Genomic DNA, 57,671 nt, shown 5'->3' with positions numbered 1-57,671 from the left:
GCATGAGTGGATTCACTACCCGGAAGCGGGTGAAGCCCGCTTCTGACTCCTGTCGAAATAAAAACGTAGATTAGCCGATTAACTTTTTAACGCGGGTCGCCAGCCAGGAGTCGCTTTTCTGTGGACTCTCTTCTGCGGGCAAGGCATCCAGCTGCGCCTGTATTGCTGCCATTTCGGCTTTGACTTTCGGAGCCAGAGCCGCTGCCAGCAGACAGGTCTCGTCGTTGCGATCGTGGGCTTTGAAGTAGGCTTTGTGTTTGACGCGCCTGGCCGTGGCGGCGCTGCCACGCAGATGCTTACCGAGCAGGAACTCTTCCAGAGACTTAACCACATAGTGGTTAACCCGCATCTCTCCCCAGATGACTTCCTCGCTGACGCCGCTGCCATGTTTTGGATGTAAGACCAGATCGTTGCCCAGCGTATCGATATAGCGGCCATAGCGCAGTTCGGCGTGATGAGGATTGTTAAAGTGAATCGCGCTGTTAGGCCTGACGATGCTCTTAAAATTCTTATTGGCATTAAACTGCTGAGGGGCACGCTGGGTGAAGCGTTCGGTCACTAAACCCTCTTCAGCAAACAATTCCCCGTTTGAGCCAAAGTTCGACCAGTTCAGGGCGACAGCACTGACGGAGGGATCGCTAAACCATTTGTCCAGACTGGCGGCAATGCTTTGTTCAGGATCGAGTGGTACCAGGAATTCGTCGGCATCAATAAAGGCCAGTAAATCGATATCTGTGCTGCAAGTGCGTAAAATACGTTCGTAAGCGGGTAACTGCGGCTTTTGCCCCTCGACATCAGGAAAATCCAGCACGCTTACGATGCCCAGTTTTTCCAGCCCATCAAGAAAAGCACGCGAACCATCATTACTGCCATTATCCGCAATAATAAATCCGCTAACCCCTACGACCCTGTGGTATGCAATCCACTCAAGCAGGGCATCCATTTCGTTTTTAATAATTGCGGCGACAAATAATTTCAAAATGAATTCTCAATTAAAAAATGTGTGACAGTATTAACTGTACGCATTGCTAATAAAGAGGGGAATATCCCCTCTTTTTCAGGGCATTTCAATCTGAGCCAAAAAGATCACGGGTATAAACTTTGTCAGTGACATCAGCTAGCTCGCGAGCCATCCGGTTGCAAAGAATCACATCACTGATGGCTTTAAATTCACCGAGGTCACGAATGACCCGGGAATGAAAGAAGCTATCCTCTTTGATGGTTGGCTCAAAGACGACGACTTCGATCCCTTTGGCTTTAATCCGCTTCATGATCCCCTGGATAGCGGAGGAGCGGAAGTTATCGGAACCGGCCTTCATCACCAGACGGTGGATACCTACTACCTTAGGCTTGCGGGCAATCACGCTGTCGGCAATAAAATCCTTACGGGTGGTATTCGCATCGACGATAGCGCGAATCAGGTTGTTTGGCACCTCCTGATAGTTGGCTAACAGCTGTTTGGTGTCTTTAGGCAGACAGTAACCGCCATAGCCAAACGAAGGATTGTTATAGTGCGTGCCAATACGCGGGTCCAGACCAATACCTTCGATAATCTGACGGCTGTCTAACCCATGCGACTGAGCGTAGGTATCCAGCTCGTTGAAATAGGCAACGCGCATGGCGAGATAGGTATTGGCAAACAGCTTGATCGCCTCGGCTTCGGTACTGCCGGTTAACAGCACCTGCACATCCTGCTTAATGGCACCTTCTTTCAGCAGATCGGCAAAACGTTGCGCACGTTCGCTGCACTCACCCACGACAATACGTGATGGATACAGGTTGTCATAAAGCGCACGCCCTTCGCGCAGGAATTCCGGGGAGAAGATCAGGTTCTCGGTGCCAAACTCCTGGCGCATGCGTTCGGTAAAGCCCACCGGGATGGTGGACTTGATGACCATAATCGCATGCGGGTTAATGCTGATCACATCGCGAATGACGGCTTCGACGGTACTGGTATTGAAGTAATTCGTCTTAGGATCGTAATCAGTCGGCGTGGCGATAATGACAAACTCGGCGTCTTGGTAGGCTTCGACTTTATCCAGCGTGGCCCGCAGATTAAGAGGCTTGTTGGCTAAGTAGTCTTCAAGTTCTTTATCGGCTATGGGGGATTGGCATTGGTTAATCTTTTCGACTTTTTCGGGTACTACATCAAGTGCAATCACTTGATGATGCTGGGATAATAATACGGCATTTGAAAGGCCGACATAACCAGTTCCAGTTATAGTTATTTGCATAGGAATACTCATTAAGCTATCGCATTTAAAGCCAAGTAATGATAACTATCGATCAAGCTCATTATTATTCGGCTCTGTAAAAGACACTGGTTAAATTTAAACCATCGATAATGAATGTATCGATGGTTCTTTTAACATAGTAAATGGGCAGGATATTTGGAATATAAAGTGTATAATAAACTAAATATCTTAAATTTCGTTTGCTTAACATTTGTTTCTATATGTTTTAAATTTTCTACTTGTATTTTATTTATAGAGTCTTTGTTGTTGCATGCTGCGTACGGATTATTAATTAATAAGAATTTTGAATCATAGTGATTATCTTTATTTGAATATGGGTGATTTCCCATCAACTACAATGCAGCGTAGGCTTGTTCTAGTCTATGTGTCCGCGCCCATTTTATCGAAAGCAGCGTTGCAAACTATTAGAAAGATAAATTTCTCACAATTTCACATATATTATCTATATCGACATGCATTGAGCTATTTCTATTTTGATCTTGGCTTTCAGTTTCACATCTAAATTCGTTATATAAGTGAGTTTTATGGACTGAAATAAAATGGAAGAAAGTATCCGGCATTGATGCTGGTGCGATGTTTAATATTTTTGCACCTTCATTGGCATAAACAATATTTGTCATTTCTGCGCCCATTACTCCAATCACAGAGTCGGCATCTTTGAGGGCTGATATTTGTTCATCAAAATTAAGTTTTCCGGGAGTAATGGCGGTGAAGCCAAAATCCTTTAAAACTGATGTAAGATGATCAACGTTACTAATACGTCTATGAGGTGAGTCTCTTAATAGTTGAACTTTTTGCAAGCCCGCGCCTTGGACACTGTCTCTTAACCTATTATTAAATTGTACTGCTTGCGGAGCCATATAGGTACCGTGATTAGTTAAACCATCAATGATTACAAGCGTTTGGAAGCGTTTGATATCATTTTTACCCATTTTCATTATCATTAAGTCTGAAGAAGCACCTGATAACCTCAAACTTGTGTCAATGACAAGGTTCATTTGACTACTTACATCAGGTACAAGCACTCCAAAATCTTCATCTAGATAAGTAAGAAAACTGATCTTTGGGAGGCACTCAATCAACCAATGTCCGTAGTTTTGCTCTCCCCTTTTTCGAAGATTTAGAAATTTACCCTGTATATATTCAATATCAGTTAAACTCTTAGCCTTTTTTATAAATCCTTCAATTTCAACAGCAGAGTGTTGTGTTATAGTTTCCTTAATAACTCTAAAATTTGAGTCGAGAACCAGTCCTTGTTCTCCTACAATAACATCATGCAATTCGATAATTCTAATGTCACGGCCTAAAATATCGGTAGAATCCCATCCGGTTGACATCGCCCGTCTTATTTTTTCAGGAATAATATTTTCATTGAAAATATTTGGTTTTTTATTCTTGAAACCATCATTATGGATAGTGATTACATTGCACCCAATATCTTTCGCAAGAATCACTTCAATGCCAGATTGAGAGTCGACGTTATTAACCATTAAACAACCTTTTAAGATTTTAATAAGTGTCGTGAAAATTTTCGATATGTTTTTAGAGTGTTATACGCCATTTAGCATGATTTACTTTATAAATTCATAAAGTTTTTCTGTATCTGAGCGTAATAAATTCTATAAGCGATTTTTTGGCACTATAGATCGTCAGCAAGTTACACATACGCTAGCATGATTCCTCATGATAACGCATTTTTTTGATATTTAAGTGCGCTTATAGTGATGCGATATATTTTGATGACGTAAAATGAATCGATGAGATTATTAACTGCCGCCCATTATGTCACTAATTATTTTACAAACAGTAAAGTAGTAAATTCATAATGTTTTTACTCAAGCGACATGTAACTTTTTATACAAAGATACATACTGTTCACTCATCCATTTTGTAGTGTTGGTTATACCAATACTATCTTGCCATGTATTTAATTTTTTAATTTTTTCATTATAGATATTTTTATTAGTAACAGCATTTATTATTAATGCTTTACATTCATGAGAAGTAATGTCGCTGCTGACAAGCCAACCCGCTCCGGTTTGTCTTATTCTATTACCCACAGCGCCCAAATCTATACCAACAACAGGGGTACCGGCGGCCCACATTTCAGTAAGCGTATGGCAGAAGGTTTCTGGCCATAAAGAAAGAACTATACCGATATGTGGTTTTATTGATTTTATTTTTTCAATAACATCATCACGAGTATAAGTTCCGTGATAAATACCTAGTCCATTTAATTCTGAAGCAACCTTACCTAAAAAATGGAATTCAAATAAATTTTGCTTATCTTCTTCAATCATTTTTTTGATAAGTAAAGCACCTTTGGCGATAGAAATATTGCCCGGTACAATTACTTTTATTTTCTCAGGACGGGTATCAAGTGCTTCGCCAGGGTACATCAAAGGGAAGTCTCTTCCATGCGGTATAACCGCGAATTTCTCCTCAAGTTGTGGAAATATTTTACAGATTTGTTTTTTTGCTGAATTGTCTGTCGTGATTACAATATCGCAATATGATAAGAAATCGTTAAATTGGTCGCGCCATCTATGAATGTAATTATTCTTTAAATTAATTATGTCGTCCTCTTCCCATAGTGCGATTTTACAATCTTTACTTTTGTTATTACATGTCCCAGCACAATACTTACCAGATTCGTTGCTTAAAGTAACTGTTGGGCAAATAGAGTAAAAGTCATGCATAGAATAAATAACGGGTATATTCATCGATTTTGCGATGTATGGAAGATTCAAACTATGCCAGGCTATATGTCTTATATGTAGTAACTCTATTTTGTATTTGAATAATATTTCGGCGACGATGATATCGTATTCTTCAGAGCGATGTTCTAAGGCATTAATAGAAACGCCTAAGTGAGTTTCCTCGAGGGTTTGTAACTCCCCACTTACCAGTTTAGAGAGGTAAATAGTTGACTTATCGCATCTTAATAAGAAGCAGCTATATTTGTCTGAAATTGCACGCATTAAATCCAGGTTGGTTTGTGGAGTTCCGCCTGTGGTTGTAGATATAACAAATAAAGCTCGTGGCAAAACCACGTTATCTTTTGCCAGCGCAGCTCTTATATTCGAGCGTAAAAGCTGGAATTCAACATCATGGAATCTTGTTGTTAATTTTTTATATTCTGGATAGTCAGAGCGTAATTGTTTGGCTCCAGCTTCCATAAGTTTAATTTTATCGTCTTTAAAACTCTGGCTTCTTTTATGATATACAAAGGATTTATCACAAATGAGATTACTCCATCCTGCGCGAAATGCTCTCATGCATAAATCATTTTCTTCCCCATAGCCTATTGGGTACTTTTCTTCATCAAACAGGCCAAATTCATGCAGGAAGTCCCTTCTGATATAAAAGCAAAAACCATTTCCTGTTGGAACAGTAATATGATTGCCAAAAGTATTTTGTGTGACTAGACGAGCATGCTCTTCCTGAGTTAAACCCGTTTTTATCTCATTGTATTTACCAATCTCTGGTACGGAAAATGCACCAGAATTATCGGAAAGAGCGGTGACGGTTGCTACTTGATTTCTAGTATATGCAACGTATTTTAATGAATCTAACCAGCGGTGTGTTGTCACAGTATCACTATTAAGTAATACAACATCATTATCATTACTCAATTGTATTGCTTTATTTACTGTTTTTGTATAACCAAGGTTAACAGGATTGGTAACATGGGTGAAACCATATTCTTTATTAAATTCATGAAGCAATTCTGATATTTTTTTATCAGGGCTGCAATCATCAATCATCAATACTTGCACGTCGCGACTTAATGTTTTGACTAGCGAATTTAAACAATCTTTGACCGCTTCATAAGCATTGTAAATAGGAACTATAACGGTAACATCTCTTATCTGTCGAGAATTCAAAAAGTCTATGTATCGCGAGTTATAAATGTTTTTGCGAAACTCACTTTTATATATTCTATTGCTTTTGTTTAGGGATATATTAGTCCCGGAAAACTTTAAATCAATGACAGAGCCATTTTTTAAAATACCCTCCTGGAATGACAGTACGAATCCAGCGCATTGTCCGGGAAGCCCTTTCCTGATAAGATCGCCTCGGCTTTTATCCGTTTTGATTTGCATAAGGAAATTACTATCAACGTAAATATCAATAGATACAGGTTTTCCCGGATGCATCTCATCTATAGCCCAACCGCGTAATTCCGTGGTCGAAAGAGAATCAAAATAACCTCGGCAGCTGGTAGTATTCTTTAACTGTGGGATGTTATTAATTTTTATGAGATTCTTTTTAAGATTGTTATTGGCTACAATTTTACACAGTTCTGTTAAATTTGTTATTTCTTTATAATTATCGATGTTAAATGTCGATGAAGGTTTTCTTTTAAGATAGAAACCATATTTAATATAGTGCTCAACAGGATCAATACCAGTTTTAACTACATCAGGATATTCTTTGGCGTACCAGAGTGGATCAACTAAACCGATGGAAGCTACTTCGTTTAATAAATTTGAATGAATCATTGTCTCGCCCATTAATAACTAGTTCTTCGGTTTTCTTTAATACCAAAAATAATGTAATGCTCTAACGGATTAATGCCTTTTTCCTTTACGTCAGGATGAAGTTCGAAGTATATCTCATTAGAGAATTTTGTTGATGGATTTCTATTTTCAAATCCACCAAATAATAAATAGTGTCTGGCGGGGTCTATTCCTGAATTTTTAACATCTGGATTCTGTGATAGATACCATTCAGAATCAAAATAAATCGACTCTCTAATTAATTGAATGGTCTCGTTTAGTTTTTTAGTATTTTTTTGTTTTTTGGTTTTAACTGGATGGCTTAAAGCGCGTATAGGAGCTGTAGCTTTCCATGAAAAACTATTTTTTATTTTTTCATGTTTCTCATTGGCAGCAATAAGTTTTTCTTGAAGTTTAGATATATTTCTGTTTGCTTTCTCAAGCATACCAGTGATCACTGCGAGTTCATTAAATCTGCAACTAAGCGAGTTTTTAGTTTCAATCAGTTCTGAATTTAATTCACTAATTTTTTTCTGATATTTGTTGTTGGTAATGGTTTTTGAGTCAACTTCCTTTTTAAGATTTTCTAAATTTTTATTTTGTTCTTCTAGTACCTGGATATCCTGTTTGAGCTTAGTATTATTGGTTGTTATGATTTTATTAAGTTTGTTATTTTTTGATACTTCAGTTTCCTGTTGCTTTTGACTTTCGTGTAACATTAATGTAAGAGAAGCAATTTCATTGAATCTTAGATTAATGCTCTCTTCTAATGATATGATTTTATTTTTGTTACTCTCTAAACTTAATAAAAAATTTACTGCTAATAATAATTTTTCATCAGGCGCTGATGTAAATGTGCTCTTTTTGAGCGGTTTGTAACCAATTGGTCGCAGAGAGATATTATCCATACACTCTAATGTATGCCAATATTTCTTGCCCCATAAGAATAACATTCCTAAATATACATTAAGAATTTCATTCTTTTTGGAATTGCTCTCGGCTTGAATTTTTAAAGTTTGTTCTGGCTTTGTAATATAGTCAATTACTGCAGGGAGGGTGATGACGCTTTTATTGAAAGCAATGAAATTTCTTTTTGCTTTTTTTATCGTTGATAAAAAATTTTGTTGATTTTGATTCCAGCTATCGAATTTACTGAGGCTGACATTTTTATTAATGTCGTTGTCATTCCATGGATAATCATATTGCCATATAAATATATCACACTCTAGTGCTAACTTAATTTGTGATGATAATTCCTTGGCAGTAGAAAATTGTATTGTATAATCGCCGTGCTGCTCTAATTCAGTCTCTGAAGAGCCATATATATATATGTTCACCAGATTTCCTCATTCTTAAATAATGTTATTAGATATCTATGTATGTTCGCTAATATGCAAGTTGATTTTAATGGAATAGTAATTCATATATGATGTCTATTGTATTTGCTAATTTTATGTAATTATTAATTTATAAAATCAGCTATAATTATCATGCAAGTTATAATATCCTTATGCGTTGAATATCCTTTAATGGTTAAATGATTTCTGCTATATTATTTGCTTTGCTCTTTGAATCCTAATGTTGAAAAAAGGGTATGTGGTTTTATGATGATTTATCACCTCCCCTTTTAATTTTTTCTAAAGTTTATATTACAAAATACTTTTATGTAGGGATGCGATGTAGAACTTAAAGGTTGTTCGACATAATCAGTCCTGATGCTCACGCAGAGTCGCAATACCCATCACAATCAGACCATATAGCAAGCAGAGTAGAACCCCTGTGGTCAGAAGGTTGTAGAGACGACGTGGATACTCTGCGTCTTCTGCCAGCGTTGGCTGGCTGATAACCAGCAGGTGCTTAAGTTTGCGGTACGCCTCCACGCGAGCTTGTTCCAGACTAATCAGTCCGGTTTTATACAGATCTGCCGCCAGGGTCGCTTGGGTTTGCACATCCATATAGCGAGCCGTCACTTCGTTCATCGCATCTTTATCAGCACCGGTAAGTCTGGATTGCTCCTGAGCCAGTTGCTGCGTTAAGGCATCAACCCTGGCCTGCACGGAAACAACAGCTGGGGCGGTTTCTTTCATATAGCTTTGCAGCTGTTTTAACTGGGCCTGTTGTTGTGCCAGTTGAGCTTCAATCTGACTTACTACACCAAGACGTGCACTGCTGGTCGACTCCGGGCTGATAAGGTGATGGCTATTCTGGAAATCGAGGACTTTAGCTTTCTCAGTCTGCACACGCTGATAGGCGCGATCGACTTCTTTCTCGACGAAGGCCAGCTGTTCCAACGCTACCTGATGCCCCAGTTTATTAATAAATCGGTCAGATTCCTGGAGCATCAATGCAACAACGCGCTGCCCATAGGCAGGATCAAATGCCTGTAGCTCAATCGTCAGCACGCCAGATAACTCATCCAGATGTAATGACAGGTGCTGACGATAATATTTAATAAACTCTTCCCGACTGACATTATCAGGTAGGCGGGAAAAGTAATCGACTTTAGAACTTTGATAATGGGCTTTCAAACCCAGCTCTTTATCCAGTTTGTCGAGCAGATCGGGGGATTTAAGGTAATCCTGAATGATCAGTATGTCTTCATGATTACTGCCACCAATTCCCAGCATCGACAGAGCATCGGGCAACATTTTGATCTGGTCGGCCTGCTTAACTACCAGCTCTGCCCGGCTGACATAGCGATCCGAAACAATGACGCAGAAATAAAGCGCAGCAATAGCAAAACATACTACTACCCATAAAAAACTGCCGAGTTTAAGGCTCTTTTTCCATGAGCGGTGGGCAAGCTTGAAACCGCTGGAGTCAACAATGAAATGTTTGGGTTTGGTCTTTAATTTATTTAGCTTGCGCATCAAACCGGAGGATTTGTTAGAGCGGGTTGGCTGAATCATGATTTTTGGGCTTGTTATAGTTTCTGATAAATACGGATGGCATCTTCGATATCGTCGAACAACTCAAGGGTGCTGTTGCGCAGCAAAATACCCATATCGCATTGTTGGCGTAAGTTTTTCATATCGTGCGAGACCATGATCAAACTGGCGGTCTCGCGTTTTTGGTTAAAAACATCAATACATTTTTGTTTAAAGCGGGCGTCGCCCACTGACATAATTTCGTCGGTCAGGTAGATATCAAAGTCAAAGGCCATACTGACAGCAAAGGAAAATTTTGATCTCATTCCACTGGAGTAGCCTTTAATCGGCAGTTCAAAATGTTGACCAATTTCCGAGAACTCTTTTACCCACTCTTCGATAGCCAGCGTATCGCGAACGCCATGAATCCGGCAGACAAAACGGGTATTTTCACGCCCGGTCATGCTGCCCTGAAAACCTCCGTTTAGCGCCAGAGGCCAAGATACACGACAGTGACGTGTCAGTTTTCCCTTACTGGGCATATCCATCCCGCCCAGCAGACGCAACAGAGTAGATTTTCCTGCTCCGTTGACGCCTAAGATACCGATATTGCGGTCGCGGGGTAACGTGATGCTCACGTCACGCAGAACGTAGTTGCGACCAAATTTGGTGGGGTAATACTTCGAGACGTTTTCCAGAATGATCATGCTTATTCTACTTTAGCTGGCAATCAAGCGACGATGACTCAGGCGGTAACAGCTCATTGCGAACGTCAGCAGTACCAACGTCACAGCCGAAAAATACATCCCGCTTACATTCGGGCTGGCATAGCCGGAGATCCAGCTGCTTCGGATTAGCTCAACGGCATGAACCAGCGGGTTCCACAAAAACCAGTGTTGATAATTTGAGGGTATGGTCGCGAGGGGGTACATCACGCAGGAGATAAACATCAAGGGCATCATCAGCAGGCTAAGGAACTTATCAGCTTCTTTGAATAAATTACCCAGTACACAAAAAATAATGCCCAGCGAAAACGAAAAGATCATTAACATAAAATAGATAAGAACGACCTCTAAAGGGTCGCTGGGGATGGCATCAAAACCAAACCACAGCAATCCTAGTACCAGTACGCAGCCCACAACCATGCCAATAACTGTTTCGAGGATAAAACGGGAAACAAAGGTCGCGAAGGGGGTAACTTGTCTGTAGCAAAACAAGCCCTTGTTCGCATTAACGGCAGATTGCAGTTTGCTGACCACATTCCTGAAAAAGAGGAAAGGCAGATAACTTGCAGTAATAAACAATGGTGCCGGAGCTCCACCAAATCCGCTATGCCCGCGCATGCCAAAAATCAAACTAAAAGCACCAATCATCAACAGCGGATCCAGCAGCGCCCAGGCATATCCCAGCCGGTAACTGCCAAATCTCGTTTTCAGTTCACGAATAAGCAGGCCAAACGTCACATCCCTCAGCACCTGGAACGAGCTGCGGGGCGTCTGGTTGAGAACAGGTTTAAGCATAAGAAGGCCGATATCACAGAACGGGCCCGCGAGGGGGCGAGCCCGCATTGAGGGTTAGTTCAGGACCACGTTGGCCGCCACGGCAACCTGATAGATGACCTGGGTGATGTCCTTGATGGACTGCATCATTTTGCTGTCCACTTTCGGCATGACCAGAATCTGATCGCCCGGCATCACATCACCGCCGTCTTTAAACTCCATCAGCCCGTTGGCATGCACCACGGCAATGCGCTTGTCGTTCGCACGGTCGGTATAGCCGCCCGCCCAGGCTACGTAGTCTTCCAGACTGGCGTTTTTGTTGTAGACCACCGCCTGCGGCATCATCACTTCGCCACCCACCTGAATCAGGTCGGTTTTGTTCGGGATCACAATCTGGTCGCCCTGTTCCAGCAGGATGTTGGCGATCACGCCCTTATCGGACACCACCACTTTACCCAGCGGCTGGATTTTGCGGGCTTTTTCCACAAAGCGCATCACCAGTTCGGCCTCTTTGGTGCGAATGGAGGCTTCGCCGTCAGAGCTGGCAGGCGCGGTAAAGACGCTGCGCTCCAGACGGTTGAGGGAGTCTTCCAGCATCTCTTTCTGCCGCGCGGCCACGCTCTTACGCATGATGTAGATCGAGCCGTAATCCGCCATGTTCGGGTCAATCGGGATGTGGTTCAGCAGATCGTGCAGACGGGTCTCTTTACGCACGGTGAAGTAGGATGGCCCGCGATAGCTGCCCATCACCTGCACATCGTACACCTGCGCATGCATGTCGTCGTTGAACAGCACTTTATCGCCGTCGCTCAGCTGAATGCGGTCGAAATCTTTATACGGCATATAGACCGAGAACGGGCCACTGGCGCGATCGCCAATCACGCCCACGTGGCTCACCTTGGCGAGGGGCAGGGCGTAGTCGATCAGCTCTGAGCCGAGCGCGGTGCTGTTCTTCAGCTCGAAGCGGAACGGGTTACGCACTTTACCCGCCACGTTGATCATCGGGCCCTGGGGTTCAACCAGAATCACATCCTGATCTTTGAGGGACAGCTTCGGCATTTTGCCTTGCTGCATAAACTCATACAGGTCGATCTGCTGGATCACGCGGTTCTGGCGCAATACTTTAATATGACGATAGCTTCCGCGGTCGGAGTCGATGCCGCCAGCGCGTTTCAGGAAATATAAAACGCTGTCGGAAGATTGTCCGGCATATTGTCCCGGACGAATGACGGGTCCGGTGACATATACACTGACCGGCGTCGCGGTAAGTAAATTAACGTAAACATTAACGTTATTGGTGAAAACTTCGCTGATATGGCTGGTAACCAGGTTATTAACCTTACTGGCCGCCACATTCTTGACATTAATCGGCCCGACATCGGGAATAAAAATATTGCCCTGATTATCGACGGTCACGACGTTGGAAAAATTGACTGCGCCCCAGATCCAGATATTCAGCTTATCGCCGGGGGCGATCAGGTAATTATCGTTTAAGCCGTCGCTGCGCTCGGTTTCATAACCACCGGCAAACAGGTTGGCACCGTATGGAGGGGGGAGGCCGGACTCGGACTGCGGCAGTAATTTACGCACATCGGACTCGCCCGGCAGTAACATGCCCTGGCGGTTTTGCTGTGCGAAAGTCCCGGTGGTGGAGGAGGTGTTTGCCTGGCCGCTCATCGCTTGCTCGCCGCCAAGCTGCAGTCGGCCATCGCCGTTGTCTGCCGGGGTGTTCATCCCAAATGCCTGGGCTTCTTGCTGGGTGGGGGCGGCGAAAGAGGCGCAGGAGACGCAGGCCAGTAACAGGACGGCACTCAATTGCCGAAAATTCGTTATCTTCACAACATTTCTCTTCAAAATTATTGCACGGCAAGCAGGTTACTGGCGGAAGCCTGTTCCAGCTGCGGTACCAGATACCAGGTATCACCGTTCTTACAGGTCACACCGTGCTGCGACTGGTTGTAGTTGCGATTACGCAGCAGTTCTATGCATTCCAGCCCCAGGGCGGAGACATAACGCTGGCCCAGAATATAGGTATTGCCATTGGCGCTGAGCGCGGCGCCCTGCGGCAGGGTGTTCAGAGGTTGTTGCAGATTGGCTGCCATAGCCTGGAGGTCGGTAGAAGCAGTCTGATTCACAAGCGGTCGGGATGCTTCAACCTGCTTCGGGGAATATGCACAGCCGCTCAACATGAGGGCGAGCGAAATCACCAGAAGGCGAGTTGCGTTCTTCATAGATCAATATTTTCCAACAATGCAATAACTGGAATGTGAAATAAAACTTTGATGGTATTCAACTGATTTTAATAGCGAAGCAGTTGAGAAATCTTGCAGGTGCAGGAGCAACAAAAACGCAGGTGTTAAGTAAGAAAATCCAAAAAAAGGGTAGGCTACCGCACGGAAACAGACAATTCCGGTTAAAATGTGTGCGATTTGCTTTAGGGCGTTGCCATAAAAAAACTATTCAGTAAACAATTAAATCGTTTTTTATTATTCATGAAAGTGTTTTTATGTGGCGAAGATTACATAAGTTTGCAGTTTGTGTCATTTCAAATTTAAGAATTTTGCCCGGAAAAAGGGGAAAAGTCTGAAAGCCTATTAACTCTGGTGGGTTGATCCAAAACTTATATTCAGCATTAGTTTCTGGCAGTGATTGTTTCATATTTCAGAGAATAGAAACAAATAAGCGCCAGCCGGTAGTTCGGCTGGCGAAGGGGATTAAACGGTCATTTCTTGTTCAATTAACACCGGATGAAATCTGCGCTTAAAGTAAATCAGGCCGTGTCCCTCCTGGCTCAGGTGGATATTCTTAATCTCCACCAGGTAGACCAGATGGGTGCCGATGGCCTGTACCTGGCTGATCTCACCTTCCAGGCTTGCCAGCGCCTCTTTTAATACCGGCTGGGCCAGCACACCTTTTTGCCAGCAGGAGAGGGTGAACCGCTCCTCCATGCTCATGCCGGTCATGCCGGCAAAATGGCGCGCCATCAGCTCCTGTTCGTGATTGAGTACGTTGATGCACAGCTTGCCGTTACCCTGGAAAACCGGGTTCATGGCGCTGCTGGCATTCAGGCAGACCATCACCGAGGGGGGCGTATCCGTTACCGAGCAGACGGCGGTAGCGGTGATGCCGCAGCGTCCGGCTTCGCCATCGGTGGTAATGACATTGACCGCCGCAGAGAGGCTGGCCATCGCGTCGCGAAAACGCAGGCGTTGTTCATCATGTTGCATCTTGAGCTCCCGCTGCCCTATTTCAGCAGCTTGTCCAGCAGGTTGATATCGGTGTTGTTGTGCAGGTGCGGAACCGTCCAGCCGTTCTGGTCATATTCAGACAGGCAGCGGTCGACCATCGCCATCATCTTGTCCATGTTGCCGGAGGTCTGCGCCTGGCGCAGGCACTGCAGGCGGATTTCATCCTGGCTACCGGAGTAGTTGATCTCGTACAGCTCATGGCGACCGCCAAACTCGCTGCCGATGGCATCCCACATCAGTTTTAAAATCTTGATGCGCTCTACGTGGTCCATGCCGTTGGAGCCGCGCACATATTTCGCCAGGTATTTGTCGATCTGCGGGTTGTTCAGGTCGCGGGCGCTGGACGGCAGGTAGATCAGGCCGCTGGTGACGTTACGCTCGATGATATTTTTGATCTTCGCGTAGGCCATCGGCGCCATCACGCGGTAGGTTTGCAGCGCCGCGTGGTCCGGCAGGTACGCGCCATTCACCCACGGTGTGGCTTCCGAGCACATGGAGTCGCTCAGCGCCCAGAACATGTTGCGCCAGGCCACCACTTCCCCGAGGTCGGCCTGCACGCCGCGGAACTCGGCGGTGCCGGTACATTCAAGCGACTTTTTCAGCAACCCGGTGATGAAGTCGAGCTTCACTGCCAGACGTACACACGCCTGCAGCGGATACATGCGGGCGAAACCGCCTTCCATGGTCCAGCGACGGCAGCGGTCAAAGTCGCGATAGATGAGCACGTTTTCCCACGGGATCAGCACATTATCCATCACCAGGATCGCATCGTTCTCGTCGAAACGGCTGGTGAGCGGGTAGTCGTAAGGGGAGCCGGTCGCGCCTGCCACCAGTTCGTATGACGCGCGGGAGATCAGCTTCACCCCTTCGGCATCCATCGGGGCGACAAACATCAGGGCAAAGTCGGGGTTATCCCCCATTACCTGGGCCGAGCCAAAACCGATCATGTTGTAGTGGGTCAGCGCTGAGTTGGTGGCAACCACCTTCGCGCCGCTGACGATGATCCCGGCGTCGGTCTCTTTCTCCAGCTTGATGTAGACATCTTTCACTTCGTCAGCCGGTTTGTGGCGATCGATCGGTGGGTTGACGATGGCGTGGTTAAAGTAGAGGCCGGTTTCCTGAATACGGGTGTACCAGTTGCGGGCGTTCTGTTCGAACTGACCATAAAACGCCGGGTTCGCCCCCAGCGCGCAGCCGAAGGCGGCTTTATAGTCCGGGGTGCGTCCCATCCAGCCGTAGCTCAGACGCGACCACTCGGCAATGGCGTCGCGCTGCTGGCGCAGGTCGCTGGCACTTTTCGCCACGCGGAAAAACTTATGGGTGTATCCGCCGCTGCCGGTATCGGTGTTCCAGCAGAGCGTGTCCTGCATGTCAGGTTTGTGCAGCGCATCGTAGAGCTGCGCGACCGAGGCCGCCGCATTGCGAAACGCCGGATGGGTGGTTACATCTTTCACGCGCTCGCCATAGATGTAGATCTCACGGCCATCCTGCAGGCTTTTCAGATACTCTTCGCCGGTTAACGGACGCTGGGTGCTTGCGCGGAAATCTTCAGGTTTCATAGGGACCTCGTATCGGAAGATGGTTGTTAAATTTATGTGTTGTTTTTGTTGTTTAATTGAAGCGTGAGAGAGGCGGGTCGTGAAGGGACGAATGGGTCAACGACGGGTACTTTTCAGACAGGTGTGAGAATTGTGATCGGGATGGGTTTTGCCGGGTGGCGCTAACGCTTACCCGGCCTACAATCCGTAGCCCCGGTAAGCGCAGCGCCACCGGGGAAATTCACGACACCGGCACCTTCTGTGCCCGATATCGGCTTGGTGAACATCCCACTAAGCGGTTAAAAAACCGCGCGAAATAGGCTGGATCTTTGAAGCCCAGCTGCCAGGCAATCTCATTCACCGCGCTGTCGGAGAAGACCAGCAGCCGCCTGGCTTCGCGCAGCTGGCGGTCAAAGATGAGCCGTTTCGGCGGTCGGTTGGCGAAGCGGCGGCAGATGTCGGTCAGCCGCGATTCTGTGAGGTGCAGTTCGCTGGCATATTCCGGCACCGTCCAGTGCTGGTGGAAGTGCGCGTCAACCAGCTGAGTAAAGCGCTGAAATAGTTTCAGTTCGCCGCGCATGCCGAAGGCCTCGTGATCGTCCAGCGGGGCGTTGCGCAGCAGCAGGGTAAACACCGCCTGCGCCAGCAGCGCCAGGGTGTGCTCCCGTCCGGGAAGCTGGCTGGTGGACTCCCGCTCAATCAGCCGCCAGTAGTGGCTGAGTGCCGTCAGCTCCTCCGGTTTATCCGCCAGCGACAGGCAGATGCCCGGCAGCCCGAAGGTCTCCCGGGTGCCGGGGTAGAGCACTTCCAGCAGCGGCCAGATCAGATCTTCATGCACCGTCAGTACGTGTCCGTCGCTGTCTGATTCGGTATAAAAGGCGTGCGGCACCGATGGCGGGGTGAGGACAAACAGCGGGGCCTGCACCGAGTAGCGGTGATCGTCCAGCTGCAGCTCGATCTGCCCGGTATCAAGAAAGTGCATCTGAAAATAGCGGTCGTGGCGATGGGCCTGCATATCGCGGCCAAAAAAGGCCGCCATACGCGCAAAGGACTGGTAATGCACATCGTCCGTACCCAGGCTCTCGTCGTACTCTTTGCTGATGTCGATATTGGTAATCGGGCTCTGGCACATAACCGCTCCTCAGTGGATCTTCTGCGTCGCCATGTCCGGCACGTTTGCACGGCTCTCCTGCCGGGACATCGGAATACGCGTCAGCACCAGCGCACCCACGACCAGCAGCCCGGCCACGAACCACAGCCCGGAGCTGAAGCTGCCGGTGGCATCGCGCAGGATGCCAATCAGCAGCGGGCTGACGGCGGATCCGACGTTGCCGATAGCGTTGATCACCGCCAGCGCCACCGCCCGGGACTGCAGGCTAATAACCTGATCCGGCGTGGTCCAGAATATCGCCATGGCGGTAAACGATCCGGTTGAGGCCATGATGATGCCAAGCAGCTGGATCAGGCTGTGATCGGTGGCCGAGGCCAGCATCCATCCCGCCGCTGCGAAGAGATACGGCAGGATGGTGTGCTTTTTTCGCTCTTTCAGCCTGTCGGAGCGACGGCTCCACCAGATCATCCCGAGGATGGTGCAAAACTGCGGGATCGCCGCCAGCAGGCCAATCACGATATTGCTGCTGCCGGTATTAAAGCTTTGCAGGATCTGCGGCGTCCAGATATTGATGGCGCTCAGCGTATTGGTCAGGCAGAAGTAGGCCAGAGTGTAGAGCAGCACTGCTGGAGTCAGCACTTCACGCAGCGTCGAGCGCGGCGTGGCGGCGTGTGCAACGGCATTCTCCTGCTCGCGGGCGATCATCGCTTTCAGGGTCTGCTTCTCTTCGTCGTCCAGCCAGGTCGCCTGATCCGGCGTGTCGTTCAGAAAGAACCAGGTCACCACGCCGAGGACCACGGAAGGCAGCCCCTCCAGCAGGAACAGCCACTGCCAGCCCTTCAGGTTCCACAGGCCGTCCATCGCCAGAATGTAGCCGGAGAGGATCGAGCCGAGCATCATGGTTACCGGCATGGCGATCATAAACAGCGCGTTGGCGCGGGCGCGGTGATAGGCCGGGAACCACCAGGTGAGATAGACCAAAATCCCCGGCAGGAAACCGGCTTCGGCAATGCCCACCAGCATGCGCAGGACATAGAGGGTTTCGGGGCTGGTGGCGAACATGGTGCAGGTGGAGGCGATCCCCCACACCACCATGATCCCGGCGATCCAGCGCCGGGCGCCGATCTTCGCCAGCATGATATTGCTCGGGATCCCGCACAGCACGTAGGTGACGTAAAAGAGCGTCGCGGCCAGGCCAAACATGGTGGAGGTGAGGCCCAGATCTTTGCCCATCGTCAGCCCGGCAAAGCCGATATTGATGCGATCGAGAAACGAGAAGACAAAGAGAATAAAGAGAAACACGATCAAACGACGGAACAGCTTATTGATGACGCGATGTTCAACGGCTTTATTATCTTGCAGGGTAGAGGTCGTCATGTTGCGCTCCACAGTGTCCGTTCAATAGACGGATTTATTGTTATTAACTGACGTAACCGGGTTATCGATAAAGCGGGCTGCCAGCGCTTCGGCGCTGCGGGCGAGCAGGGTGGTGTCGACGCCGACGGCGACAAACAACGCCCCGAGTTCGAGATAGCGACGGGCCAGCTGTTCATTCGCCATCAGGATGCCGGGCGCTTTGCCCGCCGCCCGGATCTGCGCGATCGCCTGTTCAATGGCCGCCTGCACTTCCGGGTGCTGAGGATTACCGGCAAAGCCCATGTCGGCGCTCAGATCCGCCGGGCCGATAAACACCCCGTCGACGCCGTCCACATCCAGGATCTGCGGCAGGTTTTTTAGCGCCTCGCGGGTTTCGATTTGCACCAGCACGCACATGGCGTCGTTGGCCTGGTGCAGGTAGTCCGGGATGCGGTTCCAGCGTGAGGCCCGCGCCAGAGCGCTGCCCACGCCGCGAATACCCGCAGGCGGATAGCGCGTGGAACGGACCGCCAGACGAGCTTCTTCGGCGTTTTGTACCATCGGCACCAGCAGGGTTTGCGCGCCCACATCCAGCAGCTGTTTGATCTGCACCGGATCGTTCCACGACGGGCGTACCACCGGCTGGCTCGGATAAGGGGCAATGGCCTGCAGCTGGGTTAAGACGGTCTGCACGGTGTTCGGCGCGTGCTCGGCGTCGATCAGTAGCCAGTCGAAGCCAGCCCCCGCCAGCAGTTCGGCGCTGTAGCTGCTGGTCAGCCCCAGCCATAAGCCGATCTGGGGTTTGCCCGCTTGCAGTGCCGTTTTGAATGCGTTTTGCATGGTTATCTCCTAGACAAAGCGGCAGCTGATGGAGCCCATGTTGCCGTAGTCCACGTGGAAGGTATCGCCTTTGCTGGCCGCGACCGGACGGGTAAACGAACCGCCGAGGATGATCTGCCCCGGCTCAAGCTGCACGTCGTACGGTGCAAGTTTGTTAGCCAGCCACGCCACGCCGTTAGCCGGGTGGTTGAGCACGCCCGCGGCGACGCCGGTCTCTTCGATCACGCCGTTGCGATAGAGCAGGGCGGAGATCCAGCGCAGATCCAGCTCGTCGGGCTTAATCGGACGGCCGCCGAGGATCACGCCCGCGTTGGCGGCGTTATCGGAGATGGTGTCGAACACCTTGCGCGGGCGCTGGGTTTCCGGGTCAATGTTGTGGCAGCGGGCGTCGATCAGCTCCAGCGCGGGGATGACGTAATCTGTGGCGTTGTAGACGTCGAAGATCGTGCAGTTCGGGCCGCGCAGCGGTTTCGCCAGCACGAAGGCCAGCTCCACCTCAATGCGTGGGACGATAAAGCGGTCGGTGGGGATATCGCTGCCGTCATGGAAGAACATATCGTCCAGCAGGGCGCCGTAATCTGGCTCGCTGATCTGCGAGCTGGCCTGCATCGCCTTCGAAGTAAGGCCGATCTTGTGGCCTTTCAGGGTGCGGCCTTCGGCGATTTTCAGGCTTACCCATTCGCGCTGGACGGCGTAGGCGTCGTCAATGGTGATCTGCGGGTAATCCAGCGAGATCGCACGGATCTGCTCCCGGGTCTGTTCCGCCTGATGCAGGCGATGGGCAATCAGGGTATGGGTCTGTTTGTCGAGCATGGCGATATCCTGTGGCATTGCATTGCCGGGTGGCGCTACGCTTACCCGGCCTACGGTTCGGGGTCGTTGTAGGCCCGGTAAGCGCAGCGCCACCGGGCATGAGGGCGCGCTACTTAAACAACGCGTGTACGTTGTTCTGTTTGAAGTTGAGCGTCGGGTGCAGCTCGTCGAGCTCAAACGACAGCGCCAGATAGCGGGCGTCCATCAGCCCGGCGAAGTGGTCTTTAATCAACGTAAACAGCATCTCCCCCACCTGCTGACGGCTCTCAAGGCTGCGGCCCGCGCCAATCTTCAGCGTCATATGCACAAAGGCGTAATCCTGTTTACCGTCCGCCATCTGCCAGGTATCCAGCCAGTGGGCGCGGCTGCGGATCCCGCCGAGGGGGAAGATGCCGGTGGCGGCCAGCGCCTCGTTGACTTTGGCGAACAGGCCCGGCAGGTCGGCCTGCTCGCGGATGTTGTCGGTACATTCAGCGATAAAATGCGGCATGGTGGCTCCTTACGCGGGCAGAGGGAAAACGGCGTTAACCTGACCGGTGCCGGAGCTGGGGAACAGCTCGGTGAGAAACTCCACCTTGCCGTCGTATCTGTCCCAGCCGAGCATGCCCAGCAGCATCACCGTGTCGTGCATATTGCCCTCCCCGTAGCAGTAGTCGGCGTACTCCGGCAGCATGCTGCAAAACTCTTTGAACTGGCCTTCGCGCCACAGCTTCACCACCCGCTCATCCATCTGGCGATCAAACTCGCGGGTGTAGCTGTTCATCCCCTCTTCGGCGCGCTGGTCGTCAATAAAGCGGTGTGAGAGCGAGCCGCTGGCAAGCACCGCCACGGTGCCGTCATATTTCTCGATGGCGCTCAGGATTGCCTCACCCAGCCTGCGGCTGTCGGCAAAGTCATGTACCGTGCAGAAGGCCGAGATGGAGACCACTTTGAAGTGCTTGTCGGCGTTCATGTAGCGCATCGGCACCAGGGTGCCGTACTCCAGCTTCAGGCTCGGAATGTTGTGCGCTTTGGCGCGCACGCCAAGCTTCACCGCCTCGTCGGCAATCAGCTGGCCCAGCGCCGGGTTGCCGTCGTAGTCGTAGGTCATGTCGCGGATAAAGTGCGGCAGCTCATTGCTGGTGTAGACGCCCGAAAAATGGTCCGCACAGTTGATGTGATAGGCGCTGTTCACCAGCCAGTGGGTGTCGAAGACGATAATGGTATCGACGCCCATCTCGCGGCAGCGTCTGCCGATCTCTTTATGCCCGTCGATGGCCCCCTGACGGCAGCCAAAGTTTTTACCGGGGATCTCAGAGAGATACATCGACGGAACGTGGGTGATTTTTGCTGCTAACGCTAACTTGCCCATTTCATACCCCCCATTTCGGGATCGGATGGTCGCCCATCGAGATACAGACGTTTTTCATCTCGGCGAAGACTTCAAAGCTGTACTCGCCGCCTTCGCGTCCGGTGCCGGAGGCCTTCACGCCGCCAAACGGCTGGCGCAGATCGCGCACGTTCTGGGTATTCACAAACACCATGCCCGCCTCGATATTGCGCGCCAGACGCAGCACCTTGCTGACGTCCTGGGTCCAGATGTAGGACGCCAGGCCGTACTCCACGTCGTTCGCCAGGCGCAGCCCTTCCGCTTCGTCCTTAAACGGCAGCAGGCAGGCCACCGGGCCGAAGATCTCCTCCTGCGCCACGCGCATGCGGTTGTCGACATCCGCCAGCACCGTTGGGCGCAGGAAGTTGCCGCCTTTCAGATGGGCAGGCAGATCCGCCGGTTTATCCGGGCCGCCCGCCAGCAGGGTCGCCCCCTCCTCAATGCCCAGGCGGATATAGCCGGAGACTTTCTCCCAGTGCTGTTGGCTGATAAGGGCCCCGATCTGGGTATTCGGATCGGTCGGATCGCCCACCCGCAGGCGGTTGGCGCGCTCGGCGAAGCGTTTGACGAATTCCGGGTAGATGCTCTGCTGGATGAAGATGCGCGAGCCCGCGGTGCAGCGTTCGCCGTTGATGGAGAAGATGGTGAACAGGGCGGCATCCAGGGCGCGTTCGATATCGGCATCTTCAAACACCAGCACCGGCGATTTGCCCCCCAGCTCCATGGAGTATTTTTTCAGCCCGGCGCTCTGCATGATGCGCCGTCCGGTGGCGGTGCCGCCGGTAAAGGAGACGGCGCGCACGTCGTGATGGCGCACCAGCGCGTCGCCTGCCGTGGCGCCATAGCCCTGCACCACGTTGAGTACCCCCGCCGGAATGCCCGCCTCCAGCGCCAGCTCGCCTAAGCGGTCAGCGGTGAGCGGCGACAGCTCGGACATCTTCAGCACCGCGGTGTTACCCAGCGCCAGGCAGGGAGCGACCTTCCAGGTGGCGGTCATAAAGGGCACGTTCCATGGCGAGACCAGGGCGCAGACCCCCACCGGTTGCACCAGGGTGTAGTTCAGCATCTTGTCGTCGACCGGATAGGTCTTGCCGTTCATCTGCTGGCACACTTCGGCGAAGAACTCGAAGTTGTGCGAAGCGCGGGGGATCAGCACGTTTTTGGTCTGGTGGATCGGCAGACCGGTGTCCGCGGTCTCCATCGCGGCGATCTCCGGCACGTTCTGGTCAATCAGCTCGCCCAGGCGACGCATCAGGCGCGCGCGCTCTTTCATCGGCAGGTTGGCCCATTTCGGGAACGCCGCTTTAGCTGCTTCGACGGCCTGGTTGATCTCATCTGCGCCGCCGGAGGCCACCTCCGCCAGCACCTCGCCGGTAGCCGGGTTGGTAGTGTGGAAGGTGTCGCTACCCGCCACGTTTTTACCGTTTATCCAGTGGTTAATCTTTTTCATTATTTGGCCTCCTCGCTGACAATCCGGTTGACCAGACGGCCAACGCCTTCCACTTCCACGACCACTTCATCTCCCGGGCGCACGTCGGCGAGCCCTTTCGGCGTGCCGGTGGCGATCATGTCCCCCGGTTGCAGGGTCATAAATTCACTTAAGTAAGCAATCAGGAACGGGATGCTGAAGATCAGATCCGCCGTGGTCCCTTCCTGACGTAATTCACCGTTGACGAAAGTGCGCAGGGTGAGGTTATGCGGGTCAGGGATCGCCGCTTTCGGCACGATGTGAGGGGAAATGGGCGTTAACCCGTCGCGGCTTTTGACCCGCAGATTCGGGCGGTAGTAATTTTCGAGATAGTCGCGGATGGCGTAGTCGTTACAGACCGTGTAGCCGGCAACAAAATCCATCGCCTCGGCTTCGCTGACCTTACGCGCGGTTTTGCCGATCACCACCACCAGCTCCGCTTCGTAGTGCATGTAGTCGACGTTGTCCGGGCGCACCGAGGTCTGGTTGTCGCCGTTAAAGGTATTGGGCGCTTTGATAAAGACCAGCGGCTCGGTGGGGGGCTTAAAGTCCAGCTCGCTGGCGTGATCGGCGTAGTTCAGGCCGAGGGCAAACAGCGTGGGGTGAGGATTTGCACCCCGAGCGATGGCGACGTCGCGTTCATCGACAACCGGGTTTTCCAGCGCCGGAAAGCCTTCTGCCAGAATGCGCACGCGGTCGCCTGGCTGGAGCGGCACGCGCGAGTGCGGGGTGCCGAGCAGAATCGCGTCGCCGGGGTTGAGCGTTGCAAACTCACTCAGGGCGCTCAGCAGTTCAGCGGCGTTACGCTGCAAATCGGCGGTGTTCCAGTGGTCTGCTTCGCGACCGTTGATCTCGGTGATGATGGTCAGGTTATCCACGTTGTCGACGGCGGCGAGTTCACCCAGCGGGCAAAATCCATCCCGGCATTTGGCTTTGATTGCCGGGCGGTAGAAGCTCTCTTCCGGCAGGCTCACCTCGTTTGCCAGCGCGTACCCGGCAATGTAGTCGGCGGCCTCTTCCGGGCTGACTTTGCTCGCGGTTTTGCCGACAATCAGCGCCACCGTGGCGCCGCTCAGCACCTGTTCCCCTTCAGGATGCGGAATAGCATCGCCGGCGCGGATCAGAGTGTTGCGCGGTTTGATAAACCAGACGGCGGTTTTCGGTGGCGTGTTGTACGGGGGCTGGTTAAACGCGTCGCGCCAGGCGTCGACCTGGCTGCGGTGATTGAGTGCCACCGCAAAAACAGTACCTTTCATTACTTTCTCCTCGGGCCCGGGTCGCGGGTTTTGAGTTCATTAATATGTTAATGATTAGTTTTTAGTCCCTCGCTGTCTGTTTGGCAAACAAAAGTGAATATTTTGTGATAGTGATAACAATAAATTTACATTTACCTAAAATTAATGATATATATCAGTAGTTTAATATTTTAATGTGATATCTGTTAGACTTTTCAGTCGCGCCGCTGGTGCGCAGAGAGAGCGTTATACATTGATTGTTTCGTTATTAATGATGTTGAGGTGGGAGCGCCATGCACGATTCGTTAACTATCGCACTACTCCAGGCGCGGGAAACCGCGATGACCTTTTTTCGCCCGATTATCAAGCAGCAGAATCTGACGGAGCAGCAGTGGCGGATCGTGCGCGTGCTGGCGGAGCATCCGTCGATGGACTTTCATGATCTGGCCTTCCGCACCTGTATTCTGCGCCCGAGCCTGACCGGGATCCTGACGCGTATGGAGCGCGACGGGCTGGTGCTGCGCTTAAAGCCGCTCAACGACCAGCGCAAGCTCTATGTCTCCCTCACCAAAGAGGGGAACGCCCTGTATGAACGCGCCCAAGCGCAGGTGGAAGAGGCCTATCAGCAGATTGAGGCGCGGTACACGCCGGAAAAAATGCAGCAGCTGACGGCGCTGCTACAGGAGTTTATTGCGCTGGGCGATGGGCAGGTTAACAGCCAGGAAGAGGAGTAGATCGCTTCGGTCATCAACACAATTTCCGTAAAGTTTTCCCATTCCAGGCCGAAAATTCTGTACCTGTCTGGTGGAATGAGAAATCATGTTAAATCGTATCAAGATTGTTACCAGCTTATTGCTGGTTTTGGTTATTTTTGGCCTATTACAGCTCACATCCGGTGGTCTTTTCTTTAATGCCCTGAAGCATGACAAAGAAAACTTCACCGTCCTGCAAACCATTCGTCAGCAACAATCCACGCTTAACAGCAGCTGGGTAGCGTTGCTGCAAACCCGTAACACCCTGAACCGCGCGGGCATCCGCTACATGATGGATCAGAACAACATCGGTAGCGGTGCCACCGTGAACGATCTGATGCAGATTGCTGCTGCTTCACTGAAGCAGGCGGAAAAAAGCTGGGCGGAGTACGAAGCCCTGCCGCGTGACCCGCGTCAGAGTGAAGGCGCCGCGCTGGAAATCAAACGTAACTACGATATCTATCATGGTGCGCTGGCCGAACTGATCCAGCTGCTGGGCGCAGGCAAGATCAATGAGTTCTTCGATCAGCCGACCCAGAGCTACCAGGATGGCTTTGAGAAGCAGTACGTTAACTATCTGCAGCAGAACGATCATCTGTATCAGACCGCCGTGGACGACAGCAACAGCTCTTACAGCCAGGCCCTCTGGATCCTGCTCAGCGTGCTGATCCTGGTGCTGGTGGTGATTGTCGGCGTGTGGCTGGGTATCCGTCACTCTCTGATCTCTCCGCTGAACCGTCTGACTGACAGCATTCGTCATATCGCCGGCGGCGATCTGGTGAAACGCATCGAAGTGGAAGGTTCTAACGAGATGGGGCAGCTGGCCGATACGCTGCGTCACATGCAGGCTGAACTGATGCGTACCGTCGGCGACGTGCGTAATGGCGCTAACGCCATCTACAGCGGCGCGAGCGAAATCTCCATGGGTAACAACGATCTCTCCTCCCGTACCGAGCAGCAGGCGGCCTCGCTGGAAGAGACCGCAGCCAGCATGGAAGAGCTGACCGCCACCGTGAAGCAGAACGCCGAGAACGCCCGTCAGGCGAGCCATCTGGCGCTGAGCGCATCCGAAACCGCGCAGAAAGGCGGCAAAGTGGTGGATAACGTGGTGCAAACCATGCGTGACATCGCCGGAAGTTCGCAGAAGATTGCTGACATCATCAGCGTGATCGACGGTATTGCCTTCCAGACCAACATCCTGGCGCTGAACGCGGCGGTAGAAGCGGCGCGTGCCGGTGAGCAGGGTCGTGGTTTTGCGGTGGTCGCGGGTGAAGTCCGTAACCTGGCCCAGCGCAGCGCCCAGGCCGCACGCGAGATCAAGAGCCTGATTGAGGACTCCGTGGGTCGCGTCGAAGTGGGTTCCACGCTGGTGGAAAGCGCCGGTGAGACCATGGGTGAAATCGTCAGCGCGGTGACCCGCGTAACCGACATTATGGGTGAGATCGCCTCTGCCTCTGATGAGCAGAGCCGCGGTATCGACCAGGTGGGTCTGGCGGTGGCCGAGATGGATCGCGTCACCCAGCAGAACGCCTCGCTGGTGCAGGAATCTGCGGCTGCGGCAGCGGCACTGGAAGAGCAGGCGAGCCGTCTGACTCAGGCCGTGGCGGTGTTCCGCATTCAGCAGGAGCAGCAGAAAACCCATGCACACGCGGCGGTGAAAACCGTGACGTCGCCGGTAACGACGCGCAAAGCGGCGGTTACCGACAGCGGTGACAACTGGGAAACCTTCTGATGTGAATAGCGCCCTGTTCAGGCAGGGCGCTGTTTTTGTGCCCGGCTGCGCTGCGCTTGCGCGGGCCTACGATTTTGTAGGCCGGGTAAGGCGAAGCCGCCACCCGGCACTATTACTGCTGACGCGGATCGCTGATCGGCTGACGCACCAGGAAGATATAGGCTAACGCCCCCAGCGCCGTGACGCAGCCGCAGATGATCAGCGCCAGGCGGAACGAGTGGGTGGTGTCGACGATAAACCCGGTGACAATCGGGGCAAACGAGGCGCAGATGAAACTGGCGAAGTTTTGAATGCTGCCCACCGAGGCGGTCATCCGTGATGCCACGGCCACATGAATCAATCCCCAGCACGATGTGCCCGCAAAGTGGATGCAGAACAGCGCCATCCCAATCAGCAGTACCGCACTCATCGCCGTGGTCGCTTCCGGTACCACGAAGGTGAAGGCCGCCGAACAGAGCATCCCGCTGATAATGCACAGCTTACGGCTGCGTACCGGCGCCATGCCGCGTTTCACCAGCGCATCGGTGGTGAAGCCATTGACTAACATCCCCGCTGCACCAAACAGGAACGGAATGGCCGCCATCAGGCCGGTGCTTTTCAGATCCAGGTTATAGGCCGTTTGCAGATAGCCCGGCAGCCAGGCCAGATAGAGCCAGGCGGTATAGTTGATGCCGCTAAAGCCCAGCATCATTCCCCACATGGTGCGGTTGCGGAACAGGCTGCGCCATTCAGCAAAACTTAAGGGATCGCGACGGGTGTTAACGCTACCGGCGTTGAGGTACGCCTGCTCGACGCCGCTCAGCTCGAGCTCCTCGCGGTTGCGATAGAGCATGTACCAGCCAATAGCGAGGAAAATACCCAATACGCCGATGGTGATAAACATCCCGCGCCAGCCCATCACCAGCATCATTGCCGCCAGCAGCGGCGGGCTGATGGCCACGCCGATGGTCGAGGCGGCGTTGAAAAAGCCCATCGGACGGCCACGCTCTTTGATGTTGAACCAGTCGTTAATTACCTTTACGCCACAGGGGTTCATCGGCGCTTCGCCAATCCCCATCCCGATGCGCACCAGCACGAACTGGGTAAAGCTGTGAACCATCCCGGACATCGCCTGGAACAGCGACCAGAAGAACATTCCCAGCCCCAGCATCAGGCGCGGGCCTTTGCGGTCCAGCAGCGGGCCGCAGGGCAGCTGGGCGATACCATACGCCAGCGAGAACACCGATAGCAGGGCGCCGATCTCGGTGGCGCTGAGACCCAGCTCCTCGCGAATGGTAAGATTTGCCACCGACAGCGAGCTGCGATCGAGATAATTAATGACCGCGGCAAAAAACAATAACAGCATCGCTGTCGTCTGGATGCGCTTTATTCGCGCGCTACGCTGAATAGCGCCTGTTGGCGGCAGAGAAATATCTGTTGTTTTTTCTTTGTCAAAGGTGGTCTGCGGGTCGAGAGTTATATTGCTTTTTTCCACGCCGGACTCCTGAATTATTGTAGGGGTATTCTCTGATCTTTTATTAGAGAAATATCTATAACGATAAGTGATGGAATATCCGCATTCCTCACCGCGCAATAAAAAATTAAGTCGACTCCCGGTGAGCATAGGCAGCCGTTATTTTCCCGCGTGTGTCCGATCGCGGAAGCGTGCTGTCCGTAAAGATTTGCTGTTTTTAATCGGTACTTAATAAAAGACCGTCGCGCTCTGGTTAATGGAGCGGATCATCGACTGTTTCGCGGTATGCAGGTGATTACGCATCGCCAGATTGGCATCCAGATCGTTGCGGCATATAAGCGCGCTAAGGATGGTCATATGCTCATCGATGGCGATGATATTGCGCTGCTTCAGGTCGCTCTCATCCCACTGGTAGTGGAAATGGAAGATGAATGAGATGATCTCCAGCGACTGGTTGAAAAAGATGTTGTTGGCGGCGGAGAGCAGCAGGGAGTGGAAGTCGCGATCCAGCCGGGAGAACTGGCGGAAGCTGTCGCCGATGCTGTCGCGCAGGGCGCGGTGCTCCTCCAGCAGGGTGCGGGCCTGGAGCCAGCGCGGGTCGCTGTCGGGCAGATTGAGGAAATGCTGCAGGGCGTGGGTTTCGAGCATTTCGCGCAGCTCGAATAGCTGCTCAGCCCACGACTGGTCAAACTGCTTCATTCGCCACTGGCCGCGCTTTTCGCTCTCGATCAGGTTGTAGCGGCTAAATTTAAGTAAGTACTCCCTTACCACCACCGGGCTGACGCCTGCGCTACGCGCCAGCGCCAGCTCCGAAAAGGCCTCTCCGGCACGCAGAATGCGCTGGTTGATCATCGACAAAAAGCTCTGCTCAAAAAGCCGGGTCTGCTCGGCCAGCGGCGCGATCTCGCAGCTGAAGCCATCGCTGGCGTCGGGCTTGCGGGCAATCACGTAGTCATTGTTCACCCGCGTCAGTACGCCGCAGTCGCAGAGATGGGCCTGGATGTGGCGCACGGTGGTGCGACTGATGTTGTACATCTCCGCCAGCGCGCTTTGTGAGGGCAGCGGTGACGGAATGTGGCCCCTCGCCATGTCGTCGATCACCTGGTTAATCACGTTATGACGCAAATTTTGCGAACGGCTCATGAAAGATTCCTTCTGGCAGAAAAGGGGGCATTAAAACCCTATTTAAAACGGCTTTATGCGCGGCAATTCACAAATCCCTTTATTGCCCACCCGTTATTTTGCGTTTTCATCAATATCTGAAACCACGACAGAACGGGAGAAACAAAAAATGATGACGATGAATACGCTGGTATGTCAGGAACCGAAAAAATTACGCTGGACGCAGCGGGAAGTGCCCGTTCCCGGCGATGATGAGGCGCTGATAAAAATAAAAACGGTGGGCATTTGTGGGACCGATATACATGCCTGGGGCGGCAATCAACCCTTTTTTAATTATCCCCGCGTGCTTGGGCATGAAATATGTGGCGAGGTGGTAGGGATCGGCAAAAATATTCGCACGCTGCATCAAGGCCAGCAGGTAGCCGTCATTCCTTACGTCGCCTGCCAGCACTGTCCGGCCTGCCTGAGCGGCAAAACCAACTGCTGCGAAGCTATCTCGGTGATCGGCGTACATCAGGACGGCGGTTTTAGCGAGTATCTGTCGGTGCCGGTGAGCAACCTGCTGCCCGCAGACGGGATCGACCCCGAGGCGGCGGCCCTGATCGAGCCGTTTGCGATAAGCGCCCATGCGGTACGCCGCGCAGCCATTCAGCCGGGAGAGCACCTGCTGGTTGTGGGGGCCGGACCGATTGGCCTGGGGGCGGCGGCGATTGCGCATGCGGATGGCGCGCGGGTGGTGGTCGCCGATACCAGTCCCGCCCGGCGAGAACATGTGCAGCGCTCTCTGGGCGTAGCGGCGCTCGATCCCTCGGCAGCCGATTTTACCGATCGGCTGCGGGCGGAATACGACGGGGCCCTGGCGCAGAAGGTGATTGACGCTACCGGTAATCCGCAGGCGATGAACAATACCGTCAATCTGATCCGCCACGGCGGTACCATCGTCTTTGTCGGGCTGCACAAGGGCGATCTGCAATTCTCCGATCCGGAGTTTCATAAGAAAGAGACCACCATGATGGGGAGCCGCAACGCCACCGGGGAGGATTTCGCCAAAGTGGGACGGCTGATGGCTGAAGGCAAATTGACGGCAGAGATGATGCTGACCCACCGCTACGCGTTTCGTGAGCTGGCGGAAGTGTATGAGGCGGAGGTGATTAATAATCGCGGTCTGATTAAGGGCGTGATTGGCTTTTAACGGTTGCCATGCAGCGCCCGGGGAGGTGTTGGGCGCTGTTTTTTTCTTGCGAAGCGGGAGAGGCGAGCCTCTCCCGGGTTTACCCTTCCGCGTTAACCACTTTGATCTCCACCATCCCGATCCCCAGCTGGCGCGGAGAGTGGCCGAGAATATTCCCCTCGTTAGTGGACTCCGGTGCAGGCGGAACAATCACCAGCGTGCTGCTGTGCGACGGGTTGTCGAAATGCAGCGTCGTGGTGGTGACCTCGTTCCCCAGCGTCAGGGTCTGCTCTTTATCGCCAATACGTACCGGAATCGGTTTGTTAGCGTTTGGTCCCCAGGCTTTGGCGGTGATCACCAGGTCGAATTTCGCCGGCAGCGGCTGGTTATATTCGATCTTCACCTCATCACCCAGTTGGGCGTTAGACCAGCGTCCCCAGGATTCCGGACGCGAGATCCCGCTGAACTGCTTCACCTCTTCGGGCGCCCCGGCCACGTTAAAGACAAAGCTGTCAGCCTTGTAGCGGATGTCGTTGTCGGACACCTTGAGCATGTCGACGTTGCGCTGATAGCGATCGGTGCTGATCACTGTATCTTTAAACGCCGTCTTGCCCTTCCACTGCGCTTTATCGACATGCTGCACGGTCTGCTCGCCGCCTAACTGGCCCTGAGAAACACACCAGTCGGTAGAGAGCGCCAGCGGCTGCGACCAGAGCTGACCCATCTTGTAGCAGCGATCGACCCAGACGAAGTTATCCCGCGGGGCGAAATCCGCCAGCTGGTAGCGCAGCGGAGCCGAGTATTCGCTTTCCGGCAGCGGTTCCACTCGCTTATCGGAAACGCGCAGCAGCAGCGGCAGGCGGAAGTGGCTGTCGGAGAAGGCCATCATGTTTTTCTGGCTGTCGATGGTGAATTCTTTCAGCTCTTTCGGGAAGTTCCACAGGCGAATGACGTCCGGTTTCCACGCCAGCACTTTTTCCTTCATGTTGAGGAACACTTCAGATAGCGACTGCCCGGAGAGGCTACTGCGGCCCAGGCCGATAAAGTTATCCCCGCCGAGGATATCCAGCACCGTCGCGCCGTTATCCATGGTGTTGCGCTTCACGGCCATCACCTCCTGCTGCGGCTTATCGCCACGCAGGATAAAGAACAGGTTGCTGCGATCGTGCTTGTTCAGCGCATCCCAGGCGGTGTTTTTCATCGCCAGATGGTCGGAAGAGACCACAATCACCGTGTTTTTGAAGTACGGCGAGGCTTTGATTTTTTCGATCAGCGCCGCAATGTGCTCCTGACTACAGCCCACCGCGCTAAAGGATTGATTGGGCTTGCCGTCAAGGGCATAGCGCTTGCGCTGGCAGGTGCGGGAGATAAAGCCGTCCGGGTGGTGCGTATCCACCGTCAGGGCAAACAGCGAGAAGCGTTTGCCGGACTGTGACAGCGCCTCGAATTTTTTCCAGGTTTCATCCAGCACCGTATCGTCATAGAAGCCCCAGTCGTTACGGTAGGTCGGATCCGCGACGGTGGTTTTTAACTCTTCTGCACCGTAGAGATGGTCAAAACCGTGGGACTTCAGGAACACATCTTTCCCGGCGAAACGCAGGTTGGCGCCCTGCATGAAGTAGTTCTCGTACCCGGAGTTTTTCAGGATATCGCCGAGACAGATATTCTGCGGGAAGAAGCTCGACACCGATGCGGAAGCGTTACCTTCAAACGGGGCGAACAGCGGAATGCCACACTGGGAGGCGACCATGCCGGCGATGGTGTAATCGGTGCCAGGCAGCTGCGCGGTGTGGCTGAAATCGATCCCCTCATTTTTGATAGCACCCAGCTCCGGCGCGAGATCCGGGAAGGCGTCATTATCAAAGTAGGTACGCTCCAGGCTTTCGCCATAGATATAGACCAGGTTGAGTTTCGGGTTCGGAATGGTTTTACCCGGCTCTTTGTAATACGCCGCAAAGTCGGGATCGCCATCGCGGGACTGGGATTTCACCAGCTCGGTGATCTGGTGAAACGCCGGACTGGCATCCACCGAGGCGAGGGCCAGCACCAGCGCCAGCAGGCTATAACCGAGATGATGCGGATGATGACGGCGGCGGCGCAGGATCCAGCCCAGCAGGCCGAATACCGCCACCAGGGCAACCACCACACCAATACCTGGAAGTATGTACTTACTAACCCCGGCACCGGTCAGACTGTTGGTCAGGGTATAGAGAACAGCATCGTTAATGCCGTCGCCGGTAAAGTAGTCACTGGCGTAGAGGGTAATGTTCAGTACGACAAAAAGCCCCAGCACCAGCAGGGTGACGGCAAACCACCAGGTGTTACGACCCGCTTTGCGGGAATAGATAACCACCGAGGCGATAAACAGGGCAACAGAAATAAACTCTGACAACAGCTTATCCTCAACAAAGGCATCCGCCGATTGGCGGATTAACTGTTTAATTTTTGGATGATCCAATGTAATGGCGATGCCATCAAGCTGCAATTGTAGTGTCACGCAATTGTGCTGTTGTTAGGATTTGGTTTAGAAAATCGAATGTTTGACGGGCGTCGCTTTCTGCGGGGAAGGGGAGAAACGCCGCGGCAGCCGTCGCGGCGTGTCGGGGATCAGGAGATAAAGCTCATTCCCTGTTTCAGGACAAAATCACAGGCCTGGGCTTTGACCTTCTTCGCCAGCGGAGAGTTGCCGATGGTTTCCAGATTCAGCTGTTCGCCGTTATTGGCATTCAGCAGACCCTGGATCCCTTCCAGATAGTTGGTGTCCTGCTGCTGCTCTTCCTGGGTGTCGAGACCCAGCTTACCCAGCACCTGATTTTTAATGTTGGTGGCGTCGGTCATCGAGGCCAGCTTCTCTTTGGCGCAGTACTCGAGGATCCCGGCTGCGTTATTCATGTTGCTGGCAGAGAGCGACTGGGTGCCGTTGTTGAGCAGACCGGTGAGCGAGGAGAGGGAGAGGCCACCGCTCTGGGAGGTTGTAGTGGTGCTGTTGCTGCTGCCCGCGCTGAGCTGGCTGGCGGCGCTGTTGAGCGTATCCTGCCAGGAGGAGGCCGCCTGGGCTGTACCCGTCATCAGGAGGGCGCTGACTGCGGCGCTAAGAAGAAAATGTGTTTTCATAAGACCTACTCTGTCGATTGCCCGCCGGGGCGGAATGGCAGCCAGTATAAACCTCGCGACAGTGCAGGACTTGGGTAAATATCCTAATACTCTTTACCGGTAACGCGGCTGCGATAGCTTTCCCAGTCAAAAATCACATACAGACTGTTACCCAGTTTCATGCGATCCATCACCCGCTCGCCCAGCAGACGGGTCATCTCTTCAACGTTATGGTTGGTCAGCATGCCGGTCGGGCGTTTGGAGGAGGAGCGGCGATCGACAATCTGGTTGATGATCACCTTTTCATAGCGCGATTCGGTCTGCACGCCGATTTCATCAATCACCAGCAGATCCACGTTACTCAGATCGTTCAACAGCTGTTCTTCGCTGGTCTCCCGGTTGCTGAAGGTATCTTTCATGGCGGACATGATGTCAGCCACAGTGATGATCAGCACCGATTTACCGCGCAGCAGCAGCTCGTTGCAGATGGCCGCCGCGAGATGATTTTTGCCGGTGCCCGGCTTGCCGCTGAAGATAAAGCTGGCGATGTTGCCGTCGAACTCTTCTACGTACTGGCGCGCCTGTTGCAGAGCCTGGAGCTGTCCCTGGGTCTCCACCTTGTAGTTGTCGAAGGAGCAGTTCTGATGCAGAGGACGAATGCCGGAGCGGTTAAAGGTGCGCTGCATCTTCATGGCGCGGTTCTCCCGCGCCAGCGCCGCCGCACGGATCTTACCCTGCTCTTTTTGCCACGCCAGCAGCTCTTCACCGGTGGTAAAGGCCGGTTTGACGTTAGCGGGCATGATCTTCTGCAGACGTTTCATCAGTTCGCCGAACTCTTTCATTTGGCACCTCGGAATCCGTGGGGGATCTGTTTATCCGGTTCTGAAAAGGTATTCACATCGCGTCTGGCCTGGTTGCCGCTGCTGGCCCGGTTGATCTGCACGCTGCGCGCCAGCTTCTGCTGCCACTGGATATGGTGAAAGACTTTCCCTTCCGCCTGCCAGTACGCGGTAAAGGCGGCCAGCTCCTCAGGGGCGACGGGCTGGGTGAGGGCAATGCCCCACAGCGCCGCCTGACGCTGGAAATCGAGGTCCGGCTGCCAGCCACTGTACATGGCGAATTTGCCCATCGGCACCGCAACCGGCGCGCTGGTAGGCTCCTCGAAGAATTGGGTATCCAGAGTGACGTCACTGGCCGGGCGCGCCAGGCGCGCTTCCAGCTCCAGCAGCTCGGCCAGACGCTGCGGCGTGATGGCGTAAAAAGCCGGTGCGTTATCGGCGAAAACGGCGACAGTACCGCCTTGCGCCCTGGACAGCACGCCGCGGGGATCGTGCATAAAGGCATCAATGCCAGTGACGCTGGTGGTCAGGATTCTGGAGGACATAATACTTCTCTACTGAGTTACTGCGGACGAGATATGGGCTTATGGTAGCACAGAGAGGAGGGGGCAGGCAGGGGTCTGAAACCCGCTCCCTGACCCCCTGAAAAATCAGGAGATAATATTCAGCGTCACATCGATATTGTTGCGGGTGGCGTTAGAGTACGGGCAGACAATGTGCGCCGCATCCACCAGCTTTTTCGCCTCACTGGCGTCCATCCCTGGCAGGTGAATATTCAGTTTCGCTTCGATGCCAAACCCGGTTGGCAGCGGCCCGATCCCCACTTCGCCCTCAATAAAGGCATCCTGCGGCATGGTGATTTTGTCGCGGTTAGCCACAAATTTCATGGCGCCGAGAAAACAGGCTGAGTAGCCCGCCGCGAACAGTTGTTCCGGGTTGGTGACTTCACCGCCCGCGCCGCCCATCTCTTTGGGGACGCCCAGTTTGACATCCAGCACGCCGTCGGACGAGGTGGCGCGACCATCACGGCCGCCGGTAGCTTTGGCTTTGGCGGTATAGACAACTTTTTCTAAAGACATGGTAGGTTCCTTATCTCAGGGGTGAAAGCGCTAAGGACAGGTATAACGCAAGGCAACCTGAACCGCCATTTTTCGATAGTGTTGCCGCTGGGCCTGTTCATCAGCGCCATCCTCAAACAGCAGGGTGAAGGTGTAGCTGTTGGCCACATAGTGAAAGCTGAAGCTGCTGATGAGGCGATGCAAATCCCGGGCGTTCACCGTCTGGTTAAAGAGTTGCTTCTCTTTGCCGCGTTTGAGGATGGTTTCCAGCAGATCCAGCGCGCTGCGGTTCACCTGGCGCAGCAAGGCCGACTGCTGCATAAACCGGCCCCGCTGCATGTTCTCCATACAGATAATGCGGATGTAGTCCGGATGGTCGGCGTGATAGTCAAAGGTGGTTTCCACCAGCTCCACCAGCGCTTCTACCGGCGGCATTGCATCCAGGCTGAGCTGCATCTCACTGGCGCGGATCTGCGTGTAGACATATTCCAGCACCAGCAGGTAGAGGTTCTCTTTGGTCTTAAAGTGATACACCACCATCCGTTTGGTGGTGCCCGCTTTCTCGGCGATCTGCTCCATGCGAGCGCCGTTAAGCCCGTACTCGGCAAACAGCGAGAGGGCGCTGAGGAAGATTTTGTCTTTCAGGCGGGAGCCGTCGCCGTTTTCCGCGTTTTCGCTGCCGGGGTTAGACACATCTGCTCCTTACTTAGCCACATGAGAGCAGAGGATTATCACCACGGCAGCGGGAGAACACAACTCTCAAACCCGGGGGCGTTTGCGGTAGAGCCATAGCCCGGGGATCGACAGCCCGATTGAGAGGGCGCCGACGATTGACGAGGCTTTCAGGAAGTTAGTCAGCAGCATGATCATCTGCGCTTCGCTGTAGCCAAAGTGGCTAATTTTCACCGCCGAGATCATCGCGGTGTAGGCCGAAATGCCCGGAAACATCGGGATCACCGCCGCGACGGTAAAGACTTTGGGATGCGCCAGATACCAGCGCGACCACTGGATCCCAATGCTGCCCACCAGCATCGAGGCCATAAAGGTCGACCATTCGATATTCATCCCGGCGGTCATCATCGTCATACGCGAGCCGTGGCCGATCGCCCCCAAAAGCGCACACCACGGCAGGGCGCGATGGGGTACGTTAAATACCATGGCAAAACCCACCGCCGGAATGGCCGACAACATCATGTCCTGGGCCAGCGCCCAGAGAAAATCGATTACGCCCATCCGCGAAGTCCCCATAACGTCATGGCCATCACCACCCCAATACAGGTGGCGAGGGTGAGTAAACTGGCTATCGCCCAGCGGGCAAGACCGGTATTGATGTGACCTTTGAACATATCGGCCACGGCATTAATCAGTGGAAAGCCCGGCACCAGCAGCAGCACGCTGGCGGCCATGGCGATGGTCGGGGTGGTGGCAAAACCCGGCAGCCGCAGCAGCAGGCCGGAAACCGTGGTGGCGACAAAGGCGGTGATGCAGAAGTTAATTTGCGGGTGCAGATGCCGGCCTGTCAGCACCTGACGCACGTACATGGCGAGGGTGCTGGCGATAAAAGTCACCATAGCGCCATCCCAGCCGCCGTTGTTAAGTTTACAGAAGCAGGCGCAGGAGAGGCCCACCATCAGCACTACCAGCCAGCGTGGATAGCGCAACGGCTTGATCTGGCTGAAGCGTTTTTCGACCCCCTGCGCATCCAGCAGCTTGTGTTCCGCCATGATCACGATGTGTTGCACCTCGGTGACGACGTGCATGTTGATCCCGCGATCGTGGTTTTTACGCGTTGAGGTCAGACACTGGCCCGCTTTAATGGTGGTCAGCACAATCGCGTTAGAGGAGATGGCGCTCTCTACGCTGTCCATACCCAGAGCCAGCCCCAGTCGGGTAGAAAGCTCCTCCACCAGGGCGCTTTCGGCACCGTGTTGCAATAAAAAAAGGCCGCACTGAATACACAGTCGCGTGACGGCGCGTTGTGAGGATTGATCTGCCTGCATCTTTTGCCCTGAGGAGAGAGTGACGGGTGGATAGCCGGAATGTCTACTTTTAGCACACAAGCCGGTAGCGTTTGCTCTGGGCCAGATCAAGGTTTGAGCAGATTGATGCGGTAAATATACTTTTCGTTGAGCGCATTAATTATTAATTTCTATGGTTTTTATATTTACATATTTATTAAATCTATATTTAGAATATCTAACTTTCTCTTTTTAAAAATATAATGCACTACAGGTTAACATTGAAGGGTTATTTTGCGATATTAATGCTGTTTTGGCGGTGTATATATTTGTGATGCTGATTCTTATCGCACTCTCATTTCGCTCAGCTAATGAAAAAGGAAAGACATTACATTTTTACGTCGCCCTGTTAAACAAACAGGTAATTAAGTTAGATGAACGACGTGGAATGAACGTATGAATGGATTCGGAGCGCAAATGCCGTCATTGATCTGTAAAAGTGTAATAATAATTGGAAAATCACCCATAATGCAGACCGGCCTCGGTAGCATTATGTCACGCTATTTCCCGGACTACGATTGTTCTTACTGTCGGACCCATGAAGAACTGACGCTTCTCCAATTGCGTCGCGCAGTTGTGGTCATCGTTGATATTTCAGATGAACAGCGTAATCCGCTTAATATATGCAATCAGTATCACGCATTACAAAATCAGTATCGGGATATTCACTGGATATTTTTGGTTTCTCGGGCAATTTATCCCCTCGCTGTTGAGCACTTGATGCGTCCAGAAAGTACGTTGCTATCCAACATGGAGCCCGTCGAAAGTGTGGTTAAGGCTATCCAGGCGGGTAGCGAAAACGCTGAACGTATTAGCCAGACGCTATTAATACCCGATCCAGATGATTTATATGACAACCAGGATGAAGTCATGTTGACCTTCTCGGAGCGCAAAGTATTACGCTTACTGGGAAAAGGATGGGGAATTAATCAAATCGCCGCATTGCTGAAAAAGAGTAATAAAACGGTAAGTGCGCAAAAAAACAGTGCCATGAGAAGACTTGCTTTAACAAGTAATGCCGAAATGTACGCGTGGATTAACAGCACTAAGGGAATGAAAGAGCTGAGTTTATTCTCTGCCTATGGAGAGCAAGACGAATGGAAAAGAACGCGAACAAAAGACATATCGCTATCGTCGAAAAGTGCATGATGAGTGGTATGGGGCTTAAGCATCTTTTTGCCAGCCCCGCACTTAAAAATTATGAAGTCCACCTGTTTAATAACATTAATAGTTTCCAGTCCTCACTTAGTTTTGTTCCATACACGTCGTTAATTTACTCCCTCTCGGATGAGCGGGAAGAGCGGCGTAATTGCCTGGTCTGTATTAAGGAAGTGGCTGCCACATACGGCATGATTCAGCGAATCGTACTGGCATCAGATGAGGCAGAAGCGAGCCTGATTAATCAGCTTTCGCCGTCACGCCTGCATGGGGTGATCCTCAAATCTGAGCCGCTCGCCGACCTGCAGGAGCACCTGAGCAAAATATTGAGCGAGAACCGACGGGTTAATGACGGGCATAATAACCACTGGAATATTCATCGTGGAAGACTGCTTAGCCCAACCGAGCGCGCCATTTTGCAGTTTATGTCGTGCGGCTTCTCCATCCCGGAAATTGCCACCCGGCTCGATCGCAACATCAAAACCATTCGTGCGCATAAATTCAATGCCATGATTAAGCTCGGGGTGCGTTCCGACGTGGGATTACTGCACGCAGCGGATATCCTGACCCATTTTCCCGTCCCGGATCCCCGCAATTCGCGCTTCATTTCCCAACACTTTTCATAATCCATGCAAAAGTCTGCGCCAGAACGGTTCTGGCGCGGGACTTACAGACAAACGTCTACCCATGTTGCCTGCGTCAGTTCGGCCATTCTTTCCGGAGAAATACGCACCGCGCTGTGGATCGCACCGGCAGCGGGCAGCACTTCCGCATACTGTCTGAGAGAGATGTCGCAATAGACCGCCAGCGGCGTTTCCAGTCCGAAAGGGCAGACGCCACCCACAGGATGCCCTGTGATTGTCACCACCTCGTCACTGCTCAGCATTCGGGCCTTTGCGCCAAACGTCTGCTTCAGCTTTTTGTTATCAAGACGCGCATCGCCTTTGGCAACCACGAGGATCACCTCATCTTTAATTTTTAGCGACAGCGTTTTCGCTATCTGACCCGGCGCGACGTTGTGGGCCTCGGCAGCCAGCGCAACGGTAGCGGTACTCTGACCCAGTTCGATGACTTCAACATCCGGGGCGTGGTCAGCAAAAAACTGGCGCACAGACTGCAAACTCATTGTTTCCTCCAGAAAATACTCTGTGTAGTCGGTCATAAGAGATGATGCCCTGTAAATATTTACCAGGTCACACGCTTCTGATATCAGCGATTTCTGGATCATCTTCACAATCACGGAAACCGGTTACAGTAACCGGTTGCAGACCATGATGCGGAGATTAATACTGATTACGTCACTTCCCCTGTATCCAATAATAAGAGTCGATTATGAAACCTATCCGTTTGAGCAGTCCCGCTGGTAAGCGAGCCAGCAAGGTGGTGAAAGTGGTATATGGAACACCGTGCGGCGTCACAACGCCCGAAACGATCGTCTGACAGGAGAGCCGTTATGTCTGCCAACCATGCTGCGTTTAACCTGATATTCCGATTTGTTGAAAACTATGTCAGCCCCATTGCCGGACGCATCTCCTCCCAGCGTCACGTGATGGCGATCCGCGACGGTTTTATCTCCGCGATGCCGTTTATGATTGTGGGCTCGTTCTTATTAGTGTTTGCTTACCCGCCGTTTTCGCCGGACACCACATGGGGCTTTGCCCGCGCCTGGCTGGATATGGCAAAACAGTTTGAAGGCCAGATCCTCACCCCCTTCGATATGACGATGGGCGTGATGTCCCTCTATATCTGTGCCGCTATCGCTTACAACCTGGGCAAGCATTATGTGAAAGCGTATCAGCTCGATCCCTTCATGTGCGCCATGCTGTCGCTGATGGCCTTTCTGCTGATCGCCGCGCCAAAAACCAAAGGCGCATTGCCGGTGGACAGCCTCGGCGGGACGGGGATCTTCACCGCCATTCTGGTGGCGATCTACTGCGTGGAGATGATGCGTTTTCTGAAGGCGCACAATATCGGTATTCGCCTGCCCGACCAGGTGCCGCCGATGATCAAGAACTCCTTCGACCTGCTGATCCCGGTGCTGGTGGTGGTGCTAACCCTCTATCCACTGAGCCTGCTTATTCAGTCGCAGTTTGGCATGCTGATCCCGCAGGCGATCATGGCCATCTTTAAACCGCTGGTGGCGGCGGCGGACTCGCTGCCGGCAATCCTGCTGGCGGTGCTGATTGGTCACCTGCTGTGGTTTGCGGGCATCCACGGGGCGGCGATTGTCTCCGGTATGCTGCAGATGTTCTGGCTCACCAACCTGGGGATGAACCAGACCGCGCTGGCGCAAAGCGCGCCGCTGCCACACATCTTTATGGAGGCGTTCTGGACCTTCTTCATTGTGATTGGCGGCTCCGGGGCCACGATGGGGCTGGTATTCTGCTATCTGCGTAGCCGTTCGGCGCACCTGCGTTCCATTGGACGGCTGAGCGTGGTGCCGAGTATTTTCAACATCAACGAACCGGTGATCTTCGGTACGCCTATCGTGATGAACCCGGTGTTCTTTATCCCGTTCCTGCTGGCGCCAATGGTCAACGCGGTGCTGGCGTGGGCGGCGATGAAGCTGGATCTGATTGGCCGCGTGATTTCGGTGGTTCCCTGGACCGCTCCTGCGCCGGTGGGGGCTGCCTGGGCGCTGGGCTGGGACTTCAGGGCGGCGATCCTGGTCCTGCTGTTAGCGATGGTCTCCGCCATCATCTACTACCCGTTCTTTAAGGTGTACGAGAAGCAGCTGCTGGCGCAGGAGGCCGAAGAGGCCCAGCGTGCAGAAGAAGAAAGTCAGCAGGTCGCGTAATAAAAGCAAAACGGCAACCCTTGGGTTGCCGTTTTCATCTATTGGACCTGACAAACTATTTCAGCGTGCAATCGCCGCACTGCTGAACGTCCGGCAGGCGATAGCGCTGACAGCAGGTACGACGCACCAGCAGGCCGTCGCGCGGGACGACGGTGCGATAAAGCGGGTTGTCACGCCCATCGGAGAGCTGGCGGGCAAAGAAAATCGCCTGACGCAGCGCGTCCACTTTCTCATCCCCCAGCAGGGGTTTCATTTCGGTCAGATACCAGTGAATTAAATAGCCGGTATTGCTCCAGATAAGTTTGCCGTTGATCTCACCCGTCGCTTCCAGGACGTCAACCACCGGGAGCAGCGCGCGTGTCACCAGCATTTCCATACGCTGCCGGGCCGAAAGGGAGGTTGCCTGGCTGTCTTCCTGAACGTCGATCCAGAAGCAGGCTGCGCGCCCGGTTTCGTGAAACTCAACGTGGAAATGTTCCGGGGAAATATCCAGCGCCACATCCTGGGTCAGCAGGGCCAGCATCATCGGTGGAACCATCAGCCCGATATACCACTGTGCCCACAGCGACAGCAGCGGCTTGTTTTCCCGCGCCATCGTGGGCTGGTTGCGGTAGATATGATCGGAGTAGGTCGCCAGCAAAGACTGCAGTTCGGCAGGACGCTGCCACTGCGCCAGCGTCATGGCGTGATGAGGATGGGGTTCATCCAGCTTGATGACATCCAGCAGATAGGCACGCGTCTGACCGATAGCCTCACGCATCGCGTCCGCAAGCCCTGAAGGCCCGGCCGACAGTGGCGTTTGCCAGATAATATTCTCAACAGCGTGTGCGGAACGTGTGGCCATAAGTTAGCTGGATAAAAATCTAAATGATAATGATTGCCAATCCTAACTATAGATAAATCCGTGCGCAAGGCTTTTTACACATTCAGGTTTAACGCTGACAAATGAGAAAATCTATCATATGATATTGGTTATCATTATCGGTTTGAGAGATGAATCATGTTGAGCAGAGCGTTGGGAAGTGGCTGGGGCGTGATACTGCCGGGAATGGTCATGGCCGGGCTGGCGTGTACCGATCTGTCGTTAGCGGTCTGGAAAGTGATTATCGCGTCGGGCTTGCTGATTTCATCCGCCATGATCTGGCATAAACAACTGCGGCATTTCGTGCTACTGCCATCATGTGTTGCGCTGATTGCGGGAATGTGGGTGCTGGTAATGAATCTGAACTAACGGGAGAAGAAGAGAGAAAATCAGGAGAGATAAGATAATTGGTGCGAGGGGGGGGACTCGAACCCCCACATCCTAAGGACACTAACACCTGAAGCTAGCGCGTCTACCAATTCCGCCACCTTCGCACAGTCATCTTATTTTTTGATATCGCCTCGTTGGTGCGAGGGGGGGGACTCGAACCCCCACATCCTAAGGACACTAACACCTGAAGCTAGCGCGTCTACCAATTCCGCCACCTTCGCCCAGTGTGAGCAATATCAATCATGGTTGTTGGTGCGAGGGGGGGGACTCGAACCCCCACATCCTAAGGACACTAACACCTGAAGCTAGCGCGTCTACCAATTCCGCCACCTTCGCATACCATCGATACAGTAAAAGTATCGTAACCACGGAGGCGCATTCTAGATGTTTTCAGCTTTTCGTCAACAGATAATTGTGCGGGAGATATTATTTGCTGCAAAAATGGCCTGAACGGGCGGCTCAGGCCAGCGGGAGACGTTACTTCTTCGCCTGGCGGGTCATGATGGCGCGGTAGATCTTAAAGCGGCCAGTTTGCGCCAGCACTTCGTGGAAGCCGAAGACTTCATCCAGCACTTTCGGGTACGGCAGGAAGGCGTTCGCCACGATTCGCAGTTCACCGCCGCTGTTCAGATGGCGTACCGCGGTACGAATCAAGGTCTGCGCGGCTTCGAGGCTGGTTTCCACACCGTCATGGAATGGCGGATTAGAGATAATCATATCGAAACGGCCGGTCACGTCGGAGAGGACGTTGGAGGCAAAAACTTCGCCTTCAATGTTGTTGGCCGCCAGGGTCGCGCGGCTGGCTTCGATGGCGGATGCACCCACATCGGTGAGGGTTAAACGCACTTTCGGCGAGTGGCTTGCCAGCACAGCGGAGAGCACGCCTGCGCCACAGCCGACATCCAGCACTTTGCCTTTGGTGTGCGGCGTAAAGGTGGAGAGCAGCAGCTGGCTGCCCACGTCCAGACCGTCGCGGCTGAAGACGCCCGGCAGGGTTTTGATGGTCAGGCCATCCAGCTGATATTCGCCCCAGTATTTTTCCGCGTCGAAGGTCGGTTTTTTGTCCAGGCGGCCATGGTAGAGGCCGCAGCGGCGGGCGCTGTCGACTTTGTTCAGCGTGACGTACTCCGCCAGCATCTGCTCAGCGCTGCGCACGCCGCTGCGGTTTTCACCGATCACGAAGATATCGCAACCCACCGGCAGGAGGGAGAGCAGGTTCATCAGCTGGAACTGGGCTTCGGGTTTGTTCTTCGGCCAGTAGTAGATCAGCGTATCGCAGTCGGCCACGTCGGCCTGTTCCGCCACCAGGCTGAAACGGGCGCGCTCGCCCATCTGACGGCTCAGGACCTGCCAGTGGTGATACTGCTGGGTGTGCGCACGGCTGTCGGCGCACTCGAAACGGGCAGGCAGGTCATCCTGCATATCTCCGGCAAACAGAATACGGCTTTGTTCGAAATCATCACTGTGACGCAGCAAGACTTCACTTGCCGGGGTAAATGCAGACATGAATTGTTCCTCAATAAACACAGGCGGGGATTATAGTAGGTAGATGGCGCAGATTCGACACATTTGGTATATTTGCGCGCCTGACAAACAGGAGTTTTTGCAATGGCATCCCGACGAGACAGGCAACTACAGCAACTGGGCATCACCCAGTGGGCGCTGCGCCGCCCGGCGGCATTGCAGGGCGAAATCGCCATCTCGCTACCGGCGCATATTCGTCTGGTGATGGTGGCGCAAAGCCTGCCCGCCCTGAGCGAGCCGGTGATCGCCGACGTACTTCGGGCGCTGAGGCTGGGTGCCGATCAGGTGCTACAACTGACGCCCGATCGCGTGGCCATGCTGCCCGAGGGCAGCCGCTGCAACAGCTGGCAGCTTGGCGTAAGAGAAGAGATTGCTCTGGAGGGGGCGAGTATGGCCTCTCCGGCGCTGGACGAACTTAACGTAAACCCGGCGGCACGTCGCGCGCTGTGGCAACAAATCTGCGAACATGAACACAATTTCTTCCCTCACGACGACTGATTTAGCGCAGGCTTTTGAGATTGAAAAACGCGCCCACGCCTTTCCGTGGAGTGAAAAAACCTTTGCCAGCAACCAGGGTGAGCGTTACCTGAACTATCGGCTGGATGTCGATAATCAGCTGGCGGCATTTGCCATCACGCAGGTCGTTCTGGATGAAGCGACGCTGTTTAACATCGCTGTGGATCCTGCTTTCCAGCGCCGTGGGCTGGGCAGAGAACTGCTGGAGCATTTAATTCGCGAGCTGGAAGCACGAGACGTGTTCACGCTGTGGTTGGAAGTACGGGCCTCGAACGTCGCCGCCATCGCACTCTATGAGAGCCTGGGCTTTAACGAGGCGACGATCCGCCGTAACTATTACCCCACCGCAGAAGGACGTGAAGACGCCATCATCATGGCTCTGCCGCTTGGATAACTAAAAAAGGTTGTAACAATGAACTGGGACTGGATTTTCTTTGACGCCGATGAAACGCTGTTTACCTTCGATTCGTACGGCGGCTTACAGCGGATGTTTCTCGACTACAGCGTGACCTTTACTGCTGAAGATTTCCAGGCTTACCAGACGGTGAATAAACCGTTGTGGGTGGATTACCAGAACGGCGCAATCACCGCGTTACAGCTGCAGCACCAGCGTTTTCAGGGGTGGTCGGAGCGCCTGAACGTTCCGCCAGGCGATCTGAACGACGCCTTCCTTAATGCAATGGCTGAAATCTGCGCCCCGCTGCCGGGCGCCGCGTCGCTGCTCGCCTCCCTGAAAGGCAAGGCGAAGCTCGGGATCATCACCAACGGCTTTACCGCGCTCCAGCAGATCCGCCTTGAGCGGACCGGTTTCCGTGACTACTTTGATTTATTAGTAATTTCAGAACAGGTGGGCGTGGCGAAACCGGCCCCGCAAATCTTTGATTATGCGCTGGCCCAGGCCGGAAACCCTGACCGGGCGAAAGTGCTGATGGTGGGGGACACGGCGGAGTCGGATATCCTTGGTGGAATGAACGCCGGGCTCTCCACCTGCTGGCTGAACGCGCACAACCGCACCCTGCCGGAGGGGATCACACCGACCTGGACCGTGACCTCCCTGAGCGAACTGGAGCAACTCCTGTGTAAACATTGATTGCCTGCCCCCCATTGATGGGTAAAATAGCCGCATTTTCGTATTCATGATGCGCGGCCCGCTGCCGCGCTTTTTAAAGAAGATTGAATTATGACGTTGTCTCCTTATCTGCAAGAGGTGGCGAAACGCCGTACTTTTGCCATTATCTCTCACCCGGATGCCGGTAAAACCACCATCACCGAAAAGGTGCTGCTGTTCGGACAGGCGATCCAGACCGCCGGTACGGTAAAAGGCCGTGGCTCCAGCCAGCATGCAAAATCGGACTGGATGGAGATGGAAAAGCAGCGTGGGATCTCGATTACCACCTCCGTAATGCAGTTCCCGTATCACGACTGCCTGGTGAACCTGCTGGACACCCCGGGGCACGAAGACTTCTCCGAAGATACTTACCGTACCCTGACGGCGGTGGACTGCTGTCTGATGGTGATCGATGCCGCAAAAGGCGTTGAGGATCGTACCCGTAAGCTGATGGAAGTTACCCGTCTGCGCGACACGCCGATCCTGACCTTCATGAACAAACTCGACCGTGACATCCGCGATCCGATGGAGGTGATGGATGAGGTGGAGCGTGAGCTGAAGATCGCCTGTGCGCCAATCACCTGGCCAATTGGCTGCGGTAAGCTGTTTAAAGGGGTTTACCATCTCTACAAAGACGAAACCTACCTCTACCAGAGCGGTAAAGGTCACACCATTCAGGAAGTGCGCGTCGTTAAAGGGTTGGATAACCCTGATCTGGACGCGGCTGTCGGCGAAGAGCTGGCAGAACAGCTGCGTGAAGAGCTGGAGCTGGTCAAAGGCGCTTCCCACGAATTTGATAAAGAGCTGTTCCTGAGCGGTGAAATCACGCCGGTCTTCTTTGGTACCGCGCTGGGTAACTTTGGCGTGGACCATATGCTGGACGGTCTGGTGGAGTGGGCGCCGCAGCCGATGCCGCGTAATACCGACTCCCGTGAAGTAGTTGCCAGCGAAGAGAAGTTCACCGGCTTCGTCTTTAAGATTCAGGCCAACATGGACCCGAAACACCGCGACCGCGTGGCGTTTATGCGTGTGGTATCCGGCAAATATGAAAAGGGCATGAAGCTGCGCCAGGTGCGTACCGGTAAAGATGTGGTGATCTCCGACGCGCTGACCTTTATGGCCGGTGACCGTTCCCATGTGGAAGAGGCGTATCCGGGCGACATCATTGGCCTGCATAACCACGGCACCATCCAGATTGGCGACACCTTTACTCAGGGTGAGATGATGAAGTTCACCGGTATTCCGAACTTCGCACCGGAGCTGTTCCGCCGTATCCGCCTGAAAGATCCGCTGAAGCAGAAACAGCTGCTGAAAGGGCTGGTTCAGCTGTCGGAAGAGGGGGCGGTGCAGGTATTCCGTCCTATCGCCAATAACGATCTGATTGTCGGCGCCGTGGGCGTGCTGCAGTTTGACGTGGTGGTTGCCCGTCTGAAGAGCGAGTACAACGTTGAAGCGATTTACGAATCGGTCAACGTGGCGACGGCGCGCTGGGTAGAGTGTTCTGATGTGAAGAAATTCGAAGAGTTCAAGCGTAAGAACGAAGTTCAGCTGGCGCTCGATGGCGGTGATAACCTCACCTATATCGCCCCAACCATGGTTAACCTGAACCTGGCGCACGAGCGTTATCCCGATATTCAGTTCCGCAAAACCCGCGAGCATTAATCCCTTCCCGGAGCACGGCAGCCGCCGTGCTCTGCTTAAATCCCTGCCTTATTAATCCCTTGCGGAATGTTCTTAATTCAACGGCTTTTGCTGCTTATTGCTCATTTTTTGCCCAATTCTGAAAGCGGACCTGTGAGAGTGATCTATATTTAACTCAGTGTTTAACACCGGGCGCAGATGAAAGTTTCATTCAATGCGTGTTGATAAGGTTCTCATCTCGCCCGAGTGTTGATTGGTAGTACTAAAGACTACTTGCACGTGATGTTTGACGCTCGAATTCGGAGCAAACCACAGGAATACATCGATGAATACTAAAAAACTGAAGATTTCGAAAACTCTGCTGGCGGTAATGATGGGTAGCGCTCTGGTATGCGGTTCTGCAATGGCAGAAACCACTGCAACCGACAAAGCGCAATCCACCGCGAACACCGCAGGGGAAAAAATCGATAACTCTATGAATAAAGTCGGTAACTTCATGGATGACAGCTCTATCACAGCAAAAGTAAAAGCTGCACTGGTAGATGCTGATGACATTAAAAGCACCGATATCTCTGTAGAAACCGATAAAAACGTCGTCACGCTGAGTGGCTTCGTTGAAAGCCAGGCGCAGGCTGAAAAAGCGGTCTCCGTGGCGAAAGGCATTGAGGGCGTAAAATCTGTCAGCGACAAACTGCATGTTCGCGACGGCAAGGAACAGTCTGCTAAAGGCTATGCCGGTGACGCTGCTACTACCAGCGAAATCAAAGCGAAACTGCTTGCCGATGACATCGTCCCTTCACGTAATGTGAAAGTGGAAACCACCGACGGCGTGGTACAGCTCAGCGGTGAAGTCGAGTCTAAGGCACAGAGCGACCGTGCTGAAAGTATCGCTAAAGCCATTGATGGCGTGAAAAGCGTTAAAAACGATCTGAAAGTGAAATAAAACTCCAAAATTCGTCCTTCTGGCTGAGGCCAGAAGGCGAGATAAGAATTACACATGTAGATATCGCCGTGAGCAACCTGAGCGCTCACCATGCGGTCGACATTAACTATGGTAAAGGAGAGTCATATGTTTCGTTGGGGCATCATTTTTCTGGTTATCGCGTTAATTGCCGCCGCTCTGGGTTTTGGTGGTCTGGCGGGTACCGCGGCGGGCGCGGCGAAAATTGTCTTCGTCGTCGGTATTATCCTGTTCCTGGTAAGCCTGTTCACCGGACGTCGTCGTCCATAGCTCAGGTAACCGTATGTTGATAAAAAGGCCCATGTTAAGCATGGGCCTTTTTCTTTGGCTGACCTTTTCGCATACATCCTGTTTGGGAAACCCGCCGGTGTAGGCTACTGTGTAGTGACATAACAAATAAAAAACAGGAAAGCAGAGGTGGGGCAGCGAATTCCGGTTACGCTCGGCAATATTGCGCCGTTAGCACTGAAACCCTTTCGGCCAGGCCAGATTGCGCTGGTTTGCGAAGGGGGTGGGCAGCGAGGGATCTTCACGGCTGGCGTGCTGGATGAGTTTATGCGCGCGCAATTTAATCCGTTCGATCTCTATTTTGGCACCTCCGCCGGGGCGCAGAACCTCTCGGCCTACGTCTGTAATCAGCCGGGCTACGCCCGCAAAGTGATCATGCGTTACACCACCTCCCGCGACTTCTTCGATCCGTTGCGCTTTGTGCGCGGGGGCAACCTTATCGATCTCGACTGGCTGCTGGATGCTACCGCAAGCAAAATGCCGCTGGCGATGGACAACGCCTCGCGCCTGTTCGATACCGGCAAAGCCTTCTGGATGTGCGCCTGCCGCGGAGATGACTACTCGGCGAGCTATTTTTCGCCGCAAAAAGAGACCTGGCTCGATATTCTTCGCGCCACCAGCGCCATCCCCGGCTTCTACCGGACGGGGGCGCTGCTGGATGGCATCAGCTATCTCGATGGCGGTGTCAGCGATGCGGTCCCGGTGCAGGAAGCGGCCCGGCGGGGGGCAAACACCATTGTGGTGATCCGCACCGTGCCCTCGCAGATGTACTATACGCCGCAGTGGTTTAAGCGGATGGAACGCTGGCTGGGTGAAAGCAGTCTGCAACCGATGCTCAATCTGGTGTCGCACCATGAGGCGAGCTATCACGCCATCCAGCAATTTATTGAAAAACCACCGGGTAAACTGAGGATCTTTGAAATCTATCCGCCAAAGCCGCTCAACAGCATGGCGCTGGGCAGCCGCGTACCGGCCCTGCGGGACGATTACAAAACCGGGCGTCTGTGCGGACGCTATTTCCTGGCGACGGTGGGCAAAATGCTGGCCGAGCGTCCACCGCTGCGCCGCCATCAGCGGATCATCGCCCCTGCTACGGTGGTGGTTCCCCCGGCAAGCGTGGCCAACGATGTTGTTGCCACACCGTTAATCGATGCCCCGCAGGCGAACGACACTCTGTTTGATAATGAGGATCTGGCGTGACTTACCGCTTTATTGATACCCATTGCCACTTTGATTTTTCACCCTTCACCGGCGATGAGCCCGCCAGCATCCAGCGTGCCGCCGGAGCGGGGGTTATGGCGATCGTGGTGCCGGCCATTGATGCGGCGAGCATCGATCGCGTGCTGGATCTCGGCGCGCGCTACCCGGCGCTCTATATGGCGCTGGGTCTGCATCCGATTGTGATCGAAAACCATCAGGATGCCGATCTGGAAAAGCTGGAGGCGGCGCTCGCGGCACGTCCGGAAAGGCTGGTGGCGGTGGGGGAGATCGGCCTCGATCTCTATCGCGAGGATCCTCACTTCGAGCGGCAGGAGGCGATCCTCGATGCGCAGCTGAAGCTGGCCAAACGCTACGATCTGCCGGTGATCCTCCACTCCCGGCGCACCCATGACAAGCTGGCGATGCACCTTAAGCGCCACAATCTGCCGCGTACCGGGGTGGTACACGGCTTTGCCGGCAGCCTGCAACAGGCGCAGCGCTTTGTGGCGCTGGGCTATAACATTGGCGTCGGCGGCACCATCACCTATCCCCGCGCCAACAAAACCCGTGAGGTGATGGCGCAACTCCCCCTTTCCGCACTGGTGCTGGAAACCGATGCCCCGGATATGCCGCTCAACGGTTTTCAGGGGCAGCCGAACCGCCCGGAGCAGGCGACAAGGGTCTTTACCACCCTGTGTGAACTGCGCCCGGAGCCCCCGGATGAGATCGCCCAGGCGCTGTTGGACAATACCCGCGCGCTGTTCGGCCTGTCGCTATAGATAGAGCGCCGGGCGGATCACGCTGATCTGCTCGCGCTCCAGCAGCTGCGCCAGGGGCTCAACATCCTCAGCCGTTGCGCTGCGCCAGTGCCGGGCTTCGCCATAGACGCCGTGCGCGTGAAAGGCGTTGATCCTGACGGGAACATCCCCCAACTGGCGAATAAATTTGATCAGTTCGCGACGGTGCGTCAGGTAATCACAGCGATCCGGGATCACCAGCAGGCGCAGCTCGCTCAACCGGCCGTGCGCTGCCAGCCAGCGGATGCTGTGCTTGATGAGGGGGTTTTCGCGTCCGGTCAGATAGCGGTGGTGTTCATTACCCCAGGCCTTGAGATCCACCATCGCGCCATCAAACACCGGGAGCAGTTTCTGCCAGCCGGTTTCGCTTAGCAGGCCGTTGCTGTCCACCAGGCAGGTCAGATGCAGTAGCTGCGGATCGGCTTTTAGCCTCGAAAACAGCGCCACCAGAAACGGCAGCTGGGTGGTGGCCTCCCCGCCGCTGACGGTAATGCCGGAGATAAACGGCGCGACCTTGCGGATCTGCGCCACCATCTCTTCCACACTATAGCGCTGCGCCATAGGCGTCGCCTGCTGCGGGCACATTTGCAGGCAGGTGTCGCACTGCTGGCAATGCGCCTCATCCCACCAGACGCGCCCGGCCTGAACGTTCAGCGCCTCATGCGGGCAGTGCGGCACGCAGGCGGCGCAGTCGTTGCAACGTCCTATTGTCCACGGGTTGTGGCAAGTTTTGCAGCGCAGGTTACACCCTTGCAGAAACAGGGCCAGGCGGCTGCCGGGCCCGTCGACGCAGGAGAACGGGATAACCTTACTGACTAAAGCGCATCTGTTGTTCATGGCTTATCACGCGCGGCTGGCGCTCCAGAATGCGGGTGTTGCGGGCGGCCTCTTCTCCCAGCCAGGTGGTGTTGGTGCGGGAACCTTCTGCGCGATATTTCTCCAGCTCGGACAGCCGCACCATATAGCCCGTCACGCGAACCAGATCGTTGCCCGACACGTTGGCACTGAATTCACGCATTCCGGCGCGGAAGGCACCCAGACAGAGTTCCACCACCGCCTGCGGATTGCGTTTCACGGTTTCATCCAGCGTCAGGATGTCGCTGATCCCGGCGTGATAGTGACGGTGATGCGGGGCCACCGCCAGCAGGTGGTTGATGGGATCGGGCTCGTCCCCATACGGCAGGCGCGCCCCCGGCGTGGTGCCCACATCGGAACTGATCCCCGACTGGGCATGCAGCATGGCGCGTTTTTTCCAGCCATGTTTAACCGGGGTCGCTTCCACGAACGCTGCCAGCTGTTCGCTGATGCGATATCCCAGCGCATTAGCCTGGTCATCCTGGCCGTAGCGCCCATTGATCCCGGCCTTCTCACACAGCACGTTCACCGCCTCAGCCAGGCCATACATACCGAACATCGGCACAAAGCTGTCGGGATCGATCAGCCCTTCTTTAACCAGGAAGCTATGCTCAAAGAAGCCGGAACGCTGGTACAGGAAGTCGCAGCGCGCATCGATAATGGCTATCTGCTGCTGGCAGTAGTGCGGCAGGGTGCAGGTAAAGAACGCCTCCACCGTCTCGCTCTGTTCGGCGATGGCTTTCAGGTTGAGGCGCACCAGGGTGCTGCCTCCGCCCGCCAGCGGCAGCGAGTTGTAACAGCTAACCACACCGTAGCCCTTTTTTGTGAAAATTTTATCATTCACCGGACCGTTGGCAATGTGCGGCTTGCTGCATTCGCAGATGTTCTTCGCCACCTCCAGCAGCAGGGAATCCGGGGTGATATCCGGATCATAAATAAAGGTAAGGTTGGGTGAAACCTGCTTAAGCTCTGCATCGGCACGTAAGATGGCGCGCGTGACTGGCCCCTCTGCCGGGCCGATATTGGCATGGACGAAGGCATCAGGCAGGGTGCGATCGAGGTAGCGCCAGAAACGTTTTATTCGAATATCGATTTCTTCTTGTGTTAGAATTTTAACATACGGCTGCAACAGCGTATCGAGATGGCCGAGAAAGACCGGCATGCCGGTGACGGAGGGAACATGGTGATAAAGGATGGTCAGCAGCGACAGCGCATCATCCAGATCCTGAGCGCCCTCCAGCTCCAGCCACGCCGAACCCTGTTTCAGGAACAGCGCATAGTCGGGCAACACGTAGCGCGGTTTGTAAGGCGCGTGGCCTTCAAACATATCGCAGATAAACCCCCCGGCCAGCGCCAGGCGCGCATCGTTATCCAGCGCGGGATAGGGCAGGTTGTTTTCCGCCTCCAGTGCCAGAAAATGGCGTTTTTGTTCGGGGCTTAACATCGGGCTTGTCACAATTTTCTGGCAACGTTGTTGCAGGGCGGCGGGTGTGGAGAGGGACATTGTCGCTTCCTTATTGTTCTGCATGGACAGAGGAAGAGTGTAAAAAGAGTCCCGCCGGCTGCCTTTGATCCTGCGCGGGTGCCTGACGCTTTAATCCGCAGTTGCAGCTTAATTATTTGAAGTTGATCGCATTACGGTAATGCAAATTTGTATGCATTTTTCATTAACTGTGATGAATGTCGAAGTGAGAATGCGGGTGAATGTTAGAATACTCACAGACCCGCAAGGTGAAATTTTACGGCTATACGCCCGGAGAATGTTATGACCGATTTAACCGCCAGCAGCCTGCGCGCACTGAAACTGATGGATCTGACCACCCTGAATGACGACGACACCAACGAAAAAGTGATCGCGCTGTGTCATCAGGCGAAAACCCCGGTGGGCACCACCGCGGCTGTCTGTATCTACCCGCGTTTCATTCCCATCGCGCGTAAGACCCTGAAAGAGCAGGGCACGCCGGAGGTGCGTATTGCCACGGTGACGAACTTCCCGCACGGCAACGACGACATCGAGATCGCGCTGGCCGAAACCCGCGCCGCCATTGCCTATGGCGCTGATGAAGTGGATGTGGTCTTCCCGTACCGCGCGCTGATCGCGGGTAACGAGCAGGTCGGTTTCGATCTGGTGAAAGCCTGTAAAGAGGCCTGCGCCGCGGCAAACGTACTGCTGAAAGTGATCATCGAAACCGGCGAACTGAAAGAAGAGGCGCTGATTCGCAAAGCGTCTGAAATCTCCATCAAAGCCGGGGCAGACTTCATTAAAACCTCCACCGGTAAAGTGCCGGTGAACGCCACTCCGGAAAGCGCACGCATCATGATGGAAGTGATCCGCGACATGGGCGTGGAAAAAACCGTGGGCTTCAAGCCGGCGGGCGGCGTGCGTACCGCAGAAGATGCGCAGCAGTTCCTGGCGATTGCCGATGAGCTGTTCGGTGCCGACTGGGCCGATGCCCGTCACTACCGTTTTGGCGCATCCAGCCTGCTGGCGAGCCTGCTGAAAGCGCTGGGTCACGGCGACGGTAAGAGCGCAAGCAGCTACTAATAGCATTACTCGTTGTAAGCCGGATAAGGCGTAGCCGCCCTCCGGCGTTATTCCGCTTCGCCGGGTGGCGCTACGCTTACCCGGCCTACGGTTAGCCTTCGACTCACTTCCTCAGGGGGTTATTTTGTTTCTCGCACAAGAAATTATTCGTAAAAAACGTGATGGTCATGCTTTAAGCGACGAAGAGATCCGTTTCTTTATCAACGGCATTCGCGACAATACCATCTCTGAAGGGCAGATTGCCGCCCTGGCGATGACCATTTTCTTCCACGATATGGCGATGCCGGAGCGCGTGTCGCTGACCATGGCAATGCGGGATTCAGGAACCGTTCTGGACTGGAAAGGCCTTAACCTTAATGGCCCAATCGTGGACAAACACTCCACCGGCGGCGTGGGTGATGTCACCTCGCTGATGCTGGGGCCAATGGTCGCTGCCTGCGGCGGCTACATTCCTATGATTTCCGGGCGCGGCCTCGGTCATACCGGCGGCACGCTCGACAAACTGGAAGCCATTCCGGGCTTCGATATCTTCCCGGATGACAATCGCTTCCGCGACATTATTAAAGATGTGGGTGTGGCGATTATCGGCCAGACCAGCTCCCTTGCCCCGGCGGATAAGCGTTTTTACGCCACGCGTGACATTACCGCGACCGTCGATTCCATCCCGCTGATCACCGCCTCGATCCTCGCCAAGAAGCTGGCCGAAGGGCTGGATGCGCTGGTGATGGACGTCAAAGTGGGCAGCGGCGCCTTTATGCCGACTTACGAACTCTCTGCCCAGCTTGCGGAAGCGATTGTTGGCGTGGCTAACGGCGCTGGGGTGCGCACCACCGCGCTGCTTACCGATATGAACCAGGTGCTCGCCTCCAGCGCGGGTAACGCGGTCGAAGTCCGCGAAGCGGTGCAGTTCCTCACCGGTGAGTACCGTAACCCGCGTCTGTTTGACGTCACCATGGCGCTGTGCGTCGAGATGTTGATCTCCGGTAAGCTGGCGAAAGATGACGCCGACGCCCGCGCGAAGTTGCAGGCGGTGCTGGACAACGGCAAAGCGGCGGAGATCTTTGGCCGCATGGTGGCGGCGCAAAAAGGCCCGACCGACTTCGTGGAAAACTACGCCAAATACCTGCCTACCGCGATGCTCAGCAAAGCGGTCTATGCGGATACCGAAGGCTTTGTCTCGGCAATGGATACCCGCGCGCTGGGGATGGCGGTGGTGTCGATGGGCGGCGGTCGTCGTCAGGCTTCCGACAGCATTGATTACAGCGTCGGCTTCACCGATATGGCCCGTCTGGGCGACAGCGTTGACGGTCAACGTCCACTGGCGGTGATCCATGCGAAGGATGAAAACAGCTGGCAGGAGGCGGCGAAAGCGGTGAAAGCGGCCATTACCCTGGCAGATAATGCCCCAGAAAGCTCGCCTTCGGTCTATCGTCGTATTACCGAATAGCGGTATACTGATCTGATCGCTTTTTTATGAAGCACTGAGTACGGAGAACATATGAAACGTGCATTTATTATGGTGCTGGACTCTTTCGGCATCGGCGCTACAGAAGATGCAGATCGCTTTGGTGACACAGGTGCAGACACCATGGGTCACATTGCTGAAGCCTGTGCAAAAGGCGAAGCGAACAACGGTCGTCAGGGCCCTCTGAATCTGCCAAACCTGACCCGCCTGGGTCTGGTTAAGGCCCACGAAGGTTCTACCGGCAACGTTGCTGCCGGTATGGACGCTAACGTGGAAGTGGTGGGCGCGTACGCCTGGGCGCACGAGCTCTCTTCCGGGAAAGACACCCCGTCAGGTCACTGGGAAATCGCCGGTGTGCCGGTTCTGTTTGACTGGGGCTATTTCTCCGATCACGAAAACAGCTTCCCGCAGGAGCTGCTCGATAAGCTGGTTGAGCGTGCGAACCTGCCGGGTTACCTCGGCAACTGCCACTCTTCCGGTACCGTCATTCTGGATCAGCTCGGCGAAGAGCACATGAAAACCGGGAAGCCGATTTTCTACACCTCCGCTGACTCCGTGTTCCAGATTGCCTGCCACGAAGAGACCTTTGGTCTGGATCGCCTGTACGAGCTGTGCGAAATCGCCCGTGAAGAGCTGACCGAAGGCGGCTACAACATTGGCCGCGTGATCGCGCGTCCGTTTGTGGGTGACAAGCCGGGCAACTTCCAGCGTACCGGTAACCGTCACGACCTGGCCGTTGAACCGCCAGCGCCGACCGTGCTGCAGAAACTGGTTGATGAGAAAGGAGGCCAGGTGGTCTCTGTCGGTAAGATCGCCGATATCTACGCCAACTGCGGCATCACTAAAAAAGTGAAAGCCACCGGTCTGGATGCGCTGTTCGACGCCACCGTCAAAGAGATGAAAGAGGCGGGTGATAACACCATCGTCTTTACCAACTTCGTGGACTTCGACTCCTCCTGGGGCCACCGTCGCGACGTTGCGGGTTATGCTGCCGGTCTGGAGCTGTTCGACCGCCGTCTGCCGGAGCTGATGGAGCTGGTGGGTGAAGATGACATTCTGATCCTGACCGCCGACCACGGCTGCGACCCAACCTGGACCGGTACCGACCACACCCGCGAGCACATTCCGGTGCTGGTCTACGGTCCGAAAGTGAAACCAGGCTCTCTGGGCCATCGTGAAACTTTCGCGGATATCGGCCAGACGATTGCAAAATACTTTGGTACGTCTGACATGGAATATGGCAAAGCCATGTTCTGATGACGCTGCCCGGCGGCGCGTGGCTTGCCGGGCCTACGTTTTTTGTAGGCCGGGTAAGGCGCAGCCGCCGCCCGGCAAAACAACATACTAATAAGGGAACTGAAGATGGCAACTCCTCACATTAATGCAGAGATGGGTGATTTCGCTGACGTCGTATTGATGCCGGGCGACCCGCTGCGCGCGAAGCACATCGCCGAAACCTTCCTCGAAGATGTGCGTGAAGTGAACAACGTTCGCGGCATGCTGGGCTTCACCGGTACCTACAAAGGCCGCAAAATTTCCGTTATGGGTCACGGCATGGGTATCCCATCCTGCTCCATCTACACCAAAGAGCTGATCACCGATTTCGGCGTGAAGAAAATCATCCGCGTCGGCTCCTGCGGCGCCGTGCGTATGGACGTTAAGCTGCGTGACATCGTGATCGGCATGGGCGCCTGCACCGACTCCAAAGTTAACCGCATGCGTTTCAAAGACCATGACTTCGCGGCGATTGCCGACTTTGATATGGTGCGTAACGCCGTTGACGCCGCCAAAGCGCTGGGCGTGGACGCGCGCGTGGGTAACATCTTCTCTGCGGACCTCTTCTACGCGCCAGACGGCGGCGAGATGTTCGACGTGATGGAGAAATATGGCATCCTGGGCGTGGAGATGGAAGCGGCGGGTATCTACGGTGTGGCGGCTGAGTTCGGTGCGAAAGCCCTGACCATCTGCACCGTGTCTGACCACATCCGTACTCACGAGCAGACCACTGCCGCTGAGCGTCAGACCACCTTCAACGACATGATCAAGATCGCGCTGGAATCCGTCCTGCTGGGCGATAAAGAGTAAGATCTGTTCTGCCGGGTGGCGGCTTCGCCTTACCCGGCCTACGGTTACAGGCCCGCGCAAGCGGGCATTTTTGTTAGCGTACCGCCCGCGCAATCCAGGCTGACAACTCCCGCAGCTCTTTTTCCTGTTCCGGGAAATCG

General features: G+C 53.7%; 56 protein-coding genes and 3 tRNA genes (2 of these 59 running past the window's edge). 19 read left to right on the top strand and 40 right to left on the bottom strand.

Translation table 11 applies throughout. The features are described 5' to 3' along the window. The 21 genes from B3X29_RS03030 to hpaG all read right to left on the bottom strand — a co-directional run. Positions 1-4 carry the 5' portion of a glycosyltransferase family 2 protein gene (locus B3X29_RS03030; protein ID WP_290503539.1) on the bottom strand. It extends 2,006 nt beyond the left edge of the window, so 4 of the gene's 2,010 nt are visible here — the first part of the coding sequence; its start codon is at positions 2-4; the stop codon falls past the left edge of the window. Between the two features lie 66 nt (positions 5-70). Next, the gene (locus tag B3X29_RS03025) at positions 71-979 is read right to left on the bottom strand and encodes a glycosyltransferase family 2 protein (RefSeq protein WP_290503538.1); all 909 of its coding nucleotides are present in this window, start codon (positions 977-979) and stop codon (positions 71-73) included. 88 nt (positions 980-1,067) lie between these two features. Continuing rightward, positions 1,068-2,234, bottom strand: coding sequence for a nucleotide sugar dehydrogenase (locus tag B3X29_RS03020; protein ID WP_191249291.1), 1,167 nt, complete (start codon positions 2,232-2,234; stop codon positions 1,068-1,070). Positions 2,235-2,659: 425 nt separating this feature from the next. Further along, positions 2,660-3,745: a glycosyltransferase family 61 protein gene (locus B3X29_RS03015; protein WP_290503537.1), complete on the bottom strand. Its 1,086-nt coding sequence runs from the start codon at positions 3,743-3,745 to the stop codon at positions 2,660-2,662. Between the two features lie 345 nt (positions 3,746-4,090). Continuing rightward, positions 4,091-6,772 carry a glycosyltransferase gene (locus B3X29_RS03010; RefSeq protein ID WP_191249275.1) on the bottom strand — a complete coding sequence of 894 codons (2,682 nt, stop codon included), beginning with the start codon at positions 6,770-6,772 and terminating at the stop codon, positions 4,091-4,093. Next, entirely contained in the window at positions 6,772-8,094 is a 1,323-nt protein-coding gene (locus tag B3X29_RS03005) for a hypothetical protein (RefSeq protein ID WP_290503536.1), read from the bottom strand. Before B3X29_RS03005 ends, B3X29_RS03010 begins: the two co-directional genes overlap by 1 nt. Before the next feature lie 369 nt (positions 8,095-8,463). Next, positions 8,464-9,666, bottom strand: a complete 1,203-nt coding sequence (locus B3X29_RS03000) for a sugar transporter (RefSeq protein ID WP_094337631.1) — start codon at positions 9,664-9,666, stop codon at positions 8,464-8,466. 14 nt (positions 9,667-9,680) lie between these two features. Then, positions 9,681-10,331: an ABC transporter ATP-binding protein gene (locus tag B3X29_RS02995; protein ID WP_047721809.1), complete on the bottom strand. Its 651-nt coding sequence runs from the start codon at positions 10,329-10,331 to the stop codon at positions 9,681-9,683. A gap of 12 nt (positions 10,332-10,343) precedes the next feature. Continuing rightward, entirely contained in the window at positions 10,344-11,087 is a 744-nt protein-coding gene (locus B3X29_RS02990) for an ABC transporter permease (protein ID WP_249577082.1), read from the bottom strand. 111 nt (positions 11,088-11,198) lie between these two features. Then, the gene (locus tag B3X29_RS02985) at positions 11,199-12,962 is read right to left on the bottom strand and encodes a polysaccharide biosynthesis/export family protein (protein ID WP_016240555.1); all 1,764 of its coding nucleotides are present in this window, start codon (positions 12,960-12,962) and stop codon (positions 11,199-11,201) included. Positions 12,963-12,979: 17 nt separating this feature from the next. Next, complete coding sequence (locus B3X29_RS02980) at positions 12,980-13,354, bottom strand: hypothetical protein (protein ID WP_032180729.1); 375 nt, start codon at positions 13,352-13,354, stop codon at positions 12,980-12,982. Between the two features lie 483 nt (positions 13,355-13,837). Then, positions 13,838-14,350 carry a 4-hydroxyphenylacetate 3-monooxygenase reductase subunit gene (locus tag B3X29_RS02975; RefSeq protein WP_103178136.1) on the bottom strand — a complete coding sequence of 171 codons (513 nt, stop codon included), beginning with the start codon at positions 14,348-14,350 and terminating at the stop codon, positions 13,838-13,840. A 17-nt stretch (positions 14,351-14,367) separates the two neighbouring features. After that, on the bottom strand, positions 14,368-15,930 hold the full coding sequence (gene hpaB / locus B3X29_RS02970) for a 4-hydroxyphenylacetate 3-monooxygenase, oxygenase component (protein WP_039030502.1): 1,563 nt from the start codon (positions 15,928-15,930) through the stop codon (positions 14,368-14,370). 220 nt (positions 15,931-16,150) lie between these two features. Then, a complete protein-coding gene (gene hpaA / locus B3X29_RS02965) occupies positions 16,151-17,041 on the bottom strand; it encodes a 4-hydroxyphenylacetate catabolism regulatory protein HpaA (RefSeq protein ID WP_290503535.1) in 891 nt (296 codons plus the stop codon). A 9-nt stretch (positions 17,042-17,050) separates the two neighbouring features. Next, positions 17,051-18,397, bottom strand: a complete 1,347-nt coding sequence (gene hpaX / locus B3X29_RS02960; protein ID WP_290503534.1) for a 4-hydroxyphenylacetate permease — start codon at positions 18,395-18,397, stop codon at positions 17,051-17,053. A 21-nt stretch (positions 18,398-18,418) separates the two neighbouring features. Then, entirely contained in the window at positions 18,419-19,216 is a 798-nt protein-coding gene (hpaI, locus tag B3X29_RS02955) for a 4-hydroxy-2-oxoheptanedioate aldolase (RefSeq protein WP_290503533.1), read from the bottom strand. Between the two features lie 9 nt (positions 19,217-19,225). Then, positions 19,226-20,029, bottom strand: a complete 804-nt coding sequence (gene hpaH / locus B3X29_RS02950; RefSeq protein WP_290503934.1) for a 2-oxo-hept-4-ene-1,7-dioate hydratase — start codon at positions 20,027-20,029, stop codon at positions 19,226-19,228. Positions 20,030-20,138: 109 nt separating this feature from the next. Beyond that, positions 20,139-20,519, bottom strand: coding sequence for a 5-carboxymethyl-2-hydroxymuconate Delta-isomerase (locus B3X29_RS02945; RefSeq protein ID WP_290503532.1), 381 nt, complete (start codon positions 20,517-20,519; stop codon positions 20,139-20,141). 9 nt (positions 20,520-20,528) lie between these two features. Then, positions 20,529-21,380 carry a 3,4-dihydroxyphenylacetate 2,3-dioxygenase gene (gene hpaD / locus B3X29_RS02940; protein ID WP_290503531.1) on the bottom strand — a complete coding sequence of 284 codons (852 nt, stop codon included), beginning with the start codon at positions 21,378-21,380 and terminating at the stop codon, positions 20,529-20,531. Between the two features lies 1 nt (position 21,381). Next, positions 21,382-22,848 (bottom strand): 5-carboxymethyl-2-hydroxymuconate semialdehyde dehydrogenase, encoded by a 1,467-nt coding sequence (hpaE, locus tag B3X29_RS02935; protein WP_290503530.1) that lies wholly within the window; start codon positions 22,846-22,848, stop codon positions 21,382-21,384. Continuing rightward, positions 22,848-24,122, bottom strand: coding sequence for a 4-hydroxyphenylacetate degradation bifunctional isomerase/decarboxylase (hpaG, locus tag B3X29_RS02930; protein WP_290503529.1), 1,275 nt, complete (start codon positions 24,120-24,122; stop codon positions 22,848-22,850). The genes hpaE and hpaG overlap by 1 nt, the downstream gene beginning before the upstream one ends. Before the next feature lie 272 nt (positions 24,123-24,394). Between hpaG and hpaR the strand changes: the two genes are divergently transcribed. Both hpaR and tsr read left to right on the top strand, forming a co-directional pair. Beyond that, entirely contained in the window at positions 24,395-24,835 is a 441-nt protein-coding gene (hpaR, locus tag B3X29_RS02925; protein WP_103178148.1) for a homoprotocatechuate degradation operon regulator HpaR, read from the top strand. Between the two features lie 85 nt (positions 24,836-24,920). Beyond that, complete coding sequence (gene tsr, locus B3X29_RS02920) at positions 24,921-26,585, top strand: methyl-accepting chemotaxis protein (RefSeq protein ID WP_290503528.1); 1,665 nt, start codon at positions 24,921-24,923, stop codon at positions 26,583-26,585. A 112-nt stretch (positions 26,586-26,697) separates the two neighbouring features. On the opposite strand, the gene B3X29_RS02915 is transcribed toward tsr, so the two are convergent. After that, positions 26,698-28,059: an MFS transporter gene (locus B3X29_RS02915; RefSeq protein ID WP_180209948.1), complete on the bottom strand. Its 1,362-nt coding sequence runs from the start codon at positions 28,057-28,059 to the stop codon at positions 26,698-26,700. 207 nt (positions 28,060-28,266) lie between these two features. Then, positions 28,267-29,181 carry a GntR family transcriptional regulator gene (locus B3X29_RS02910; protein ID WP_103178151.1) on the bottom strand — a complete coding sequence of 305 codons (915 nt, stop codon included), beginning with the start codon at positions 29,179-29,181 and terminating at the stop codon, positions 28,267-28,269. A gap of 148 nt (positions 29,182-29,329) precedes the next feature. On the opposite strand from B3X29_RS02910, the gene B3X29_RS02905 reads away from it, so the two are divergent. Then, positions 29,330-30,352, top strand: coding sequence for a zinc-binding alcohol dehydrogenase family protein (locus B3X29_RS02905; protein WP_290503527.1), 1,023 nt, complete (start codon positions 29,330-29,332; stop codon positions 30,350-30,352). Between the two features lie 79 nt (positions 30,353-30,431). On the opposite strand, the gene opgB is transcribed toward B3X29_RS02905, so the two are convergent. The 8 genes from opgB to B3X29_RS02865 form a co-directional block, all read right to left on the bottom strand. Beyond that, the gene (opgB, locus tag B3X29_RS02900; RefSeq protein WP_103181024.1) at positions 30,432-32,723 is read right to left on the bottom strand and encodes a phosphatidylglycerol--membrane-oligosaccharide glycerophosphotransferase; all 2,292 of its coding nucleotides are present in this window, start codon (positions 32,721-32,723) and stop codon (positions 30,432-30,434) included. A gap of 215 nt (positions 32,724-32,938) precedes the next feature. Next, a complete protein-coding gene (locus B3X29_RS02895; RefSeq protein ID WP_103178152.1) occupies positions 32,939-33,445 on the bottom strand; it encodes a DUF2501 domain-containing protein in 507 nt (168 codons plus the stop codon). Positions 33,446-33,528: 83 nt separating this feature from the next. Further along, positions 33,529-34,266 (bottom strand): DNA replication protein DnaC, encoded by a 738-nt coding sequence (gene dnaC, locus B3X29_RS02890; RefSeq protein ID WP_103178153.1) that lies wholly within the window; start codon positions 34,264-34,266, stop codon positions 33,529-33,531. Beyond that, entirely contained in the window at positions 34,263-34,808 is a 546-nt protein-coding gene (gene dnaT / locus B3X29_RS02885; RefSeq protein ID WP_290503526.1) for a primosomal protein DnaT, read from the bottom strand. Before dnaT ends, dnaC begins: the two co-directional genes overlap by 4 nt. 105 nt (positions 34,809-34,913) lie before the next feature. Beyond that, a complete protein-coding gene (locus B3X29_RS02880) occupies positions 34,914-35,342 on the bottom strand; it encodes an organic hydroperoxide resistance protein (RefSeq protein ID WP_103178155.1) in 429 nt (142 codons plus the stop codon). Positions 35,343-35,372: 30 nt separating this feature from the next. Continuing rightward, positions 35,373-36,014 carry a TetR family transcriptional regulator gene (locus B3X29_RS02875; RefSeq protein ID WP_156653884.1) on the bottom strand — a complete coding sequence of 214 codons (642 nt, stop codon included), beginning with the start codon at positions 36,012-36,014 and terminating at the stop codon, positions 35,373-35,375. Between the two features lie 66 nt (positions 36,015-36,080). Next, on the bottom strand, positions 36,081-36,554 hold the full coding sequence (locus tag B3X29_RS02870; RefSeq protein ID WP_103178157.1) for a threonine/serine exporter: 474 nt from the start codon (positions 36,552-36,554) through the stop codon (positions 36,081-36,083). Further along, positions 36,545-37,321, bottom strand: coding sequence for a threonine/serine ThrE exporter family protein (locus tag B3X29_RS02865; RefSeq protein WP_103178158.1), 777 nt, complete (start codon positions 37,319-37,321; stop codon positions 36,545-36,547). Before B3X29_RS02865 ends, B3X29_RS02870 begins: the two co-directional genes overlap by 10 nt. A 435-nt stretch (positions 37,322-37,756) precedes the next feature. On the opposite strand from B3X29_RS02865, the gene B3X29_RS02860 reads away from it, so the two are divergent. Both B3X29_RS02860 and bglJ read left to right on the top strand, forming a co-directional pair. Beyond that, positions 37,757-38,488 carry a helix-turn-helix transcriptional regulator gene (locus tag B3X29_RS02860; protein WP_290503932.1) on the top strand — a complete coding sequence of 244 codons (732 nt, stop codon included), beginning with the start codon at positions 37,757-37,759 and terminating at the stop codon, positions 38,486-38,488. Next, positions 38,488-39,123 carry a DNA-binding transcriptional activator BglJ gene (gene bglJ / locus B3X29_RS02855; RefSeq protein ID WP_103178159.1) on the top strand — a complete coding sequence of 212 codons (636 nt, stop codon included), beginning with the start codon at positions 38,488-38,490 and terminating at the stop codon, positions 39,121-39,123. Before B3X29_RS02860 ends, bglJ begins: the two co-directional genes overlap by 1 nt. A gap of 41 nt (positions 39,124-39,164) precedes the next feature. Here bglJ and B3X29_RS02850 read toward each other — a convergent pair whose 3' ends face one another. Further along, a complete protein-coding gene (locus tag B3X29_RS02850) occupies positions 39,165-39,623 on the bottom strand; it encodes a YbaK/EbsC family protein (RefSeq protein WP_156653886.1) in 459 nt (152 codons plus the stop codon). 327 nt (positions 39,624-39,950) lie between these two features. Between B3X29_RS02850 and B3X29_RS02845 the strand changes: the two genes are divergently transcribed. Continuing rightward, a complete protein-coding gene (locus B3X29_RS02845; protein WP_103178161.1) occupies positions 39,951-41,294 on the top strand; it encodes a PTS sugar transporter subunit IIC in 1,344 nt (447 codons plus the stop codon). A 55-nt stretch (positions 41,295-41,349) separates the two neighbouring features. On the opposite strand, the gene fhuF is transcribed toward B3X29_RS02845, so the two are convergent. Then, positions 41,350-42,138, bottom strand: coding sequence for a siderophore-iron reductase FhuF (gene fhuF, locus B3X29_RS02840; protein WP_290503525.1), 789 nt, complete (start codon positions 42,136-42,138; stop codon positions 41,350-41,352). A 156-nt stretch (positions 42,139-42,294) separates the two neighbouring features. Between fhuF and B3X29_RS02835 the strand changes: the two genes are divergently transcribed. Further along, the gene (locus B3X29_RS02835; RefSeq protein ID WP_103178163.1) at positions 42,295-42,525 is read left to right on the top strand and encodes a DUF1435 domain-containing protein; all 231 of its coding nucleotides are present in this window, start codon (positions 42,295-42,297) and stop codon (positions 42,523-42,525) included. 39 nt (positions 42,526-42,564) lie between these two features. Here the strand turns inward: B3X29_RS02835 and B3X29_RS02830 are convergent. The 4 genes from B3X29_RS02830 to rsmC all read right to left on the bottom strand — a co-directional run bounded on the left by B3X29_RS02830 (position 42,565) and on the right by rsmC (position 44,052). Beyond that, positions 42,565-42,650 (bottom strand) — tRNA-Leu (locus tag B3X29_RS02830). Between the two features lie 31 nt (positions 42,651-42,681). Continuing rightward, a tRNA-Leu gene (locus tag B3X29_RS02825) sits at positions 42,682-42,767 on the bottom strand. Between the two features lie 29 nt (positions 42,768-42,796). After that, a tRNA-Leu gene (locus tag B3X29_RS02820) sits at positions 42,797-42,882 on the bottom strand. Positions 42,883-43,023: 141 nt separating this feature from the next. Continuing rightward, complete coding sequence (rsmC, locus tag B3X29_RS02815; RefSeq protein WP_103178164.1) at positions 43,024-44,052, bottom strand: 16S rRNA (guanine(1207)-N(2))-methyltransferase RsmC; 1,029 nt, start codon at positions 44,050-44,052, stop codon at positions 43,024-43,026. Between the two features lie 102 nt (positions 44,053-44,154). Between rsmC and B3X29_RS02810 the strand changes: the two genes are divergently transcribed. From B3X29_RS02810 to B3X29_RS02775, 8 genes are all read left to right on the top strand, one after another. Next, positions 44,155-44,568 (top strand): DNA polymerase III subunit psi, encoded by a 414-nt coding sequence (locus B3X29_RS02810; protein ID WP_103178165.1) that lies wholly within the window; start codon positions 44,155-44,157, stop codon positions 44,566-44,568. Further along, positions 44,537-44,980: a ribosomal protein S18-alanine N-acetyltransferase gene (rimI, locus tag B3X29_RS02805; protein ID WP_103178166.1), complete on the top strand. Its 444-nt coding sequence runs from the start codon at positions 44,537-44,539 to the stop codon at positions 44,978-44,980. Before B3X29_RS02810 ends, rimI begins: the two co-directional genes overlap by 32 nt. Positions 44,981-44,998: 18 nt before the next feature. Further along, positions 44,999-45,676: a pyrimidine 5'-nucleotidase gene (gene yjjG / locus B3X29_RS02800; protein ID WP_103178167.1), complete on the top strand. Its 678-nt coding sequence runs from the start codon at positions 44,999-45,001 to the stop codon at positions 45,674-45,676. Between the two features lie 90 nt (positions 45,677-45,766). Continuing rightward, complete coding sequence (prfC, locus tag B3X29_RS02795; protein ID WP_103178168.1) at positions 45,767-47,356, top strand: peptide chain release factor 3; 1,590 nt, start codon at positions 45,767-45,769, stop codon at positions 47,354-47,356. Positions 47,357-47,660: 304 nt separating this feature from the next. Continuing rightward, positions 47,661-48,278, top strand: coding sequence for a molecular chaperone OsmY (gene osmY / locus B3X29_RS02790; RefSeq protein WP_103178169.1), 618 nt, complete (start codon positions 47,661-47,663; stop codon positions 48,276-48,278). A gap of 126 nt (positions 48,279-48,404) precedes the next feature. Next, complete coding sequence (locus B3X29_RS02785) at positions 48,405-48,566, top strand: DUF1328 domain-containing protein (RefSeq protein ID WP_002887716.1); 162 nt, start codon at positions 48,405-48,407, stop codon at positions 48,564-48,566. A gap of 147 nt (positions 48,567-48,713) precedes the next feature. After that, complete coding sequence (locus B3X29_RS02780) at positions 48,714-49,784, top strand: patatin-like phospholipase family protein (RefSeq protein WP_103178171.1); 1,071 nt, start codon at positions 48,714-48,716, stop codon at positions 49,782-49,784. Next, positions 49,781-50,563, top strand: coding sequence for a TatD family hydrolase (locus B3X29_RS02775; RefSeq protein ID WP_290503520.1), 783 nt, complete (start codon positions 49,781-49,783; stop codon positions 50,561-50,563). Before B3X29_RS02780 ends, B3X29_RS02775 begins: the two co-directional genes overlap by 4 nt. Here B3X29_RS02775 and B3X29_RS02770 read toward each other — a convergent pair. Both B3X29_RS02770 and B3X29_RS02765 read right to left on the bottom strand, forming a co-directional pair. Further along, on the bottom strand, positions 50,558-51,418 hold the full coding sequence (locus B3X29_RS02770; protein WP_159340011.1) for a YjjW family glycine radical enzyme activase: 861 nt from the start codon (positions 51,416-51,418) through the stop codon (positions 50,558-50,560). The genes B3X29_RS02775 and B3X29_RS02770 overlap by 6 nt on opposite strands. Then, entirely contained in the window at positions 51,390-52,940 is a 1,551-nt protein-coding gene (locus tag B3X29_RS02765; protein ID WP_180209058.1) for a YjjI family glycine radical enzyme, read from the bottom strand. The genes B3X29_RS02770 and B3X29_RS02765 overlap by 29 nt, the downstream gene beginning before the upstream one ends. A gap of 261 nt (positions 52,941-53,201) precedes the next feature. Here B3X29_RS02765 and deoC point away from each other — a divergent pair, with 261 nt between their 5' ends. The 4 genes from deoC (at position 53,202) to deoD (ending at position 57,531) form a co-directional block, all read left to right on the top strand. Beyond that, positions 53,202-53,981 (top strand): deoxyribose-phosphate aldolase, encoded by a 780-nt coding sequence (deoC, locus tag B3X29_RS02760; protein ID WP_168192000.1) that lies wholly within the window; start codon positions 53,202-53,204, stop codon positions 53,979-53,981. A 124-nt stretch (positions 53,982-54,105) separates the two neighbouring features. Next, complete coding sequence (gene deoA / locus B3X29_RS02755; protein ID WP_103178176.1) at positions 54,106-55,428, top strand: thymidine phosphorylase; 1,323 nt, start codon at positions 54,106-54,108, stop codon at positions 55,426-55,428. A gap of 51 nt (positions 55,429-55,479) precedes the next feature. Then, complete coding sequence (deoB, locus tag B3X29_RS02750; RefSeq protein WP_290503519.1) at positions 55,480-56,703, top strand: phosphopentomutase; 1,224 nt, start codon at positions 55,480-55,482, stop codon at positions 56,701-56,703. A gap of 105 nt (positions 56,704-56,808) precedes the next feature. Continuing rightward, entirely contained in the window at positions 56,809-57,531 is a 723-nt protein-coding gene (gene deoD, locus B3X29_RS02745) for a purine-nucleoside phosphorylase (RefSeq protein ID WP_103178178.1), read from the top strand. Between the two features lie 73 nt (positions 57,532-57,604). On the opposite strand, the gene lplA is transcribed toward deoD, so the two are convergent. After that, positions 57,605-57,671, bottom strand: partial view of a lipoate--protein ligase LplA gene (gene lplA, locus B3X29_RS02740; protein ID WP_290503518.1) — the end only. 950 nt of this gene lie beyond the right edge of the window; 67 of the gene's 1,017 nt are visible here — the last part of the coding sequence; its start codon lies off the right edge, out of view; the stop codon is at positions 57,605-57,607.

The sequence above is a fragment of the Leclercia sp. UBA5076 genome (genome assembly GCF_002416465.1).
Taxonomy (GTDB): Bacteria; Pseudomonadota; Gammaproteobacteria; order Enterobacterales; family Enterobacteriaceae; genus Enterobacter.
Note: the sequence above shows the minus strand (reverse complement) of the source record. Positions and strands in the feature narration are given on the sequence as shown.

Coding starts and splice junctions, on each gene's coding strand:
- hpaE (WP_290503530.1), bottom strand. CDS start 22,848: ATGAAAAAGATTAACCACTGGATAAACGGTAAAAACGTGGCGGGTAGC.
- B3X29_RS03020 (WP_191249291.1), bottom strand. CDS start 2,234: ATGCAAATAACTATAACTGGAACTGGTTATGTCGGCCTTTCAAATGCC.
- B3X29_RS02770 (WP_159340011.1), bottom strand. CDS start 51,418: ATGAACAACAGATGCGCTTTAGTCAGTAAGGTTATCCCGTTCTCCTGC.
- rsmC (WP_103178164.1), bottom strand. CDS start 44,052: ATGTCTGCATTTACCCCGGCAAGTGAAGTCTTGCTGCGTCACAGTGAT.
- tsr (WP_290503528.1), top strand. CDS start 24,921: ATGTTAAATCGTATCAAGATTGTTACCAGCTTATTGCTGGTTTTGGTT.
- fhuF (WP_290503525.1), bottom strand. CDS start 42,138: ATGGCCACACGTTCCGCACACGCTGTTGAGAATATTATCTGGCAAACG.
- B3X29_RS02905 (WP_290503527.1), top strand. CDS start 29,330: ATGATGACGATGAATACGCTGGTATGTCAGGAACCGAAAAAATTACGC.
- B3X29_RS02835 (WP_103178163.1), top strand. CDS start 42,295: ATGTTGAGCAGAGCGTTGGGAAGTGGCTGGGGCGTGATACTGCCGGGA.
- hpaI (WP_290503533.1), bottom strand. CDS start 19,216: ATGCAAAACGCATTCAAAACGGCACTGCAAGCGGGCAAACCCCAGATC.
- hpaD (WP_290503531.1), bottom strand. CDS start 21,380: ATGGGCAAGTTAGCGTTAGCAGCAAAAATCACCCACGTTCCGTCGATG.
- B3X29_RS02980 (WP_032180729.1), bottom strand. CDS start 13,354: ATGAAGAACGCAACTCGCCTTCTGGTGATTTCGCTCGCCCTCATGTTG.
- hpaA (WP_290503535.1), bottom strand. CDS start 17,041: ATGTGCCAGAGCCCGATTACCAATATCGACATCAGCAAAGAGTACGAC.
- B3X29_RS02865 (WP_103178158.1), bottom strand. CDS start 37,321: ATGCAGGCAGATCAATCCTCACAACGCGCCGTCACGCGACTGTGTATT.
- B3X29_RS02810 (WP_103178165.1), top strand. CDS start 44,155: ATGGCATCCCGACGAGACAGGCAACTACAGCAACTGGGCATCACCCAG.
- B3X29_RS02870 (WP_103178157.1), bottom strand. CDS start 36,554: ATGGGCGTAATCGATTTTCTCTGGGCGCTGGCCCAGGACATGATGTTG.
- hpaB (WP_039030502.1), bottom strand. CDS start 15,930: ATGAAACCTGAAGATTTCCGCGCAAGCACCCAGCGTCCGTTAACCGGC.
- B3X29_RS02975 (WP_103178136.1), bottom strand. CDS start 14,350: ATGCAACATGATGAACAACGCCTGCGTTTTCGCGACGCGATGGCCAGC.
- B3X29_RS02845 (WP_103178161.1), top strand. CDS start 39,951: ATGTCTGCCAACCATGCTGCGTTTAACCTGATATTCCGATTTGTTGAA.
- hpaX (WP_290503534.1), bottom strand. CDS start 18,397: ATGACGACCTCTACCCTGCAAGATAATAAAGCCGTTGAACATCGCGTC.
- dnaT (WP_290503526.1), bottom strand. CDS start 34,808: ATGTCCTCCAGAATCCTGACCACCAGCGTCACTGGCATTGATGCCTTT.
- B3X29_RS02850 (WP_156653886.1), bottom strand. CDS start 39,623: ATGAGTTTGCAGTCTGTGCGCCAGTTTTTTGCTGACCACGCCCCGGAT.
- B3X29_RS02765 (WP_180209058.1), bottom strand. CDS start 52,940: ATGTCCCTCTCCACACCCGCCGCCCTGCAACAACGTTGCCAGAAAATT.
- B3X29_RS03010 (WP_191249275.1), bottom strand. CDS start 6,772: ATGGGCGAGACAATGATTCATTCAAATTTATTAAACGAAGTAGCTTCC.
- prfC (WP_103178168.1), top strand. CDS start 45,767: ATGACGTTGTCTCCTTATCTGCAAGAGGTGGCGAAACGCCGTACTTTT.
- B3X29_RS03015 (WP_290503537.1), bottom strand. CDS start 3,745: ATGGTTAATAACGTCGACTCTCAATCTGGCATTGAAGTGATTCTTGCG.
- B3X29_RS02945 (WP_290503532.1), bottom strand. CDS start 20,519: ATGCCGCATTTTATCGCTGAATGTACCGACAACATCCGCGAGCAGGCC.
- B3X29_RS02995 (WP_047721809.1), bottom strand. CDS start 10,331: ATGATCATTCTGGAAAACGTCTCGAAGTATTACCCCACCAAATTTGGT.
- dnaC (WP_103178153.1), bottom strand. CDS start 34,266: ATGAAAGAGTTCGGCGAACTGATGAAACGTCTGCAGAAGATCATGCCC.
- deoD (WP_103178178.1), top strand. CDS start 56,809: ATGGCAACTCCTCACATTAATGCAGAGATGGGTGATTTCGCTGACGTC.
- B3X29_RS02785 (WP_002887716.1), top strand. CDS start 48,405: ATGTTTCGTTGGGGCATCATTTTTCTGGTTATCGCGTTAATTGCCGCC.
- B3X29_RS02880 (WP_103178155.1), bottom strand. CDS start 35,342: ATGTCTTTAGAAAAAGTTGTCTATACCGCCAAAGCCAAAGCTACCGGC.
- yjjG (WP_103178167.1), top strand. CDS start 44,999: ATGAACTGGGACTGGATTTTCTTTGACGCCGATGAAACGCTGTTTACC.
- deoC (WP_168192000.1), top strand. CDS start 53,202: ATGACCGATTTAACCGCCAGCAGCCTGCGCGCACTGAAACTGATGGAT.
- hpaR (WP_103178148.1), top strand. CDS start 24,395: ATGCACGATTCGTTAACTATCGCACTACTCCAGGCGCGGGAAACCGCG.
- bglJ (WP_103178159.1), top strand. CDS start 38,488: ATGAGTGGTATGGGGCTTAAGCATCTTTTTGCCAGCCCCGCACTTAAA.
- B3X29_RS02910 (WP_103178151.1), bottom strand. CDS start 29,181: ATGAGCCGTTCGCAAAATTTGCGTCATAACGTGATTAACCAGGTGATC.
- B3X29_RS02895 (WP_103178152.1), bottom strand. CDS start 33,445: ATGAAAACACATTTTCTTCTTAGCGCCGCAGTCAGCGCCCTCCTGATG.
- hpaG (WP_290503529.1), bottom strand. CDS start 24,122: ATGAAAGGTACTGTTTTTGCGGTGGCACTCAATCACCGCAGCCAGGTC.
- osmY (WP_103178169.1), top strand. CDS start 47,661: ATGAATACTAAAAAACTGAAGATTTCGAAAACTCTGCTGGCGGTAATG.
- hpaH (WP_290503934.1), bottom strand. CDS start 20,029: ATGCTCGACAAACAGACCCATACCCTGATTGCCCATCGCCTGCATCAG.
- rimI (WP_103178166.1), top strand. CDS start 44,537: ATGAACACAATTTCTTCCCTCACGACGACTGATTTAGCGCAGGCTTTT.
- B3X29_RS02860 (WP_290503932.1), top strand. CDS start 37,757: ATGCCGTCATTGATCTGTAAAAGTGTAATAATAATTGGAAAATCACCC.
- deoB (WP_290503519.1), top strand. CDS start 55,480: ATGAAACGTGCATTTATTATGGTGCTGGACTCTTTCGGCATCGGCGCT.
- B3X29_RS03000 (WP_094337631.1), bottom strand. CDS start 9,666: ATGATTCAGCCAACCCGCTCTAACAAATCCTCCGGTTTGATGCGCAAG.